The sequence below is a fragment of the Pseudomonas sp. SHLD1 genome (assembly GCF_028640935.1).
Classification (GTDB): domain Bacteria; phylum Pseudomonadota; class Gammaproteobacteria; order Pseudomonadales; family Pseudomonadaceae; genus Chryseomonas; species Chryseomonas aestiva.
Map to the genome: position 1 here is coordinate 221,958 of NZ_JAQZAD010000032.1, position 53,713 is coordinate 275,670.

Genomic DNA, 53,713 nt, shown 5'->3' on the forward strand with positions numbered 1-53,713 from the left:
TAGCCGCCGCGGGCCAGAAGGGTGAGTCCGGTACGGGTGTGCATCTGTTATGTCCTGTTACATCGTGCCTTGTACTGACCGGCGGCCCGCGCGCGGGTTCTGGTGGGCGGACAGGCGCACCGGGGTGCTGGCGGGACGCGGCGTTAGGCCTTAGGCTCGTTGCGAAAAATGCCTGCGCTCGGTGACGCTTCGTTGAAAAAGGCCTGGATCGCCAGCCCGGTCGGAATGATCATTTACCTCTCGTAAACTCGGTCGCGAGCCCGGTCCGCTTCCTCAGCTTTTTTCGTGGGGCCGCCTAGGCCTCGCCTGACCGTCGCTCGGCGACTTTTCGTACCGAGCTTCGGCTCGCACCCTTTGCCCCGGCGACCGTTTCATGGATAAAGCTCGACTGCTTCCCCTCATTCTTCAGGCCCTGGAAGCCGACCGTGACGTCATCAGCCAGCAGCTGGCGGCCAGCCACGAGGCGGCCACCCACAGCGAAAGCAAGGCCGAGAACAAGTACGACACCCGCGGTCTGGAAGCGGCCTACCTGGCCGATGGTCAACGCCGCCGTCTGCACGAGATCGAGCTGGCCCTGGCCGCCTACCGGGCGCTGACACCCGTGGCCATGAGCGACGGCATTCGCGTCGGCGCCCTGATCGAGCTGACCACCGCGACGGCCAGTCGCTGGCTGTTCCTCGGTCCGGATGCGGCGGGACTCAAGGTCAGGCTGGATGGCCACGATGTCCTGGTGATCTCGCCCCGCGCACCCCTGGGTCAGGCATTGCTCGGGCGGGAGGAGGGCGATGAGGTAGCGGTGACCGTGGAAGGCAAGATGCACCGGCAGGAGATCCTGGCGGTATTCTGAGCCTCAGCCCAATACCTTCCGCCCTGGTACGGGCCTGTTGGGCTTCGACAATGGAGCCGTCTCAACCCAACCTAAGATCCTCGCCTCTGGATGACCTGTCGTAGGTTGGGTTGAGCGTCAGCGAAGCCCAACAGGCCTCGCGTCGGTGCGGCCCCTGTTGGGCTTCGACGAGGGAGCTGTCTCAGCCCAACCTACGATCATCCGCTGGATGACCCGTCGTAGGTTGGGTTGAGCGTCAGCGAAGCCCAACAGCCTAGCGTCGGTGCGGCTCCTGTTGGGCTTCGACGAGGGAGCCGTCTCAACCCAACCTACGATCCTCGCCTCTGGATGACCTCTCGTAGGTTGGTTAAGCGTCAGCGAAGCCCAACAGGCCTCGCGTCGGTGCGGCCCCTGTTGGGCTTCGACGAGGGAGCCGTCTCAACCCAACCTGCGGGCATGGCTGAAGGCTCAGGCTTCGACGCCCTCCACCGGCCGGTTGGCCTTGGGCGGTGCTGCCTCTTCCGTCTCCTGCTTCGGCCGGTGCTGATCCAGCCAGGCGCGGCCCTGATTTTGGGCCTCGTCGACCTTCCTGTTCAGCTCGTCGAGGGTGCCGCCGAGGGTTTCCCGCGCCTGTTCACGGGCGGCTTCTTCCACCTTGGCGGCGAAGCTGTCCGCCGCCTTCTCGGCACTGTCGCAACCGCCGAGACCGAGTAGCAGGAGGATGCCGGCGAGTCCGAGGATGGCTCTGGTAGTTATGGTCGTCCGCTCCTTCACGAAGGCCTGTTCAGGGAGTCGCGCGGTTCATGACCCACAGCGGTGGGCTTGGCCTCGCTGCGGGTCTTGTACAGCGACACCAGCACGCCACCGGCCAGCAGGCCCAGGGTCACGCTCAGGGAGATCGCCGGGGGGATCTTGCCGATGATGCCCACCAGGAAGATCTTGCAGCCGATGAACACCAGTACCAGCGCCAGGGCGTACTTGAGATAGGCGAAGCGATGGATCATCGCCGCCAGGGCGAAGTACAGGGCGCGCAGGCCGAGGATGGCGAAGACGTTGGAGGTGTAGACGATGAAGGGATCCTGGGTGATGGCGAAGATCGCCGGCACGCTGTCCACCGCGAACACCAGGTCGGCGCACTCGATCACGATCAGCGCCAGGAACATCGGCGTCACCCAGAGCACCGTCTTGCCGCTGGCATCGGGCTGGCGCACGAAGAAATGCTGGCCGTGCAGCTCGTCGGTCACCCGCAGCTTCTTGCGCAGGAATTTGATGAAGAAGTTGTCGTCGAGCTTGGGCTCTTCGTCCACCTTGGCGAACAGCATCTTGACCCCGGTGATCACCAGGAAGGCGCCAAAGACATAGAGGATCCAGTCGAACTGGTGGATCAGGGCGGCGCCCAGGCCGATCATGATGGCGCGCAGCACGATCACCCCGAGAATGCCCCAGAACAGCACCCGGTGCTGGTATTCCCGCGGGATGGCGAAGAAGCCGAAGATCACCGCCATGAGGAAGACGTTATCCATGGACAGCGACTTCTCGATCAGGAAGCCGGTAACGTAGTCGAGACTGGCGTCGGCGCCCTTGAGCTGCCAGACGAAGAGGGCGAACAGCAGGCCCGCGGTGATGTAGCCGGCGGACAGCAGCAGGCTCTCCTTGACCTCGATGGGCTTGTTCTCCTTGTGGAGGACACCCAGATCGAAGGCCAGCAGGGCGATGACGACGGCGAAGAAGGTCAGCCACATCCAGGTGGCGGTGCCGAGGAAGTCGGCGAAGAAGAATGCATGCAGGGCGTTCATGAGCCCCTCCTTAGTCAAGTTTCAAGACTATGACTCGACATGGCGGCACATACCGTCAGAGGGGCCCGGGTCACCAGGACAGGATTTCGAACTCGCGCACATTCGGCAAGGATTGCAGTTTTACAAAATGCAACCGCTCTGGATCAGGCCTCTCGGGAGGAATGGTGGCCGGTGATCAGCCAGCGGCCGTCGATCTGCTCGAAGGTGAAGAGAAAGCGTGCGGGCACACTGATGACCTGCTCGCCATCGCGATAGTGGAAGACATAGAGGCCGCCGACCACCACGGTGCTGAGTTTGCTGCTGACCCTCTTCTTGAAGATCTCCACGTCGCACACCAGCCCCTCGTTGGCGAGGAAATTGCGGAAATATTCGCGCCGGCTGTCCTCGCTGTCCCGCACCTCGTTGGAAAGCGTCGGCACCAGGATGGCGTCGGGCGCATAGAGCGCAAGAATCGCTTCCACATCGCGGGTGGCGACGGTCGCCGCCCAGGTGTGCAGCGCAGCCTTGGCCCCGGCGAGGCAGGCGATCTCTTCGTTGGAGCGGGCAGGCGCATGGGCAGGACTGGCAACGGACATGGCGTTATCCTCAAGCGAGCGTAAAATTGTTATAATATAACAATAGGCCCTGGACGGGTACGTGGCATGGCCAGATCGCTAGGGAATGACGCCGGTCGGGGAGGTCTTTGTCATGACGGGGAGGCGTCGCCGTCGGCAGCCGGCGACGGCAGAGGAGTGCGGCTCAGCGATTCTCGATCTTCGAGCGCAGCGGGATCTCTTCGCGGGAGTCGGTCTGGCTCACCGGCTGGCCGACCATCTCTTCATAGACCGCTGGCTGGGCGATGAACAGGCGCACCTCCTTGACGTCGTCGAGGATACGCCGGGCTTCTTCCACTGAGGCCACGTGCAGGGTCGCGCCCTTGTCGTCGGCGACCGGTACCGAGGTGCCTTCCACCAGGGCATGGATGACGTAGGAGCCGCCTTCCATGGACAACAGATTGACTTCCTTGACCGCGCCGGCCTTGACCTGCTGATTCAGCTCTTTGACATTCATCGACACACCTCGGTTATCACGCTAACGAGCCCTGCGCGACGGCAGGGGTAGGTAAGGATTCGAGGCGGGAGCAGGGGTGGGAGTTCCGATGCGAGATGCGGTCAGGGCGCGTTTCGCAGCTTTTATCAGTACCCCGTCATTTCCAGATAGCCCACCCCCTTGGCGCTGCCCTCCACCCTGACCGGACCTTCCCAGTAGGGCGTGCCCAGGGCCATCCAGGCATCGGGGTTGACCGCCGCGATATGCAGATCGAGCTGCCGCCCCGGCAGGGCGATGGACCAGCGTACCGGCACCTCGCGTCCGGCGACGCTGTGGGTGGACTCCGGTGCCAGGCGGATATCGCCGGGTTGCAGGGGCTGGTTGTGGCCGTCGGCGCTGATCAGGTTGCCGAACAGATAGTGCTGGCCGTCGGCCTGGCGCAGGCGATAGAGCATCAGTTGGCGACCGTCGTCCAGATGCAGGGAAAACCAGTCCCAGCCGAGCTGGTCCGCGGCCAGGTGCTGGCTGCTCCATTCGCGGTCCAGCCAGGCCAGGCCCTTGACCGGCACGCGCCGGCCTTCGATCTGCAGCTCGCCTTCGGCCTGGAAGAAGGGCTGGCTGTAGTAGTAGGACGCCTGGCCGCTGGCGGATTTGCGACTCACCCCGCCTTCGCCCTGGAGCACCAGCGGACCGGTGGCGGCGAGTTCCAGCCGATAGGCGAAGCCCGGACCCTGGGCCTGAACCTCGGCACGTCCGCTCAGGTCTCCGCTCAGCCGCCAGTCGTCGATCCAGGCGGAAAAGGGTGCGGCGGTCACCCCGGCCTGGCCGATGCCGCCGCGGCCCTGGGTCTGGGCGGAGAACTGGCGAGTTTCGCTGGTAAGACCGGCATGGCCCAGCCAGAGGTTGCCGTTGCTCCAGCCGGGCTGGTCGGCGCCGGGGCGCAGGGCACTGCGGAACAGCGTCCATTGCACGCCGTATTGATGGCCCTGGGCATCGCTGAGATTGGCGGTGACGTACCACCATTCGATGCGGAAATCCGGGTGGGCGCCGTGATCGGCCGGAAAGCTGAAGACCTTGCCCGGCACCACCGCGGCGAAGTTCTCGCTGCCCTGGCCGAGGCCGGCGAAGCCCGCGGACGGCGGCTGCTCGTCGCAACCGGTGAGCAGCAGGAATGCGACCAGCAGGACCTTAGCGTTCATTACCGAGTTCTCGCAGCAGATCCAGTGGTTGACTGCGCTGCAGCCGAAGCAGGGGCCAGGCGGCCGCCAGCAGGGTCGCCAGCAGGGCAATGGCGGAGAGCGCCAGCAACTGGCGCGGAAAGACCTGCAGTGGCAATCGCCAGCCGAAAGCCTGGACATTCACCACCGCCACCAGGCACCAGGCGAGCAGGATGCCCAACGGGATGGCCAGCGCCAAGGTCAGCAGGGCGAGTCCCAGCAACTGGCCCAGACTGAGCAGGATCAGCCGAGGACGCTCGATGCCCAGCGCCCAGAGCGGCGCGAACTGGCCGAGACGGCGTTGCGCCTGGCCGAGCAGGGCGATGAACAGGGCGAGACCGGCCACCGCCAGGGTCAGGGCATTGAGCGCCGCAGTGGCGCTGAAGGTGCGCTCGAAGACCTGGTCGGCATAGCGCCGCAGCTGACCCTGGTCGATGGAGTGACTGGCGTCCAGCCCGAAGCGCTGCTGCAGCTGGCTGCGCAGGGCCTCCACCTGCGCCGGCGCCATGCGGACGACGATACGCACCAGGGCGGCATCCGGCCACAGCGCCCGCAGCCGGGCCTGGGGCAGCAGCAGGTGGCCGCGCGGATTGCCATAGTCGGCATAGGTGGCGAGCACCGGGGCGGACCAGCGACCCTGGCTACCCTGCAGCTCCACCCGTTGGCCCTTGACCACCCCCAGGCGGCGGGCCAGTTGCTCGCTGAGCATCAGGCCGTCACCGGCGAAGAACGGCGTCCAGGCCTCGTCGCCGGCATCGAGCAGCGGCCAGTGTCGCCGATAGAGATCGGCGTCGAGGATACCGCTCAGGGTGGACGGCTGGCCTTGAATCCCTGTCTCCTGTTCGTACACCGGCAGTACCGCGCGTACGCTGGGCTGTCGGGGCAGCCAGTCGAGCAGGGTCGCCGCCTGGGCGGCGTCCTGCGGGCGCAGATAGAGTTCGGCGGCCAGGCGCTGGTCGAGCCAGCCATCGAAGGTGCGGCGAAAACCCTCGGTCATGCTGCCGGCGCCGACATTGGCCGCCAGGGCCAGCAACAACGCCATCAGCGCCTGGGACAGTCCGGGCAACTGCTGCCGGGCGTCGGCCAGAAACCAGCGCGAAAGCGGCCGCCTTGCCCGCTTCAGCAAGAGATCCAGCAAGGCGCTCAGCACCGGCGGCAACGCCAGCGCGGCAGCCAGCAGCAGGCAACCAAGCAGGGCCAGGCCGCTGGCCAGGCTGTTGCCGCCCAGCCAGAGGACCAGCGCCGCCAGGCCCACCAGCAGGGCACCCAGCGCCTGGCGACGCAGCCAGCGGCCATGGGCGGCGCGCCAGGCCTCGCCCTGGGCCAGGGCCAGCAGCGGTAGCCGCGCCGCGCGCCATAGACCATCGGCACCGGCCAGCAGGGCACCCCCGAGGCTGAGGCCGACGCCGGCGAGCCACCAGGCTGGACTCAGGGTCAGGCTGCCGGCGATCTCGGCGCCGTAGAGGCCGCGCAGGCTGGCCGCCACATCGGGCAGCAACAGGGCGGCCAGAAGATAGCCACTGGCAACCCCCAGGGCGCCCGCCACCAGGGCGATCAGCGCCAGCTCCAGGGTCAGCGCCAGCACCAGGGTCGCGGCCGACAGGCCACAGGCGCGCAGGGTCCGCAGCAGGGCCCGGCGCTGTTCCAGCGCCAGCCCGGTCGCGGCATGGACGATGAACAGGCCGACGGCGAAGGCCAGCAGGCCGAGCGCCAGGAGGTTGAGGTGGAAGCTGTCGGTCAGGCGGTCCAGTTCGGCGCCCTGGTCGTTCTCCACCCGTTGCAGATTGACCCCGTCCAGGGTGGGCAGGGCACGCTGGAAGGTCTTTGGCAGGATCAGCCGGGAGAGCTGGTCTGGCGCATCCAGCAGACGCTGGGCCTGGCCGATGTCCAGGACCAGGGTGCCGGGCGCCAGGCCGGGACGCGGCTGCAACGGTGGCAGCGCCAGGCCATCGGCGCGATGCAGCACCTCGCCGGCCTGCAGCCGCCATCCACGCAGCGTTTCCGGCGCGATCCAGGTGGTCCCGGTCGGACTGAGGAAGTCGAACAGGGCCTCGGGCGGTGCGCTGGCCGCCACGCCCCGATCGCTCGGCAGACTGACCGGTTCGATGCCCAGCAGTGGCAGGGCGCCCTCGCGCTCGGCCAGGGTCAGGCGCCCCTGCAGGACGGGCGATACCGGCCAGCCCTGGCGGCGCAGTTCGACGAACAGCGACTGGGGAAAGCGCTTGCCGTCGCGGGCTTCAAGACCCGACTGGTCGGCGCCGAAGAGGGCGCGGGCCTGGGCATAGCTCTGGCGGGCCTGGGCATTGAGCGCCAGCACGCCGGTCAGCAGCGCGGTCGCCAGCCACAGGCCGGCGACCAGGCCGGCGAGTTGCAGCGGATGGCGCCGCCAGTGACTGACCAGGCTGTGCAGACTCCAGTAGAGCAGCCTCATGGCTGGCTCACGGCCGCGCCGCCGAGACGTCCGCGTTCCAGTTGCAGGGTACAATCGAGATGACTGGCGATACGCGCGCTGTGGGTCACCATCAGCAGGCTGCTGCCGGTCTCGGCCACCAGTTCCAGCAACAGGGCGAGGGCCTGGTCCCCGCTGGCTTCGTCGAGATTGCCAGTGGGTTCATCGGCGAGCAGCAGGGGTGGCCGGGAGGCGAGCGCCCGGCCGAGGGCCACGCGTTGCTGCTGGCCACCGGACAGCTGTTCCGGATAGCGTTCCAGCAGGGCGATCAGGCCCAGGCGTTCGGCCAGCTCGGCTTGCCAGCGCGGATCATGGCGCCCGGCCAGTCGCGCCTGGAAAGCGAGATTGTCGGCCACCGTCAGACTGGCGATCAGATTGAATTGCTGGAAGATCAGCCCGATGCCCTCGCGACGCCAGGCGGCCAGAGCGCGCTCGTTGAGACTGGCGAGTGCCCGGCCCGCGGCCTGGATATCGCCTCGGTCAGGCCGGTCGAGACCGGCGACCAGGTGCAGCAGGGTGCTCTTGCCACTGCCGGATTCGCCCATGAGCGCCAGACTCGCGCCCCGCGCCAGGCTGAGGTCCACGCCGCGCAGGACCGGCAGCGGCCCCTGGGGCGTCGGATAACTCTTGTGCAAATCGGTGATGGTCAGCATCGCGCCTCCAGCGCCGGTCGTGGTCTGCAATCGACCGGGCGCGGGCGGCGACGTTCAGCGCGGCTAGCGGCGCTTGGCCTTGCCCTGGCCGGCTTTTTCGTCTTCCTCGCGCTGCAGGCGTTCGCACTTGCGCACCATGTTCAGGTAGTACACGGCGCTGCCGGCGAACAGGATGATGGGCAGCGCCAGGGACATTTCCAGGAGGCTGCCGGGGAAGGCGCTGGGCACCCAGTGGTGATAGAGCAGGATGCCGATCGCCAGCAGCACCGAGTACAGCAGGCCATAGCCGGCGGCCTTGCGCGATTCGCGGGCGAGGTCGAGGGGCGGGCGATTCAGATCGTTGGGCTCGAACATGGAGGTCTCTGGCAGGCACTGAAGAAGGCGCTAGTCTAGCGCCTGGACTCGCGTCGGTCGCCACTGCTCGGGCACCCCGGACAAGACGTCGCAGGGGCGGCCCGCCGCTCGTTCACGCGATGTTCAGGCAGACCTAAGCTTGAAATCTTATCCTTTGCAGCCATTTAGAGGCCTGACGATGGCAAGCGAGCAGGTCTCCTTGTAAGCTCGATCAGTTATTTGAACGCGCACAATGCGCACGGATAAGGAATCAACATGAAACAGTATCGGTTGGCAGCAGCGGTGGCCCTGGTGGGTCTGGTTCTGAGCGGCTGCGACTCCAAGCCCAAGGTCGAGCTGGAAAGCCCGGCCCAGAAGGCGTCCTACGGCATCGGCCTGAACATGGGCAAAAGTCTGGCCCAGGAAGGCATCGATGACCTGGATCCCAAGGCTGTTGCCCTGGGTATCGAGGACGCCGTTGGCAAGAAGGACCAGAAGCTGACCGATCAGCAGCTGACCGAAGCCTTCGCCGCCCTGCAGAAGCGCGCCGAAGAGAAGATGACCAAGGTCAGCGAAGACAACGCCAAGGCGGGCAAGAAGTTTCTCGAAGAGAACGGCAAGAAGCCTGGCGTGATCACCACCGCTTCCGGCCTGCAGTACGAAGTGGTCAAGAAGGCCGACGGCCCGCAGCCCAAGCCCACCGACGTGGTCACCGTGCACTACGAGGGCAAGCTGGTCGACGGCACCGTGTTCGACAGCTCCATCAAGCGTGGCACCCCGATCGACCTGCCGGTCAACGGCGTGATTCCGGGTTGGGTCGAGGCGCTGCAACTGATGCACGTCGGCGAGAAGATCAAGCTGTACATCCCCTCCGAGCTGGCCTACGGCGCCCAGAGCCCGAGCCCGGCGATCCCGGCCAACTCTGTGCTGGTGTTCGATCTGGAACTGCTCGGCATCAAGGACGCCGCTGCCGCGGACGCCGAAGACGCCCCGGTCGCTCCGGCTGCCGATGCGCCGGCCGCTGCCGAAAAGGCCCCGGCCAAGAAGTAAGCCGCTCCCGCTGTACCAGACGCCCTGCCTTGCAGGGCGTTTTACGTTGCGCGGCGGGAAACCCTGACGCAGCGGTGCGATCAAAGCTGGGATGCAAAGCCCTGTGCCAAAGGGGGCGCTGCCCATCGTTCTCCATTGCTCGAGGTGTCCATGAAGCCGCCGAAGAATTTTGATCGCTATCTTGGTATCGCCCAGCGCCTGCTGATCCGCGGTCGCCTGCCGGCGCTGCTGCTCGGCGTCGCGCGCAAGACCAGCAAGCGTGGACTCAAGCTGGGCGAGGCCCGTGAGACCCTGGGGCTGTTCCATCAGTTGCTGCTGGCCTGGTGGCGTGGCGAGTACCGCGGGGTCAGCCGCAAGACGCTGCTGACCGTGGCCGGCGGCCTGGTCTATTTCCTCCTGCCCATCGACCTCATTCCCGACTGGGTACCCATGTTCGGTCTGCTCGACGACCTCGCGGTCCTGGCCTGGGTCGGCAAGGCCTGCAGCGACGAGCTGGACGGCTTCCGGGCCTGGCGCGCCAACCGTACCGCGAGTCAGCAGGCGGCCCTGGCCGCGCTGCCCGACCGGCACGAACGGCCGGCGGCGGGTGTCGCCCTCGATCAGCTGCGGGACTGAACGGCTTGAGCGTACGCATCAGTCGCCAGCACTGGCTGGCCTTGCTGGATGAACTGGAAAGTGCGCGGCGCAGCCGCAGCCTGCTGACCTATCGTTCGGTGATCGAACGGCTGGGACTGCCCCAGCCGGCGATGGTGACCCTGACCACGGCGTTGGAGTACCTGGCGGCCCTTGATCGTCGCGAGGGCCGGCCGCTGCGCAGTGCCCTGGTGGTGAGCCAGAGCGGTACGCGCATCCCTCGTGAAGGTTTCTTCGACTGCGCCCTGCGCCTGGGTGTCCTGGACGGCTCGCCGCCGGTGAGCGATGCAGTCAGCTGGCACGCGGCCGAGGTGACCCGGGTGTTCGACCACCGCTATCCCGACCATCGCCTCGAATAGGATTCAGGCCCGCATCAGATGCAGGCTGTAGCCGGGTACCCTCTTGGCATTGCGCTTGGCTTCCGAGGCGAGGCCGGCCAGGCCGCTGGCATCCACCCGCTTGCCGGCCTCCTTGTCCAGCTCCACGACCCCCAATGACAGCGACAGCAGCGGATACTCGCGGCGGCGGCCGTCTCTGTCGTAGGCGAGAAAGCAGCCGGCTTCCAGGTGCTCGCTGCGATAGAAGTGCCGGCAGCGCTCTTGGAAGCCTGCCATCAGGCCGTTGAGTCGCTGGCGCCAGTCCGCGGAACCCAGCACCACCAGAAAGTCGTCGCCACCGATATGGCCGACGAAGTCCTGTTGCGGATCCAGGCGTTCGGAGAGGGTCTGCGCCAGGGAGAGCAACACCTCGTCGCCCTTGGCGTAGCCATAGAGATCGTTGAAGGGCTTGAAGCCATCGATGTCGACGTAGCACACCACGGCTTCGCGCTGCTGATCCAGCAGGCGCGTGAGGCACTGCTGGATGGGCACGTTGCCGGGCAGCTGGGTGAGGGGGTTGGCGTGCTTGGCCTGCTGGATGCGCTGCTCGGTGATCAGCCGCAGGACATCCATCACCCGACCGACCCCGACATAGCGGCCGCCCTCGGTGATGATGAAATCCTCTTCGATGCGCTGGCGTGCCCGCGCGGTGAGCAGGCGGCTGACCTGCTGCAGCGACTGGTTGGTTTCGGTGGCCAGGAAATCCTGGCTCATCAGCCGGGCGATGGGCTTGCGCGCGAACACCTCGTGGGCGAAAGGCTTGAGCAGCGCCGAACTCAGCTCGTGATGATGAACGATGCCCACCGGGCGATCGTCCTCGTCCACCACCGCCAGGGTATTGAGGCTGGGTTGCAGGCGGAAGCGCTCCAGCACCTCGGGGATCAGCATGTCCTGGCCGACCGCGACCTGCTCGACCCTGAGGCTGGCGACGGTGGTCGCTTCCTCGGCGAAGTCGGAGCTGCGGGTGGTTATCACCGGCAGCAGGGTCTGGATCTCGCGCGGTGGGGCCGCCGTCGGGCGGCCCAGCAGATAGCCCTGTACCAGATCGACGCCCATGCTCGCCAGGGTCGACAGCTCTTCGTGGGTCTCGATGCCCTCGGCGATCACCTGGGCCCGGGAGGCTTCGGCCATCTTCAGGATGGAGCCGACGAATTCGCGTTTCACCGCATCGCGGTGGATGGATTCGATGAAGTGCCGATCGATCTTGACGAAATCCGGGCGCAACTCCGACCAGCGCCGGAGGCTGGAATAGCCTGCGCCCAGATCGTCGAGGGCGATGGAGAAGCCCATGGCACGGTAGTGGTGCAGGGCGGTGGCCAGCAGCGCGAAGTCATCGATGGGCGCCTGTTCGGTCAGTTCGATCACCACCTGGGCCGGCGAGAGCCCCAGACGCTGCAGCAGCTTGAGGGTCTGGCCCGACTGATGCGCCGGCTCCAGCAGTGTTTCCGGGCAGACATTGAGAAACAGCAGGCCATCCAGGGCCAGTTCGCGAAAGGGCTGGCAGGACTGCTGGCGGGCGGCGATTTCCAGTTCGGACAGCCGACCGGCCTGGCGCGCGGTGGCATAGAGGGGCAGCGGGGATTGCAGCGGAGTATTGGAGGCGCCACGAATGAGCGCCTCGTAGCCCAGGATGCGTCGCTCGCTCAGCGAAACGATGGGCTGAAAGAGCGAATGCAACTCGCGGTTGGCGAGAATGCGATCCAACACCCCAGCCTGGTCGTTAAGCGTCATGGTTAGCCTGCAGGAACCCAGAAACGAAAATGCCCGGGGGTCGCACTTGGCGACCCCCGGGCATTTCACGACAGAGATATGACGCTTTGATGTCAGCGCTTGGGTGGCGTCTGGCTCAGGTCGAGATAGTCCAGCAGCACATGACCCGACTCCATCAGGTAGGCGTCGTCCTGCGGCTTGGTCTTGTCGTCGTCGATCGCCGGGTTGTCCTCGTCGATCTTCTTCAGCTCCTTGAGCGGGGCTTCACCCTTGCCCTGGCGCCGCTGGTTTTCCATGGCCAGCTGGCGATTGTCCAGGGCGGTCTGCTCGGCCCGGCGCTTCTGCTCGTTGAGGCTGACGGTGGTGTCCGCCGCCAGCTCCTGGGCCAGCTTCAGCCGCTCGCGAGCGAAGATGAAGTCGGGATCCTTCTGCACCCGCACGTCATGGCGCTTGACCAGTTCCGGCAGGTAGTTGGCGAAGGGATTGCTCAGGCCGGTCACCGCCGGGGCGATGGTGTCCCAGGGCATGGAGTCGGGCAGGGCGCTCTCGCCGATCTGCTTGGTGTCCACCACCGCCGGGTAATCGATGTCCGGCAGTACGCCCTGATGCTGGGTGCTCTGGCCGGAGACGCGATAGAACTTGGCGATGGTCAGCTTCAGCTCGCCATGGTTCAGCGGCTGGATGGTCTGCACGGTGCCCTTGCCGAAGGTCTGGCCGCCGACGATCAGCGCGCGGTGATAGTCCTGCATGGCGCCGGCGAAGATCTCCGAGGCCGAAGCGGACAGGCGATTGACCAGCACGGTCAGGGGGCCCTTGTAGAAGGCGCCGCCTTCGTCGTCGGCCAGCACCTCGACCTTGCCGTCACCATTGCGCACCAGCACGGTGGGACCCTGATCGATGAACAGCCCGGTCAGCTCGGTGGCTTCCTGCAGCGAGCCACCACCGTTGTTGCGCAGGTCGAGGACGATGCCGTCGACCTTTTCCTTCTGCAGCTCGCCGATGAGCTTCTTCACGTCACGCGTGGTGCTCTTGTAGTTCGGATCGCCCGCGCGATAGGCCTTGAAGTCCAGGTAGAACGCCGGCACGTCGATCACGCCGAGCTTGTAGTGCTTGCCCTCGTGGGGCACGTCGATCACGTGCTTCTGCGCCGCCTGCTCTTCGAGCTTGACCGCTTCGCGGGTGATGGTGACGATCTTGGTCTTCTGGTCGTTCGGCGCATTGCTCGCCGGGATGATCTCCAGGCGCACCTTGGAGTTCTTGGGCCCGCGGATCAGCTTGACCACCTCGTCGAGGCGCCAGCCGATGACATCGACCATTTCGCCGTCACCCTGGGCGACGCCGACGATCTTGTCGGCCGGAGCGATCTGCTTGGACTTGTCGGCAGGGCCGGCCGGGACCAGGCGCAGGATCTGCACGTAGTCGTTGTCGTTCTGCAGCACCGCACCGATGCCTTCCAGCGACAGGCTCATGTTGATGTCGAAGTTCTCCGCGCTTTCCGGCGAGAGATACTGGGTGTGCGGGTCGTAGGACTCGGCGAAGGCGTTGATGTAGGTCTGGAAGACGTCTTCGCCACGGGTCTGGTTGAGGCGCGCCAGCTGATTCTTGTACCTCTTGGTCAGCTGCTGCTGGATCTGCTGGTCGGTCTTGCCGGACAGCCGCAGGCGCAGCACCTCGTCCTTGAGCTTGCGATGCCAGAGATCGTCCAGCGCGGCGGTGTCCGCCGGCCAGGCCGCCTTCTCGCGATTGGTGTTGAAGGACTCGTCGACACTGAAGTCGAGCTTGCCGATGCCGGCGTTGAGCAGGCCAATGCCGTAGTTCAGCCGCTCGGTCATGCGCTGGGCATAACGGCGGTAGATGGCGAAGCCCGGTTCGAGATTGCCCTGCTTGAGGTAGTCGTCGAAACGGGTGCGCGAGGCATCGAATTCGCGGATGTCGGCGGCATTGAAATACAGCCGGCCGGGATCAAGCATCTTCAGATAGCTGTCGTAGATCTTGATCGACTGGGCATCGTTGAGCGGCGGCTTGCTGTAGTGGTGCCGCTTGAGCAGTTCGACGATGTTGAGGCTGGCGATGACCTGGTCGCGGTCGGGTTGCAGTTTCTCGGCGCCTACCGGCGCGTTGGGCTTGGCGAAGAGGGGCGTTGCGCTGACGCCAAGCAGGACAACGAGGGCGGTACGGGACAAGAGCTGCTTCATGTGTATTCGACTAATGCACGGAAAGGAATAGGCTATAGGCCCTTCCCGGCCCGGGCGGTTCCGCGGCCAGGGGAAGTATGACGGGCGCTGACGAAAGTCGTCTGACGGCGGTCTGAAGGGTAGCGGCGATCGGAGGGGAAGGCTGTGACAGCCCCGCGTCTTCCGGTCCGCTCGACTCCCGCAGAACCCGCCGGCGCAGGCGCTTTTCGTCAAAGCCTGAGCCACTATGGAGGCACCGTGAACGCATTGCAAGGTATCGAAGGGCAACTGGAATGGCAGTCACTGAGCGCTCGCGCTCTGGCGCCCGGGGAAATTCGCATCAAGGTGGCGGCCGCCGGTCTCAATCGTGCCGACCTGCTGCAACTGGCCGGCAACTATCCGCCGCCACCCGGCGCGCCGGCGACCCTGGGCCTCGAATGCGCCGGGGTGGTCAGCGAGACCACCGCGGATTCGCGCTGGCAGGTGGGTGATCGCGTCTGCGCACTGCTGGCCGGCGGCGGGATGGCCAGCGAGGTGGTGGTGGATGGGCGCCAGGCCGCTTCCGTGCCGGAAGGGCTGTCGCTGATCGAGGCCGCGGCGCTGCCCGAGGTCTGGGCGACCGCCTGGAGCAACCTGTTCGATCTGGCGGCGCTGCAGCCGGGCGAAAAGGTGCTGCTGCATGCTGGTGCCAGCGGTGTCGGTTCGGCCGCCATCCAGCTGTGCAAGGCCTTCGGCAATCCCTGCTGGGTCAGTGTCGGTTCCCAGGATCGCCTGGCGCATTGCGAGCGCCTCGGCGCCGAGGGCGGGGTGCTGCGCAAGACCGATCTGGAAGGCCTGCGCGATTTCGCTCCCTTCCACGTCATCCTCGATCCGGTGGGGGCGAATTATGCGTCGCTCAACCTGGACCTGCTGGGCCAGGATGGACGCTGGGTGCTGATCGGCCTCATGGGCGGTCGTCAGGCCGAGATGGATCTGGGCAAGGTGCTGGGCAAGCGCATCCGCATCATCGGCTCGACCCTGCGCAACCGATCCGTGGAATTCAAGGCGAAGACCATGAGATCCCTGGAAGCCAGGGTCTGGCCGCTGTTTGCCGAAGGCAAGCTGAACGTCAATCTGGAACGCCGCTTCGCCGCCCAGAACGCCGAAGCCGCCTTTGCCGCCCTGGAAAGCAATGAGGTGAATGGCAAGGTGGTGCTGGTGCTGGACGAGGGGCTGGAGTGACCTTCTAGGCATCGATACCGCGGCTACTGCGGCCGCTCGTACGGTCCGCCGTAGGTTGGGTTGAGCGCAGCGAAGCCCAACAGGTGTTGCCTGGAGCCGACATTGTTGGGCTTCGACGATAAAGCCGTCTCAACCCAACCTACGAGGACGGCGGCAACCTGTGGGCGCGTTCGTAGGTTGGCTTGAGCGCAGCGAAGCCCAACAGGGCTCGCTCGGAGCCGGCATTGTTGGGCTTCGACGATGATAAAGCCGTCTCAACCCAACCTACGAAGACGCCGGCAACCCGGAGGAACGGCCGTAGGTTGGGCTGAGCGCAGCGAAGCCCAACAGCGCTCGCTCGGAGCCGGCGACGTTGGGCTTCGACGATGGAGCCGTCTCAACCCAACCTACGAAGACGCCGGCAACCCATAGGAACGGTCGTAGGTTGGGTTGAGCGCAGCGAAGCCCAACAGGTGTCGCCTCGAGCCGGCGACGTTGGGCTTCGACGATGGAGCCGTCTCAACCTAACCTACGAAGACGGCGGCAACCTGAGGAGTGGCCGCGATGCGAGTTAGCGCCAGCTCAGGATCGGCCAACCGGCCTGTGCCGCGCGTTCGCGCAGTACCGGATCCGGGTTGACCGCGTGCGGCTTGCCCACCGCTTCGAGCAGCGGCAGGTCGTTGCGCGAATCGGAGTAGAAGCTGGCGGTAGCCAGCAGGCTACGGTCGCCGCCGAGCAGTTCCAGCAGCCGGGTCAGCTTGCCTTCGCGAAAGGTCATGACACCTTCCACCTGGCCGCTGTAGACGCCGTGGCTGACCTGCAGGTCGATGGCCAGCACCTCTTCCACGCCCAGGCGTTCGGCGATGGGCTCCACCAGATGCACCCCGGAGGCCGAGACGATGATCACCCGGTCACCAGCGGCGCGGTGGGCGGCGATGCATTTCATGGCGTCGCTGAAGATCAGCGGTTCGATGACGTCCTCGACCCAGGGACCGACCTCGAAATCCACCTCTTCGGGCCTACGGCCCACCAGGGGTTCGAGGTGGAAGGCCATGTAGTCTTCCATGGCCAGTTCGCCCTGGGCGTAGGCCGCCATCAGCTCGCTGTCGCGCCGCACGAAGGACTCGCGGTCGACCCAGCCGAGCACGCCCATCTGCTGGCTCCAGAGGCTGGAACAGTCACCGTCGATAAGGGTTTCGTCGAGATCGAAAATCGCCAGGGTCATGCCACTTCTCTCAGGCTGTCGGAATCGACGGCCAGGGTGACGGCTGTGCCGTTCGCCTGCAAGGCCGAAGGGCCATGGTTGAGAACGTCGACATTGAGTTCGCAGGCTTCGGTGGCGATCCGGTAGCGGATCACGTTGCCCAGCAGGCTGTGGCCGACGATACGGCCACTGAAACCACCGGCGACGCCAAGCCTTATGGCCTCGGGTCGAATCGCCACCTGTCCCTGGAAGGTCTGGCCGAACAGCCGGCTGGCCTGGTCGGCGCTGAGCAGGTTGTAGTTGCCGATGAAGCCGGCGGCGAAGGCATCCACCGGCGCGGTGTAGAGGGTCTCGGCATCGCCGCTCTGGACGATGCGCCCCTCGCGCATCAGCACGATGCGATCGGACAGGGTGAGGGCTTCTTCCTGGTCGTGGGTGACGAATACCGTGGTCAGGCCCAGCTCCTGCTGGATGGCGCGAATCTGCTCGCGCAGGTGGCGACGGATGCGGGCATCCAGCGCCGAGAGGGGTTCGTCCAGCAGCAGCAGCCGCGGCCGCACGATCAGCGAGCGGGCCAGGGCCACCCGCTGGCACTGGCCACCGGAGAGCTGGTGTGGATAGCGCGTGGCGAAGCCCTGCAGTTCCACCAGGGTCAGGACCTCCTGCACGCGCTGCTGCACCTCGTCCCGTGCCAGGCGCTGCATGCGCAGGCCGAAGGTGACGTTCTGCTCCACCGTCATGTTGGGAAACAGCGCGTAGCTCTGGAACACCATGGCGATGCCGCGGCGCTGCGGTGGCAGCCGGGTGATGTCCTGGCCGGCCAGCACGATGCTGCCGCGGTCGACCTCGGTGAGTCCGGCCAGGCAGCGCAGCAGGGTGGACTTGCCGCAGCCCGAGGGGCCGAGCAGGGTCACCAGTTCGCCCTGTTCGGCATGGAAGTCGATGTCGGTGAACAGGGTGTTGGCGCCGTAGCGCTTGTGCAGTCCCTTGACCGCGAGATAGCTCATGTCCGCTCCCGATTCAGGCGATTGGCGATCCAGGTCAGCAGCAGGACCGCGAGGAAGTAGGAGATCACCAGGGCGCTGGTCAGGTGGCCGCTGCCGTTGCGCAGGTTGTAGAGATAGATCTGCAGCGTCTCGTAGCGCGTTCCCACCAGCAGGTTGGCGAAGACGAATTCGCCGATGAGAAAGGAGAAGGACAGGAACAGCGCCACCATCAGTCCGGTGCGCAGATTGGGCAGCACCACCAGCAGGGCGGCGCGCCAGGAGCTGGCGCCGAGCAGGTGGGCGGCGTCCATCAGGTCGCGCAGATTCAGCGCCTGGAGGTTATTGCTGATGGCGCGATACATGAAGGGCAGGGCGATGGTGAAGTAGCAGAACACCAGGATCCAGGGCGTGCCGGTCAGCGGCAGCGGACCGCTCGCGTAGAGCTGCAACAGACCGACCGCCGAGACCACCGGCGGTACGGCGAAGGGCAGCAGGATCAGCACGTTCATCAGCGCATCCAGTCGCGGAAAGTGATAGGCGACGGCGAACATGGCCGGCAGGATCAGCACGCAGGACAGCGCCAGGGCGCCAAAGCAGATCGCCAGGGAGCGACCGAAGGCGGCGAGAAAGCGCGGCTCGCTCCACAGCTGCAGGTACCACTTGAAGGTGAAGCCCGCCGGCAGCAGGGTCGCCGACCATTGGGTGGACAGGGAATAGACGAGGGTCGCGGCCAGGGGCGTGAGCAGGATCAGGAACAGGATCCAGACCACTGTCCGGTGATAGAGGCGCTCAGTTCTGGACATGCCGACTCCGCCGTAGCAGCCACTGATGGACGAGGGTGATCAGGGTCATGAAGGCCACCAGCAGCATGGCCAGCGCCGCGGCCAGGTTGGGCTCCAGATAGATGTCGCCGGACACCAGGGCGGCGATGCGCACCGGCACCACGTTGAAATTGCCGACGGTAAGGGCATACACGGTGGCGTAGGCGCCCAGGGCGTTGGCCAGCAGGATGATGAAGGTACCAACCAGCGCCGGGCTGAGCACCGGCAGGCCGATGTGCCGCCAGTACTGCCAGGTGCCGGCGCCGAGCAGCGCCGCCGCGTCGCGCCAGTCCTGCTTGAGGGCTTCGAAGGCGGGGAACAGCAGCAACACCCCCAGGGGAATCTGGAAGTAGGTGTAGATGAGGATCAGGCCGCCCTTGGTATAGAGGTTGAACCCTTCGATCAGTCCGAATTGCTTGAGCGCCAGGGTCAGGCAGCCGTTGATGCCCAGCAGGATGATGAAGGCGAAGGCCAGCGGTACCCCGGCGAAGTTGCTGGTCATGTTGGTGAAGGCCACCACGAAGCTGCGCAACCGCGAATCGACGCGGGTCAGCGAATAGGCGCCGAGCAGGGCGATGAGCAGCCCGCAGACGCTGGACCAGAGCGAGATCTCCAGGGAGAAGCGGATGGCCTGCAGGTAGAAGGGCGAGCCGAGGATCTCGGCGTAGTTGCCGAGGCCCCAGCCGCTCTCGCTGGAATTGAAGCTGTTGAAGGCGATCCAGGCCAGAGGCGCCAGCTGGAAGGCGCCGAACACCAGCAGGAAAGGCAGGATCAGCAGCAGGGCGAGCCAGGGCCGCTTCATGCCAGCAACTCCCGGCACAGGGGCTTGTCGTGGGCGAGGCCCAGCAGCGTGCAGACGGTGCCGCAGAGCTCCACCTGGCGCGGTGTGGCCTCGCCCAGGGAGAAGCCCGCGCCGAAGACGAACAGGGGCACCTCGCGTTCTTCCGGAAGCGTCCCGCCGTGGCTGCGGTCGTCGTTCATGCCGTGGTCGGCGGTCACCAGCACCTGGTAGCCGGCGTCCAGCCAGGCGGGCAGGTAGTGGGACAGCAGGCCGTCGGCGCGGCGCGCGGCATTGCGGTATTCGGGGCTGGAGAGGCCGTGCCGGTGACCGGCATCGTCGATGTTCATCGGATGCACCAGCAGGATGTCCGGCGCCTGGGTCAGGCGCAGGTGCTCGGCGTCGTCGAACAGATGGGAATCCGGGTAGTGGTCGGCGTAATAGAAGTGACCGTGCTGGATCGGCAGGGCGGGGTTGCTGACGTGCCGGTCCCGCGCCCGATCGAAGGGACTGCGGTTGTAGAGTTCGCTGACCCAGTGATAGGCCGCCGCGGCCGTGGTGAGGCCGGCGGCCTGGGCCAGATGGAAGAGGCTGATCTGGTTGGACAGCCGATCCACGCCATTGTGGACGATGCCGCTGCTCACCGGGGGCACCCCGGTGAGCAGGCATTCGTAGAGCGGACGGGAGAGCGAGGGCAACTCGCACTCCAACCGGTAGAGGCGACCCCGGCCAGCCAGGCAGAGCGCCTGGAGAAAGCCGAGTCCGTGTTCGGCGACCCTCAGCGCGAGTCCGTCCAGCACGACCAGGATGACCTTCATGGCGTCACTGCTGCATGTTGATCAGAACGTGTTCCTGCCAGAGTCGCGGCAGGCGCTTGGAGGTTTCCTCCCAGGCCTTGGCGTCGGCGATGGGCCGGGCCTTGGCGTATTGCGCCTGGGGCAGCAGCTTGGCCTGGACATCGGCCGGCAGGGTCAGGTGCTCGGCGCGGATCGGCCGGGCATAACCCTGGGCCAGGTTGATTTGGCCGGCGTCGGAGAAGATGTACTCGCGGGCCAGCTTGGCGGCGTTGGGGTGCTTGGCGTACTTGTTGATGATGGTGGTGTAGCCGGAGGTCACCGAGCCATCGGAGGGGATCAGCACCTCGAAGCGCGAGCGATCGATCTGGTCGCGATAGCTCAGGGCGTTGAAGTCCCACACCACCCCGACTTCCACTTCACCCTTCTCGAGGTTGGCCACCACCGGGTTGGTGAAGGCCAGGCGCCCCTGCTTGGCCAGCTTGGCGAAGAAGTCCAGCGCCGGCTTGATGTTCTTCTCGTCGCCGCCGTTGGCATAGGCCGCTGCCAGTACGCCGCTCACCGCCTGGGAGGCGGCGCTGACGTCGCCGATGGTGACCTTGTAGTTGCCCTTGAGCAGGTCGGCCCAGGAGTGGGGGACGTCCTTGACGGTCTGCTTGTTGACGATGAAGGCGATGGTGCCGGTATAGGCCAGCGCCCAGTGACCGTCGCTGTCCTTGGCCCAGCTCGGTACCTGGTCCCAGGTGCTCGGCTTGTAGGGCTGGGTAACGCCCTTCTGTACGGCGATGGGGCCGAAGGAAGCACCGACGTCACCGATGTCGGCGGAGGCGTTCTCGCCTTCGGCGGCGAACTTGGCGATCTCCTGGGCGGAGCTCATGTCGGTATCCTGGTGCTTGAGCCCGTATTTCTGCTCAAGGTCCTGCCAGGTGCCTTTCCAGTTCGCCCAGGTATCGGGCATGCCGACGCTGTTCACCTCGCCTTCCTTGCGGGCGGCGGCTTCGAGGGATTTGAGATCGGCGGTATCGGCGAAGGCGGTACCGGCCTGTAGCGCAACGGCAGTGGCCAACAAGGAAGCAAGCAGACGGGTCATACGGGTGCTCCAGGTGTTAGGGCTTGGTCTAGGTCAGCAAGACATAGGCCAATCTAGGACCGGGGTATGACGATTTGATGGCAATGCGCCCTGTTTCACCGCTGGCACGGGCGCTGCAATCGTCACCAAGCGGTCATCTGGCCGTCTTAGTCTCCCAACAAACCCTAGTCGAGGCGTTACGGGTGCACCAATCCGAAACTGGTCTAGTCCAAAGAAGTGCACCGGGTGCCGGTGCCATCCGCCAGGCGCTGCAGGAGCAGATCGCCCATGGCCTGCTGCCGGCGATGGAGCGGCTGCCTTCCGAGCGCCAGCTCAGCGAGTTGTTCGCCACCACCCGGATCACCCTGCGCGAAGCCCTGCTGCAGCTGGAGGCGCTGGGGCTGATCTATCGCGAAGAGCGACGTGGCTGGTTCGTCGCGCCGCCGCGGCTGGCCTACAACCCTCTGGCGCGGACCCATTTCCACGCCATGGTGGAAGCCCAGGGACGGGTGCCGGCGACCGAGGTGGTGGCGGCGCGGCAGATGCTGGCATCCGCGGAGATCTGTCGTCTGCTGGAGTTGCCGGCGCTGTCCAGCGTCTACCAGATCCGCCGGGTCCGCCGGGTGGACGGCCGGCTGGTGCTCTATGTCGAGCACTACCTCAATGCCGCCTATTTCCCGGGCTTGCTGGAGCACGACCTGCAGCGCTCCCTCACCGAGTTGTATCGCGACCGCTACGGCATTCGCTACGGCGAGGTGCGCTTCGAGATCCTGCCCACGGCGCTGCTGCCGGAGGCGGCCCAGGCGCTGCGGGTGGCCCAGGGCAGTCCGGCGCTGCACATCACCCGCATCAACCACGACCAGCAGGGGCGACTGATCGATTGCGACCTGGAGTTCTGGCGGCACGACGCCATCCAGGTCAGGGTCGAGGTGCCGGACTAGTCCGGCTTCAGAGCGGCAGTTCGCTGCTCGAATAGAAGGCCGTCAGCACCTTGATCAGATGGCCCAGGTCGTGGCTGCCGGCCAGTTCGCGGATGGAGTGCATGGCGAAGGTGGGCAGGCCGATGTCCACGGTGCGCACCCCCAGTTGCCCGGCGGTGATGGGGCCGATGGTGGAACCGCACCCCATGTCGCTGCGCACCACGAAGCTCTGTACCGGCACGCCTTCGCGCTGGCAGAGGTCGCGGAAGAAGGCCGCGGTTTCGCTGCTGGTGGCGTAGCGCTGGTTGGCGTTCACCTTGATCACCGGACCGCCGTTCAGTTTCGGGCCGTGGTTGCCGTCGTGCTTGTCGGCATAGTTGGGGTGCACGCCATGGGCGTTGTCGGCTGAGATCAGCAGCGAGCGCTGCAGGGTGCGGGTAAAGGCATCCCCGGCGGGCAGCAGGCGTTGCAGCACCTGTTCGAGGAAGGGACCGTCGGCGCCGCAGCAGGAGGTAGAGCCCACTTCCTCGTGATCGGTGCAGACCAGCACGGCGTTCTCGTCGCCCTCGTCGGCCAGCAGGGCTTCCAGGCCGGCATAGCAGGACAGCAGGTTGTCCAGGCGGGCGGCGGCGATGAAGTCGTCATCCAGCCCGATCAGGGCGGCGGGCTGGACATCATAGAAGCTCAGTTCGAAATCCAGCACCTCGGCGTCGCCGATGCCGTGTTCCCGTTTCAGGCGCGCGGCCAGCAGGGCGCGAAAGTCGCGCCGCTCGCCGGCCGGCACCTGGGCGAGAATCGGCGGCAGCTCGTTCTGGGCGTTGATGGCCCAGCCCTGGTTGGCTTCGCGATTGAGGTGGATGGCCAGGTTGGGAATGATCGCCAGCGGCTTGCGGAAGTCGATCAGCCGACTCTGCACCCGGCCCTCGGCGCGATAGGTCACCCGGCCCGCCAGCGACAGGTCGCGGTCGAACCAGGGCGCCATCAGCATGCCGCCATAGACCTCGACGCCCAGTTGCCAGAAGCCCTGCCGCTGCAGCTCCGGCTGCGGCTTGACCTTGAGGCAGGGGCTGTCGGTATGGGCACCGACCAGGCGCAGGCCGCGCTCCAGCGGTTGGGCACCCAGGCGCACGGCAATCAGCGAGGACTCGTTGCGGGTGACGTAGTAGCGTCCACCCGGCTGCACGGACCAGCTCTCGCGCTCGTCCAGGCGCTGGTAGCCGGCGGCTTCGAGACGGTGGGCGAGGGTCGCGGTGGCGTGGAAGGGCGTGGGCGAACTGGAGAGGAAATCGATGAGGCCTTGGATCTGATCGGTACGCATGGACGACTCCGGACGACAAGGCGTCCAGTCTAGGTTCTGGACCGAGGGGAGTCGAGCGTAGCGCCCAGGCCGGGCGGCACCTCAGGGCTCAGCGGCGCTGCAGCACCAGGTGATGGATGTGCCAGTGCTTGGGCCGCCCGACCGCGGTATGGCCGTCCTCCTGCTCTTCCCGATGCAGGAGGACGTCCCAGTCCCGGAGCAGCTGCTGCAGGGCCGCGGCGTCGACGACCGTCACGCCCTTGCTGGCCCAGCTGTCCCGCTCGCCGAACAGCTGGCCGCAGAACAGGCCACCCGGGCGCACCGCCGCGGTGATCGCGGTCCAGAGCAGCGGGAAGCGCTCAGGCGCGCAAAAGGGCAGGGCGAAGCTGGAATTGACCAGCTCGCAGGGGGGAATTTCGACCGTTTCAAAGCGCGCCTGGTGGGTTTCCAGGCGTGTCTGCAGCCGGGCCGGCGTGCGTTCGCGCAGGGTGCTCAGCGCCTCGGCCTCGGCATCCACCGCCAGCACCTGCCAGCCGCGTTCCAGCAGGACGAGGGTGTCGCGGCCGATGCCACAGCCCAGATCCAGCGCCAATCCCGGCGGATTCGCGCGGAGTGAGAGGGCCTGCAGCAAGGTCTCGCGCGGTCCGCCCGCGGCGGTGGCGGTGTAGTAGGACGTCCAGTGCGACAAGCGGGCACTCCTCTGGTCGAGGGCCTCAGTATGCCAGCGCCGAGGCTCAGAACGGTGCGGGACTGGTAAAGCTCATCCGCTCGCCCGTGACGGGATGGGTCAGCGTCAGCAGGCTGGCATGCAGGCAGAGGCGCGGCTGGGCCGCCAGCGCCTCGCCCTCGGCATAGAGCTGATCGCCCAGCAGCGGATGCCCGATGCTCAGCATATGGACGCGCAGCTGATGGGAGCGACCGGTGATGGGCGTGAGCTCCACCCGGCTGTAGTGACCGTGACGCTCCAGCACCTGCCAGAAGGTCAGCGCATGGCGTCCCAGTTCGTGATCCACCACATGGCGCGGCTTGGTCGGCGGGTCGTAGCGCAGCGGCAATTCGATGCGGCCGCTGTTGGCCTCCGGCTCGCCCCAGCAGAGGGCGGTGTAGGCCTTTTCCGTCTCGCGATCATGGAATTGCCGGGACAGCTCGCGATGGCTGTCGGCGTCCCGCGCCAGCACGATGACGCCGGAGGTCTCCCAGTCCAGGCGATGGACGATGCGCGCCTCGGGATAGCCGTTTTCCTGCAGGCGGGTCACCAGGCAGTCGCGGTTGTCTTCGGCGCGACCGGGGACCGACAGCAGCAGGGTGGGCTTGTCGACCACCAGCAGGGCGGCGTCCTGGTGAATGATGCGGATGTTGGAGAGGGGCATGGGCTTCCTGGGGGCCTGGTGGTGAATCGCGGCACCGCGCTGAGCAGGTGCCGAGGATTCGCCATGGCTTAAACGCCAACGGCGGCCCTGGGGCCGCCGCTGTCCTGCTGCGCTCGCCTTAGCGGTCGGGCAGGGTGATGTTGAGTTCGAGGATCGAGCAGCTGCCCTGATTTTCCAGTTCGACCTGGATCTGGTCCTGCTCGATGGGCACGTACTTGCGGATCACTTCCAGCAGGTCTTTCTGCAATTGCGGCAGATAGTCCGGCTGCTCGTGGCGACCGCGTTCGTGGGCCACGATGATCTGCAGCCGCTCCTTGGCTATCGAAGCGCTGTTCTGCTTCTTCCGATCGCGAAAGAAGTCGAAGATGTTCATTCGCTACCACCCCCGAACAGACGTTGCAGGAAGCCTTTCTTCTTCACGTCGAGGAAGCGATAGGCCACTTCCTTGCCGAGCAGTCGTTCCACGGTATCACTGTAGGCCTGACCGGCGTCGCTCTGTTCGTCGAGAATTACCGGGATACCCTGGTTCGACGCCTTGAGCACCGCCTGGGATTCGGGGATCACGCCGAGCAGGCGGATGGACAGGATCTCTTCCACGTCCTCGACGCCCAGCATTTCGCCCTTGGTGACGCGCTCGGGGTTGTAGCGGGTCAGCAGCAGGTGCTCCTTGATGGCTTCCTCGCCCTTTTCCGCGCGGCGCGACTTGCTGGCCAGCAGGCCGAGCATGCGGTCGGAGTCGCGTACCGAGGAGACTTCGGGGTTGGTCACCACGATGGCCTCGTCGGCGAAGTACATCGCCAGGTGGGCACCCTTCTCGATCCCGGCCGGGGAGTCGCAGACGATGAAGTCGAAGGTCTGCTTGAGTTCGTTGATCACGCGCTCGACGCCGTCCTGGGTCAGGGCGTCCTTGTCGCGGGTCTGGCTGGCGGCCAGCACGAACAGGTTCTCGAGACGCTTGTCCTTGATCAGGGCCTGGCTCAGGGTGGCTTCGTTGTTGATCACGTTGACGAAGTCGTACACCACGCGGCGCTCGCAGCCCATGATCAGGTCGAGGTTACGCAGGCCGACGTCGAAGTCGACGATGACGGTCTTGTGGCCGCGCAGGGCGAGACCGGTACCGATGGCGGCGCTGCTGGTGGTCTTGCCGACGCCGCCCTTGCCGGAGGTGACTACGAGTACTTTGGCCAAACTGATTCACCTTGATCGAAAGGAATAACTGAAGCGACTCGGTGCCCTCGGTGACGAGATTGCAGGCAGTGTCGCGCTTCGTGTTGCCGTTGGCGGCTTAGGCGCCAAGTGCGAAAAATTCGCGGAAGTATCCGTCAAAGACGGGTGATGTTCAACACATCTCCCACCAGACTGACCTGGACCGGATTGCCCCACTGTGGATGGCGTCGCAGGTCCTCGGCGACCTTGTACTGGCCAGCGATGGAGAGCAGTTCCGCGGTCAGCTGCTGGCAGAAAATCCGCGCTTTAGTATCACCCTTTACACCGGCCAGCGCTCGGCCGCGCATGGGTCCATAGACATGGATGTTGCCGTCGGCGAGCAATTCGGCGCCCGGACTGACCGGCGCCAGCACCACCAGGTCACCGGCCGGGGCATAGAGCTGCACACCGCCGCGCACCGGGGCGGTGATGATCTTGGTCGGATTGATCGTCGGTGCGGCCGGTTTGGGCGGTTCCGCCGGCTTGACCGGCTCGCGATCGCGCGGCTCGACCTGGCGCTCACGCCCGCCGGAACTGGCTGGCAGGATCGGCAGGTCGTAGTCGTTGGCGGCGGCCAGATCCCCGCTGCGACTGGCACGCAGGGCCAGGGTGCGCAGGCCGTGCCGGCGGCAGAGGTCGAGGAGGGCGCCCAGGTCGAGCGGGCCGGCATCCTCGGCGAGCTTGTCGAGGCCCAGTACCAGCGGCGTTTCCTGGAAGAAGTTGGGGGCCTGGGCGACCTTCTGGGCCAGTTGCCGGTCCAGGCGCCCCAGGTCGTTGCGGAGAAGCTCCAGCACGGTCACGGCGAGCATGTTGCCCTTGAGCTGGAAGACGGAGTCGCTTTCGGAAGGATCGGCTGCGGTCATGGTGGGTACTTGTGCTTGGATGGCGGGACTTATAGCGGGATGCCCCGCGTGTCGCAACCCTCACCAGGTCTGGGGGGCCATGACTGTGAAGGCTACGGGAAATCTGCGCGAGCCCTGTAGAATGGCGCGACTTTTTCATGCAGGAGTTCCGATGGAGCGGCCGTCTTTCCGCCTCGCCTTTCTCAATCCACGTCATTGGCCGCTCTGGCTGGGGCTGGGGCTGCTCTGGCTGCTGGTGCAACTGCCCTATGCCGTGCTGCTGCGACTCGCCCAGGGACTCGGCTGGGTCTTCTATCACGTCGCCGGTCAGCGCCGCGCCATCGCCCGCCGCAACCTGGAACTCTGCTTTCCCCAGCTCGACGAGCGGGCACGCGATCGCCTGCTGCGGCGCAACTTCGCCAGCAGCGCCATGGCCCTGCTGGAGATGGCCATGAGCTGGTGGTGGCCGCGGCAGCGCCTGGCCCGGTTGGCCCATATCGAAGGCCTCGAGCATCTGCAGGCCGCTCAGCGCGAAGGCCAGGGAGTGATCCTCATGGCGCTGCATTTCACCACCCTGGAAATCGGCGCGGCGCTGCTCGGGCAGCGGCATACCATCGACGGCATGTACCGCCAGCACAAGAATCCGGTGTTCGACTTCATCCAGCGCCGCGGTCGAGAGCGCCACAACCAGGACGCCACCGCCATCGAGCGCGAGGACGTCCGCGCCATGCTCAAGGTGCTGCGCGCCGGCCGGGCCATCTGGTACGCGCCCGACCAGGACTACGGCGCCAAGCAGAGTCTGTTCGTGCCGCTGTTCGGCATTCAGGCAGCCACGGTGACGGCCACCACCAAGTTCGCTCGGCTCGGACGGGCGCGGGTGTTGCCCTTCACCCAGGAGCGCCTGGCGGACGGTTCGGGCTATCGCCTGGTGGTGCATCCGCCGCTGGCCGACTTCCCGGGCGAGAACGAGGAGGCCGACTGCCGGCGCATCAATCTCTGGGTCGAGCGCTGCGTCAGCGAGTTGCCCGAGCAGTACCTCTGGGCCCATCGGCGATTCAAGACCCGTCCGCCCGGCGAGCCCAAGCTGTATCCGAAGAAGAAACGCTAGATGAGCCTGGGCGGCGAGCGGCGCACCGGGCTGATTCTGGCCGGCGGCGGTGCGCGGGCCGCCTATCAGGTCGGGGTGCTGCAGGTGGTGGCCGATACCCTGGCGGTGCGTTCCGAGAATCCCTTTCCGATCCTCGTCGGCACCTCGGCGGGCGCGCTCAACGCCGCCGTGCTGGGCTGCGGCGCCCTGGATTTCGGCCGTGCGGTGGATCGCCTGGCGGCGGTCTGGTCGAACCTGGAAACGGCGATGATCTATCGCAGCGACTGGGCCGGGGCGAGCCGCCAGGCCGCGCGCTTCGGCCTGCAGACGCTGTTCGGCGCCTGGCACCAGGAACCGCTGGCCCTACTCGACAACGCGCCCCTGCGGGCGCTGCTCAGTCGCGAGCTGGATTTCTCCGGGATCACCGCGGCCTTGCGCCAGCACGCCCTGCGGGCCGTGGCGGTCACGGCCTTCGGCTATGCCTCGGGCCAGGCGATGACCTTCTACCAGAGTCATGGCGCGCTCGATCCCTGGTTTCGTCATCGGCGCGTCGGGGTGCCGGCACGGCTGGCGGTCGACCACCTGCTGGCCAGCACGGCCATCCCGCTGTTCTTTCCGCCGGTGAAGGTCGGGCGCGAGTTCTTGGGCGACGGTTCGGTGCGGCAGACGGCGCCCATCAGTCCGGCGCTGCATCTGGGGGCTGAGCGCATCCTGGTAATCGGACTCGGCGCGCCAGGGGGACACGAGCACGGCCTGCAGGGTCGGCCGCCGACGGTGGCGCAGATCGGCGGTCACCTGCTCAACAGCACCTTCGTCGATGCCCTGGACAGCGATACCGAGACCCTGCGGCGCCTCAATCTGCTGAGTAGCGCCCTGCCGGCAGGGGATCCGGTCAGCGGACGCTTCTGCCGTCCGGTGGACATGCTGGTGATCTCGCCCAGCCAGCCGCTGGCAGATATCGCCACCCGGCACCGCAAGCGCCTGCCATCCGCGTTGCGGCAGTTGCTGCGGGGTGTCGGGGTGAATCGGCCTTCGGGCAGTGCGCTGCTCAGCTATCTGCTGTTCGAGGCGGCCTACTGCCAGGAACTCATGGCGCTGGGACGGGCCGACGCCCAGGCCCGCCTGCCGGAGCTGCGGGCCTTTCTCGCCAGCGCCTAAGCCTCATTCGGCGATCTGCAGTTCCCGCGCCTTGGTGTAGAAATAGCGGATCTTCTCGTACTCGAAGGGCGAGTTGAGCTGGCCGTATCTCATGTCGGTGACGTACCTGAGGTTGATGCCGCGCAGCACCATGATCTCTGGGTGACGACCGCTCTCGTCGCTGACGTTGAGGAAGTTGATCTGCGCCTCGGCGGCGAAGTCCACCGCCAGGCCGCCGGTGTCGCGCAGGTTGGACGGGCCGAGGATTGGCAGCATCAGGAAGGGACCGTCACCCACGCCATAGAAGCCCAGGGTCTGGCCGAAGTCTTCCGGTTGCTTGATCAGCCCGACACGGGTCGCCGGGTCCCACAGGCCGAACACCCCGATGGTGGTGTTGAGCAGCAGGCGGCCGGTGGTGTCCAGGGCGCGCCGGCCCTTGAACTGCAGCACGCTGTTGAGCAGGTTGTTGACGTCACCCAGGTTGCTGAAGAAGTTGCTCACGCCCGAACGCACGAAGCGCGGGGTGATCCAGCGATAGCCGTTGACCACCGGCAGCAGGACCCACTCGTCCAGCCGATAGTTGAAGTGGTAGACGTGGCGGTTCCAGGATTCGAGGGGGTCGTAGACGTCCAGGGCGACCAGGGACGCCCGTTCGAATTCACGCTGGTCCAGACCCGGGTTGTACTTGAGGGTCGACAGCGGATTGCTGAAGCCATCGGCGCCCACCGGCGCGGCCGGCATGGTGTCCGAGCCGATGGTCAGGGTGGAGGAGGGCGGCGGACTCGATTCGGCGGCGAAGACCGAGGCACTGGCCATCAGGAGGAGAGCGAGCAGGGACTTAACCACGGGCGAAGAACTCCAGCATGGCGTTCGCGTTGACGCGGTAGTTGAGATTGCCGCAATGGCCGCCGTGGGGATAGACGGTCAAGCGATCGCCAAAGGTCTTGCGCAGGAAACCGAGGTCGCCCGGGCCGAGGATGATGTCGTCGGCATTGTGCATGACGCCGATCTTCGGGCTGCTCTTCAGATAGTCTTCCAGCGCGATGAGGCTGGACTTGCGCGCCAGATCGTCGAGGTTCTGCCCCTTGAAGTTCTTCTGCCAGAACGGCATCACCTGCTCGGTCATGTAGCAGTCGAAGTCGCACTGCAGCGAACGGGCGAAGAAGCGCGTCAGACTGGTGCCCTCGGTGATGGGGTAGGTCGGCGGGGTGATCAGGCCGCGGCGGTTGATCAGGTCGGACGTGAAGGCGATGTCGGCCGCCGAGAAGCGGAAGGACGAGCCGATCAGCATGGCCAGTTCTTCGTTGCTCAGTCGCTCCGGCGAGCGCTGGAAGTCACGCACCACGGCGTCGTTGAAGTCGACGTAGCCCTTCTCCTGGAAGTAGCGGGTCAGCTTCGACAGGATCAGCTCGTAGAAGGTGCGGTTGTTGGTGACACCCTTCACCTCGGTCTGCACCAGGCGATCCAGGTTGCGTACCGAGGTCAGCAGATTGACCGGCGGATTGACCATCAGCACCTTCTTGAAGTTGAAGCTGCGCTGGCTCTCGTCCAGGTAGGAGACGAAGGCGGCGTCCAGGCCGCCCAGGCTGTAGCCGGTCAGGTAGTAGTCGGTGACCGGCAGCTTGGGATGCTGGGCGCGCACCGCCTGCATGGCGCGATAGAGATCCTCGGCATCGTGCGGGGTATAGCCCGGGGTGGCGGTGCGCGACACCGACACCATGAAGTCCCAGCTGGTGGGCGAGGACAGCTGCACCACGTGGTAGCCGGCGGCGTAATACAGGCGCTTGAGGTATTCCTGGGTACTCGAGGAATAGTTGGCGCCGGTGCCGGCGATCAGGAAGATCAGCGGTGCCGGATGATCCTGGCGCGCGAGGCGGTAGTGGAATTTCTTCACCGGCCAGAAGTTGCCGGGCAGCTGGTATTCCCGCTCCGGACGCAGGTTGAGGCTGTAGTCATCCTGGTCGATGGTGCTTTCGGGCGGCAGCTCGGGACGGAATTTTTCCGGCGTGGTGACGATGGTGGCTTCGAAAGGATTGACCAGTGGATAGCCATAGGTGGCGGCATCCACTTCGGCGGCCGCGTGCGCGGTGCCCCAGAGGCCGGAAAACAGCGCGCCCAGCAGGGCGGCGACGCGCAACGAAAGACGCATGGACAGAGTCCTTTCAGAGGGCTTGAGAGCGTAGGTAAGACAACGGCCCGCCAATAGGTTGCATCGGCAGGTGCGGGTTTCTGCGAGGCGTCGATTACAGAGCGGTCGACGGGCTGCGTCAAGCGACATCGCATGTCGTTAAAAGTGCAGCCTTTGTCGCTAACCGGTCGTTATGCGTCGCCCAGGCGGTAGTGGCCATCTTGCATTGCCCGAATGATGGGAGTGGGGCAACCGCCCGACTTCCATAGCGAGAGGACTGCTGCATGAGCATGGTGAAGAAACTGTTGGGAATAGGACTCGGTGTCGCCTTGACCTCGGCCATGAGCCTGGCCCAGGCGGCCAAGCCGGAAATCACCATCGGCTACGTCGATGGCTGGGCCGACAGCGTGGCCACGACCCATACCGCAGCTGAAGTGATCCGCCAGAATCTGGGCTACGAGGTCAAGCTCATGCCGGTTGCCGCCGGCATCATGTGGCAGGGCGTCGCGCGCGGCAAACTCGACGCCATGCTGTCCGCCTGGTTGCCGGTCACCCATGGCGCCTACTACGAGAAGATGAAGGACCAGGTGGTCGATCTGAACGTCAATACCCCCGACGCCAAGATCGGTCTGATCGTGCCGGAGTACGTCAAGGCCAATAGCATCGCCGATCTGCAGGCGCAGAAGGCCGACTTCGGTGGCCGTATCGTCGGCATCGATGCCGGTGCCGGGGTCATGCTCAAGGCCGACCAGGCGATCAAGGACTATGGCCTGGACTACAAGCTGGTGGCCAGTTCCGGTAGCGGCATGATTGCCGAGCTGACCCGGGCCGAGAAGGACCAGAAGCCGGTCGTGGTGACGGGCTGGGTGCCGCACTGGATGTTCGCCAAGTGGAAGCTGAAGTTCCTCGAGGATCCCAAGGGCGTGTTCGGTGGCTCCGAGCACGTGGACACCGTGGCCAACCCCGCGCTGGAAGCCAAGGCCAAGCCGGTCTGGGATCTCCTGAAGAAGTTCGCCTGGCAGCCGGGTGAGGTGAACGAGGTGATGCTGGCCGTGGAAGAGGGCAAGAAGCCGGAAGAGGCCGCCAAGGCCTGGATCGCTGCCCATCCGGATCGCGTGAAGTCCTGGCTGCCCTGAGGGTCGGCTGAATGAAGAACGGGCCCCGCGGGGCCCGTTTTGCTAGCTGTGCAGCTGCTCGGCCGCGTACAGCGTGTTTTCCAGCAGGCAGGCCCGCGTCATCGGGCCGACGCCGCCGGGAACCGGGGTGATCCAGCTGGCCCGCTCACAGGCGCTGTCGAACTCCACGTCGCCTACCAGGCGGCCATCGGCCTGGCGATTGATGCCCACGTCGATGACGATGGCGCCGGGCTTGATCCATTCACCCTTGACCAGTCCCGGCTTGCCCACGGCCACCACCACCAGATCGGCCTGGCTGACGTGGTGTTCGAGGGAGCGGGTGAATCTGTGGGTCACGGTGGCGGTGCAACCGGCCAGCAACAGTTCCAGCGCCATGGGCCGACCGACGATGTTGGAGGCGCCGACCACCACCGCATCCAGCCCATAGAGGTCGACGCCGGTGCTGTGCAGCAGCGTCATGATGCCCTTGGGGGTGCAGGGGCGCAGCTGGGGATTGCGCTGTGCCAGGCGACCCAGGTTGTAGGGATGGAAGCCGTCGACGTCCTTGTCGGTGCGGATGCGTTCCAGCAGCTGGGTGGCATCCAGGTGCGCGGGCAGCGGCAACTGCAGCAGGATGCCGTCGACGCTGGTGTCGTCGTTGAGCCGGTCGATCAGGGCTTCCAGTTCTGCCTGGGTCGTGCTGGCCGGCAGGTCATGGGCATAGGAGTCGAAACCGACTTCTTGGCAATCCTTGCGCTTGTGCGCCACATAGACGCTCGAGGCGGGATCGGTGCCGACCAGGATGACGGCGAGGCCAGGGGCGCGCAGTCCGGCGCTACGACGTTGAGAAACTCGCTGGGCAATATCCTGGCGCAGGCGGGCGGCAATGGACTTGCCGTCGATCAGTTGGGCGGTCATGGGCGATTTCTGGTGGTGACGGAAAAGGGTCGGCTATTTTCGCATGGACGGGCCCGCTGGCAACAGAGAAGCCTCTGCGGCGGCTAACTCATTCTTCTGCTTAAAAATTTTTTAAAAATTAGTTGACGGGTCGGCGGGAGCTTTATAACATTCGCCCCGCTTGCCGAGCACAGCCCAAGTCACTGACAAGGGCCAGGCAAGAGGCTTCTCACCAAGGAGGTCTCTGCTAGGGCAGCTGCCGTAACAGGCGCCCGTAGCTCAGCTGGATAGAGCATCCGCCTTCTAAGCGGATGGTCGCAGGTTCGAGTCCTGCCGGGCGCGCCATTGGCGGTTCGGCGACGGCAAGCACGTAAGATATGGTGGGCGTAGCTCAGTTGGTAGAGCACAGGATTGTGGCTCCTGGTGTCGTGGGTTCGATTCCCATCGTCCACCCCATATTCAGCGAACGCCAGACCTCGTGTCTGGCGTTCGTCTTTCAAGCGTCTCGCGGACGTGGTGGAATTGGTAGACACACCAGATTTAGGTTCTGGCGCCGCAAGGTGTGAGAGTTCGAGTCTCTCCGTCCGCACCAATCAAGATGCACAGCAGAAGACCGGCCCAGCGCCGGTTTTTTTGTGCCTGCGATTCAGGCGGCGGCCAGCGGGTCGCAAGCGTTTGAGCGGGTACCCGGCCTCAGTGCAGATGCCGCAGCAGCGGTGCGCAGAGCGCGAAGGCGAGCGGGGTACCGAATACCAGGGCCCTGGTCCACTTCTGCAGGTTGCGCTTGCGATTGCCCGGCGCGGAGGAGACCTCTGCGGTTGCAGGCTGATGATCAGGGCTGTCGAACAGGGTGATCGAGCGGGTCAGTTGGGTTCGCATGATCCGACCTCTTGCCGTCTGCACTAATTGTTATTGGCACTTTCAAGACTAATGCGGCGGGCGGGTAATGCAAGATGCGGGCGGATTCGGGGCGAGTGACGGCTGCGCGGTCGAACACCCACCCGGTCAAGGACGGCCTCGCGACTGCTGCAAGAGCGGCGGGCCTGGCGACGGACGGTCAGTTGAAGGTCTCGGCCAGCAGGAACAGGGCGCCGCCGATGGCTCCGCCACTGAGCAGCACCAGGCTGATCAAGGCGCCCCCCACGAAGTGGGCGATGTCGTCACTGATTTCGTAATCCGCTTTCATGCTCGGCTCCAGAGGATGGATGCCGCTACAGATAGCAGCCGCGCATTACAGCGCGACGACGGCGGGCGTGCCAGGTTAGCTGGTCGCCCAGTTCAGCCAGAGCGTCTGCTCTTCGCTGAGCTGACCGACCTCGCGTAGCGCCCGTTCGAGGTCTTCCCGGACGCGGCGCTTCAGGTCGGCATTGAGATCGACCTGGGCACTCTCCGCCAGGCGATCGGCGAGCGAAAGGTCCGCGCTGAGCTGGCGCAACCGGGGGCCGATGAAATCCTTGTGCTGCATGAGCCGCTCCTGTCTCCTGATACCGCCGAGTGTGGCATGCGCCGCCTTTGACTGAACACAGACTGGAAAAATATTGTCTGACTTGATTGGTTAAAAGTCGGACTTTCGGCAGCCCACGTCGTTTTCAGGTTCGAGATGTCAGCTTTTTCATAGGGAAGAAGAAATCATGAGCGGGACTTCAACTCGCAAGTTGCTGGTGTTGACCGCAGGTTTCGGCCTGCTGGTAGTGGCTGCAGTGGCCACCACCCACCGCAGTGATTCGACCAGCAGCGAGCCCGCCGTGGTGGCGACCACGACGCCGCCGGTAGCGGCCCATGCCCCCACCACGGGTACCCATTCGGTCGCGGACGAACACAAGCAGGATCTCGAGAGCTTCCTGGCGCAGGCGAGCCTGGCGCCCTGCGGCACCGTCATGCCGGCGACCGTTAACGATCCCGCCTGCCGTGCCGCCATCGAGGCGCATGCCCGGCGCGCCGGCTATGGCGACGAAGAGGTCGCGGCCTATCTGAATGCCCACCAGAGCCGCTGACCGGGAATCTAGTGTTATCGGTTATAAGCAAAGACCCTTTCAATATAGGTCGGTATAACCTGAGTGGTTATCCTGTGCGGCCGCAAGATGAGCCGACAACGGCAATTGGGGCTGTAATGGAAGTAGGGGCGTTGGGCTTCGTGATCGCGGGGCTGGTGGTTGGCTTCATCGTTGGCATGACGGGCGTGGGTGGTGGCTCGCTGATGACCCCCATCCTGCTCTGGTTCGGGATCAACCCCGCGGCAGCGGTAGGCACCGATCTGCTCTATGCCGCCATCACCAAGGCGGGCGGCGTCTTCGTTCACCAGCGCAACCGCAACATCGACTGGACGGTGACCGGCTGGCTGGCCGCCGGCAGCGTACCCACCGCCGCCCTGACGCTACTCGCCCTGGCGCTGCTGCCCGGTGATCAGCACGCCACCAATGCCCTCATCAAGCATGCCCTGGGCATCGTGCTGCTTTTGACGGCCCTGGCCATTCTCTTCAAAAAGCAGATCTTCGCCTTTGCCAGCCGCCATGCCAGCGACAGATTTCACCTGAGTGCCAGGCGGCTCAATGCCCTGACGGTGCTTACCGGCGCAGGGCTGGGCTTCATGGTGACCCTGACTTCCATCGGCGCTGGGGCCCTGGGCACGGTGGCGCTGTTCCTGCTCTATCCGCTGATGGCGACCCGGCGCCTGGTCGGTACCGAGATCGCCCATGCGGTACCCCTGACGCTGGTGGCGGGACTCGGTCACGCCGGGTTGGGCAATCTGGACTGGCATGTCCTGGGCTTTCTGCTGCTGGGGTCCTTGCCGGGGATCTTCCTGGGCAGCCATCTCTCCGGACGCGTACCGGATGGCGTGCTGCGACCCTGTCTGGCGATCATGCTGCTGGTCATAGGCACCAAGCTGGTGGCCTGAACGACGGCGGGAAAACTTAAGGTCGTTCATCGGACGACTACTGGCGATCCGCCAGGAGAAAACATCTCTAGGATAGGCGGTACTCAATTTGTTATCGCGATTTCCGATAACCTGTTTGCCGAGTCCTCTCCTGGAGCTGCCCATGTTTTCCGCCTCTGCCGAATCCGCCGCTGTCGACGATGCCTCCGCCTACCACGCCCTGCGCCAGGCGCTGGACCGCTCCCTGGCGGTGATCGAGTTCGATCTGCAGGGCACGATCCTACACGCCAACCAAAACTTCCTGCAGACCTTCGGCTATCACCTCGACGAGATCAGCGGGCGGCAGCACCGCCTGTTCTGCCCGCCCGGGGTGGCGGAGAGCGAGGACTATCAGGACTTTTGGGCGGCGTTGGCGCGCGGCGAGTTCCACAGCGGTGTCTATCACCGCAAGCACAAGGACGGCAGCCTGAGGTGGATCCGCGCCACCTACAATCCGTTGCTGGATGCACAGGGGCGTCCGCAGCGCATCATCAAGTTCGCCACCGACATCACCGAGACGCGGCTGCAGGCGGTCGAGTACGAAGGCAAGATCGAAGCCATCCATCGCTCTCAGGCGGTGATCGAATTCGATCTGCAGGGCAACGTGCTCTGGGCCAATGACAACTTCCTAGGCATGACCGGCTATGCGCTGGACGAGTTGCGCGGGCGTCATCACAGCCTGATGTGCCCGGCCGACTACGCGCGTTCGGCGGAGTACGCCCTGCTGTGGAATCGCCTGGGGCAGGGTGTCTTCGACACCGGGGTCTACAAGCGCATCCGCCGCGATGGGCGGCCGATCTGGATCCAGGCCACCTACAACCCCATCCTCGACAGCGAAGGTCAACCTTACAAGGTGGTGAAGTTCGCCATCGATGTGACCGATGCGCAACTGCAGGCCGCCGAATTCGTAGGCAAGATGGCCGCCATCGACCGGGCCCAGGCGGTGATCGAATTCGATCTGCACGGCAACATCCTGACGGCCAACGAGAACTTCCTGTCGGCTCTGGGTTACAGCCTGGACGAGGTGCGCGGCAAGCATCACCGGATCTTCTGCGAACCCGAGCTTGCCCGCTCGCCGGGCTATCGGCTGTTCTGGGAAAAGCTCGGTCGCGGCGACTTCGATGCCGGACTGTACAAGAGACGCGCCAGCGACGGCCGCCAGGTGTGGATCCAGGCCACCTACAACCCCATCCTCGATGCGGAGGGCAAGCCGTACAAGGTGGTCAAGTTCGCCAGCGACGTCACCGAGAGTCAGCTGCGCAACAGCGACTACGAAGGCAAGGTGGCGGCCATTGACCGCTCCCAGGCCATCGCCGAGTTTTCCCTCGACGGCACGGTGCTCACCGCCAACCGCAACTTCCTGCTGGCCCTCGGTTACCAGGCCGATGAAGTGGCGGGCAAGCATCACCGCATCTTCTGTCCCGACGACTATGCCCGTTCCGCGGAGTACCGGCTGTTCTGGGATAAGCTGGCGCGGGGCGAATTCGACGCCGGAGTGTACAAGAGACGCAACAGCCGGGGCGACGAGATCTGGATCCAGGCCACCTACAACCCGATCTTCGACGCCGACGGCAAGCCGTGCAAGGTGGTGAAGTTCGCCGTGGACATCACCGAGAGCCAGATTCGCAACAGCGACTACGCCGGCAAGGTGGCGGCCGTCGACCGGGGCCAGGCGGTGATCGAATTCGACCTGACCGGCACGATCCTCGAAGCCAACCGCAACTTCCTGGCGACCCTGGGTTATCGCCTGGAAGAGATCCGCGGCCAGCATCACCGCATCTTCTGCGAGGCGGAGCACGTCGCCTCCGGCGAGTACCGCGAGTTCTGGGCGCGGCTGGCCCAGGGCGAGGTGTTTGGCGGGCGCTTCATGCGGCTGAGCAAGTTCGGCCAGCGGATCTGGATCCAGGCCACCTACAACCCCATCTTCGACGCCGACGGCCAGGTGCACAAGGTGGTGAAGTTCGCCACCGATATCACTCGCCAGGTGGAGCTGGAGCAGCACCTGCGGCAGAAGATCGAGCAGATGAATCTGTCGCTGCACGCCCTGACCCGCTCCATCAACCAGATCGCCGAGACCACCGACGACGCCAACCGCATGGCCCGACGCACCCTGGAGGAAGCCGAGCGCGGTTCCCTGACCCTGAGCCGCTCGCTGGACGCCATGGAGGCCATAGGCACCACCGCCGGGGGCATCCAGGACATCGTCCAGGTGATCAGCGACATCGCCAACCAGACCAACATGCTGGCCTTCAACGCCGCCATCGAGGCGGCCCGCGCCGGCGAGCACGGCCTGGGCTTCTCGGTGGTGGCCGATGAGGTCCGCAAGCTGGCCGAGAAGTCGTCCCAGGCGACCAAGGAGATCAACAAGCTGATCCTGGAGTCGGTGAAGAGCATCGCTCAGGGCAGCGAGATCTCGCGCAGCGTGGGCGAGGCCTTCGGCCTGATCGCCGAAGGGGTGGGCAAGACCCAGCAGTCCATCGAGGCCATCAACGGCTCCACCGCGGCCCAGCTCGAGGATGCGGCGCGGGTCAATCAACTGATCCAGGAGCTGGACGCGGCCACCACACTCACGCCGGTGACCGGGGGAGCGCGATCGTGACCGCGACCCAGGGTGTCGTGCGGATCGGCGAACTGGAAGTCGCCCTGTCCGCCCAGGCCCTGGAACGCGTGGTGCCCTGGCCGGAGCGCCTGGCCGCTCATCCGAGTCCGGTGCCCTGGCTGCTAGGCCTTTTCGAGCTGGGCGGCCAGCCGCTGCCGCTGGTGGACGGTCATCGCCTGCTGGGATTGCCGGCGGTCGAGCACGAGCGCCGGATCGCCGTGATCCGTCATGGGGGTGGACGCTTCGGCCTGGCCATCGATGGAGTGGTGGACATCCTCAAGCTGGCGGATGAGGCCATCGTGCAATTGCAGGGGGCGCCCGGGCGCCTGCTGGGACAGGTGCATCTGCAGGCGGAGACCGGCCGGTTGGTGCATCTGCTGGATCTGCCGGCCCTGGCCGCCTTGCCGGGCTTCGAGGTCAGTGCCGACAGGTCGCCGGCGGTACAGCGGCAGGCCGCCATCGGCACGGAAGAGGAGCGGCTCTATCTGCTGTTCGAGTGCGATGGGCGGCGCCTGTGCCTGGATGCGGCGGTGGTGCAGGAGCTGGTGGATCGACCGCAGCTGACGCCCAGCGAATTCGCCAGCGACAGCTGTCGCTACCAGGTGCAGCTGAGAGGCCAGGCCTTGCCGGTGCTGGAACTGTCCGAGCTGCTGGGCCTGGCCACGCCCGCCAAAGGTCACCATGAGCAGCTGCTGGTGCTGGCGGCGGGCGATCAGGGTCAGTATCGGGTGGCCTTCGGCTTCCAGCGGCTGCTCGGCATGTGGCGCCGGGATCCGGCGCAGTGCGCGCCGCTGCTTGGCTTCGGGCTGGAACGGCCCGGGCTGTTGCGCGGGGTGTTCAGCGCCGCGGAGGGCGAGGCGGCCATCGTGATCGATCACCTGGCCCTGGGGTGCCAGGAGGCGGCGGTCGCCTATGCGCGGATCTATCGCACCGATCGCGACCTGTTGCGCGAAGAGCGCCGTCAGGTCCGCCGCCAGCCGTGCCTGACCTTTCTCGCCGAATTGCTGTTCGCCGTCCCGCTGGAGCAGGTGGCCGAGGTCCTGCCGCTGCCGGCGCACTTCCTGCGGCTCGGCCAGCGGGATCCGCGGCTGCTGGGATTGATGGAGGTCCGCGGCCAGCAGATCACCCTGGTCTGCCTGCGCACCCTGGCCGGCGCGGTGGCGGTCGAGCCCGGCCCCGGCGATCAGGTGATCGTGGTGGAAGGGCAACGCCAGCGTCTGGGTTTCGTGGTGCAGCGGGTCGAGGCCATCGAGGCCTTTACCGAGTTGCGCGCCGATGCCCTGGCGCGCAGCTGGCAGTTGCCAGGGGAGGGCGGGGCGGTACCGGCGCAGCGGGCGCAGAGCTGGGTGGGCGTAGGATCCGCGGGCAGCAGTCGCCAGGCGACCCTGATCGACCTCGGCGCGCTGGTGAAACGTCTGGAAGGTCAGGCCCCGCAGACCCTTCCGCAGCGCGTGGCTGCGGCAGTTTGACGATACCGCTCGTCGCTTCGTCGAACGGTCGGGTAACGGATTGCCCATGGCTTTGTCAGCCGCCGAAGGCGTCCTTCATCGAAGCGGTACCGGCAGGCTAGAGCGAGTGGTGTTTGCCGGAGGCCGCCAGGCGGGGCGCGCCGCCCGTGCTTCCCCTGCCGGAGCCGGGTGCAGGCGTTCATCAGCGCGTTGTCAAGAAATCCCGCGGCGCGTCGAACCAGAGGAAGACACAACTTTCCTGGGTGATCCCATGTTCAACTCCGCACTCAAACGCCGCATCGCCGATCTCGAAGCCGAACTGTCCGAACACCGCCAGGTCAGCGCGGCCTTCCATCAGGATTCGCTGCATCTGCTGCTGGACGCCCAGGGCCGGATCGAGGATTTCAACGAGAACTTCGCGCTCTGCCTGGGCTACGCGCCTGGCAGCCTAACCGGGCGGAATCTGGACGAGATCATTCCGGACTACGTGAAGAAGCTGGTGTGCTACGGCGATCTGAAGCGCAGCTTCAGCGAAGGTCACCAGGCCAGCGGCATCTATCGGTTGCTGCGCGGCACGGGCGGCGTTGCCTGGCTCTATGCGATCTGGACGCCCGTGCGCGACACCCAGGGCCAGGTCAAGCAGATCCGCTGCTATGCCTACGACCGGACCGAGCAGGTGGAAATCTCCACCGAGCATTCTGGCATCATCAATGCCCTGCTGCGTTCCACCGCGGTGATCGAATTCAACCTGTCCGGCGAGGTGCTCACCGCCAACGAGCGCTTCCTGCAGGGCATGGGCTATTCGCTGGCGCAGATCGTCGGCAAGCACCATCGGATGTTCTGCAGCCGCGAAGAGGCCGAATCGGCCGACTATCGCGCCTTCTGGGAACGGCTCAACCGGGGTGACTACGTGGCCAGTCGCTTCAAGCGCATCGACAGCCATGGCCGCACGGTCTGGCTGGAAGCCTCCTACAACCCGGTGCTCAACACCCGCGGCGAGCTGTACAAGGTCATCAAGTTCGCCACCGTCATCACCGAACAGGTGGAGCAGGAGCTGGCGGTGGCCGAAGCCGCGCGGGTCGCCTTCGACATTTCCCAGACCACCGACGAAAGCGCCCGCCAGGGTGCGGCGGTGGTGCAGGACACGGTGGCGGTGATGACGCGCATCGCCGACGAGATCCAGGTCGCTGCCAATGGCATCGAGGACCTCGGCAAGCAGTCGCTGGTGATCAGCGCCATCGTCAAGACCATCAGCGGTATCGCCGAGCAGACCAATCTGCTGGCGCTCAACGCCGCCATCGAAGCCGCCCGGGCGGGCGAGCAGGGCCGGGGTTTCGCCGTGGTGGCCGACGAGGTCCGGCAACTGGCCGGGCGCACCAGCAAGGCCACCGAAGAAATCGTCGGGGTGGTGCAGCAGAATCAGCAACTGGCACAGACCGCGGTCAGCAACATGGCCGCCAGTCGCCAGCAGGCGGAGCAGGGGCTGCACCTGGCGAGCAACGCCGGGGTGCGCATCACAGAGATCCAGGAGGGCGCCCGCCAGGTGGTGGGCGCGGTCAGCCAGTTCGCCCGGCGGCTGAGTTAGGACTGTTCGTCCCAGCCAGGAGCGCTGTACCACGCATAACCGGCCGCATCGAGTTCCAGCCAGCGACCCTGGTGGATGACCATCCGGGTCGCCACCTCCGGGCTGGCCAGACCGGTCGCCACCAGCAGGCTGCGGATCAGGGCGCCATGCGCCACCAGTAGCGTGGGGCCCTGGAGTTCTTCCAGCAGCGGGCGCACCCGCTCGGCGGCATCGGCATAGCTTTCGCCACCATGTACCCGAAAGGTATAGGGCTCGGCGACGCGTCGGGCGTGCTGCTCCGGATAGCGCTGGGCGATGGTCGGCATGTCCAGTCCCTCCCAGTCACCAAAGGCCTTTTCCGCCAGGCGCGCATCGCGGCCCAGGCTTCTAGGCGTGCCCGGCAGCTGCGCCAGGATCAGATCGAGCGTTGCGCTGGCGCGTCGCAGCGGACTGCTCAGGCAGGCGAAGCGAGAGACGTCGAGACGGTCGCGCAGGGCCAGGCCCACGGCTTCGGCCTGGGCACGGCCGCGCGCGTTGAGCGGTATGTCCTGGCGACCCTGGAGGCGACCGCTGGCGTTCCAGTCGGTTTCGCCGTGACGGATCACCAGCAAGGGAGAGGGGAAGGGCAAGGGCATCAATCCAGGGCAGTGGGCAGGGTAAGAAGGAATCTCAGGTGGCCGGCTTCCAGGCGCGCGACCAGGCTGCCGCCATGGCCGCGGGCGATTTCCTGGGCGAGATAGAGACCCAGGTCCAGGCGGGCGGGCTGCGCAAGGTCGGCCTTGCTCAGCGCCGGCTGGAACAGCTGGCCCAGAGTGCCAGGATCCACCACGGCGGTGCTGCTTTCCACTACAAGGCTATAGCAGCGTTCTTTGATCGCGCCGCGCAGCAACAGGCTGCCCCCAGGGGGATTGCGGGAGGCGACCTGCTGCAGCACGGCGTCCAGCGCCTGCAGCACGCGCGGCAGATCCAGGCGCAGGGCGGCCGGCAAGGCCGGTAATTCGCTGCTCAATGTCTGCCCAGGAAAGCGAGTCTGCAGCGTGGCGAACAAGCCCAGGAGCCGTTCATTGACGTTGTCCACCAGCGCCGGTTTCAGGGGCACGCCATGGCCCAGGCGCGCGCGCACGAAGTCGGCGGCCTCGGCGCTGCGTTCGGCGAGGCGACGCGCCTCGCTGTGCCAGTGCCAGATCTGCTGCGTATCCGCGGACGGATCCTGCGCAGCCAGCGCCCGTAGAGGACGCTGCAGATCCTCTTCCAACAGCACCAACAGCTGTTCGCGCAAGGGTTCCAGATCGTGGTCGCCGCGCGGGCCGGGGCTTTCCTCGCGACGTTGCTCTTCGCGGGCGAGCAGTTCGCCCAGCAGGCGGGCGAAGCCGTCCAGGGTAGCGATCACCGGGCGCTGCTCCAGCAGCGGTGCGGGCTGGGGATCAAAGGCGCACAGCGTGCCGAAAAAGGTGCCGTTGGGCCGAAACACCGGGACCGACAGGTAGCTTTTCCAGCCATAGAGGCCGGGCGCCGGGTGGTCACAGTAGGTGGGGTTCTGGGTCACGTCGCTGATGATCACGGCGTCGTGGGAGGAGCGTACGTGGTTGCAAAGGGTGGATTCGAGGTCCAGTTCGGCGCCGGGTTGCAGGCCGAAGGCGATGCGATCCTCCACCGCGCAGGCGATCCAGCGCTGCTCGGTGACCTCGGCGACGGTGGCGACCCCAAGGCCGCTGACATCACAGACGACGCGCAGGAGCGCCGCGACGGAATCCAGGGACGCCAGCAGCTCGATGCTTTCGACGGTGCTGGAGAGTTGGCTGGGCATGACGCTGTAGTTCTCTGACGGACACGGCCTGAACGCTAGGCCAAGAGACACCGGACGGCAACCACCAGCTACGCCTCGTTGAGATTGTTCCAGGCCGGGACTAGCCGATCAGGTCGGTCGCGTAGGCCAGCACCGTGAGGCAAAGCAGTAGCAGCAGCAGATTGGCCGGGGTGATGCTTTTCATCTGAGGGATCCTCTCACGCAAGGGGTTTTCCTTGTCCAGGTACACCTGGAAACGCCACGTTGGCGCGGGGGATCGCTAGGGGTGGAGCGGGTACGTTCATCTCTGCGTCTCGATACTGCTGGCAAAGGACAGGTGTCGGAACGCCACTGTCGCCGTTCGTTCAGCGCCTGCCAGGGGAGGTGCGACATCTGGTCGAAGCGGCAGTGCGAGCGGTTCGCAGTTGCCAACCGCAGGGCGAGCCGGTGGCGTGACGCCCCATGCGAACCTTCCTTTGCCCCATCAGCGCCTATTACTACTACCTGATCAATATCGGGTGGTAGGTACTGCGCTGCATGACCGAACCGCCTAGGGCGGCTCGGTCAAGGCAACTTCTTCCGGTCTCCCTGGCACCGTCCAGCCACAGGAGACCCCATGGACAGCACCCAGCAAGACCTGCTCGCCACCCTCGAAGCCCGCGGCTTCGTGCACCAGACCACCGATCGTGACGGCCTCGCCCGCGCCTTTGCCAGGGGACCGGTGACCGGCTATCTCGGCTTCGACGCCACCGCCGACAGCCTCCACGTCGGCCACCTGCAGGGCCTGATGCTGATGCGCTGGCTGCAGCGCGCCGGCCATCCCATCCTTCTGCTGATCGGTGGCGCCACCACTCGCATCGGTGATCCCAGCTTTCGCGACAGCAGCCGTCCGGTGCTCACCGACGGCCAGATCGCCCTGAACATGGCCGGCATCGCCAAGGCTTTTCACCGCTATCTCGAAGTGGGCGATGGCCACGGCCGCGCCCAGGTGGTGGACAACGCCGAGTGGCTCGACGGCCTGGGCTACCTAGATTTCCTTGGCGCGGTCGGCCGGCACTTTTCCATCAGCCGGCTGCTGACCTTCGATGCCATCAGGAGTCGTCTCGACCGCGAGCACTCGCTGTCCTTCGAGGAGTTCGGCTACACCCTGCTGCAGGCCTACGATTTCGTCGAGTTGTCGCGGCGCTATGGCTGCACCCTGCAGCTGGGCGGCGCCGACCAGTGGGCCAACATCATCAACGGCGTGGAGCTGTCGCGCCGGCAGGGCGGTCCCCAGCTCCATGGCCTGACCATGCCGCTGCTGGCCACCCGTGACGGCCGCAAGATGGGCAAGTCGGCCCAGGGCGCGGTCTGGCTCAACGAGGAGCGGCTGTCGGCCTTCGATTTCTGGCAGTTCTGGCGCAACTGCGACGATGCCGACGTCGAGCGTTTCCTGGCGTTGTTTACCGAATTGCCGCTGGACGAGGTGCGGCGGCTTGGCGCGCTCGGCGGTGCGGAAATCAACCTGGCGAAGAGCGTGCTGGCCAACGAGGCGACCCGGCTGGCCCATGGCGAGCGGGCGCAACGCGAGGCCGAGGCAGCCGCCGCCGAGGTGTTCGCCGATCGCGACGGCGCCGGGCAGTTGCCGGAGGTCGCCTTGAGCCGCAGGCAACTGGACGCGGGCGTCACCCTGGTCGAGTTGCTGGTCGAAGCGGGAGTGCAACCGTCGCGCAGTGCGGTGCGTCGCCTGGCGGAAGGCGGCGGCCTGCGCCTGGACGAGCAGCCGGTGGCCGATCCGGACCGCCGTCTGGTGCTGAGCGACGTGGGTCGGCGGGTGAGTCTGGGCAAGAAACGGCATCTGCGCATCACGTTGATGGACTGAGGAGAAGGCTATGAATGTCTGGGTGATAGGTGCCTCGCGGGGCATAGGTTTGGGGCTGGTGGAGCGCTATCTGACGCAGGGTGCTCGGGTGTTGGCGGTGGTGCGAACGCCGAACGCCACCTTGGATGCCATGGCCGCGACCGCCAAGGGACGCCTGCAGGTAGTGACCGGTGATCTATGCGATCCCGACCTCGGCACCCGACTGTTGGAAGAGTCGCGTTCTGGCTCGCTGGAGCGGCTGATCGTCAATGCCGGCATCATGGGGCCGGTGGAGGAGGACGGGCAGCGGGCAAGCGTCGCGGAGCTGGGCGAGTTGTTCCTGACCAATGCCGTGGCGCCCCTGCGGTTGCTGGAGGCCCTGGCACCGCGGCTGGCCGCGGCCGGGGTGGCAGCCTGCTTGAGCTCGCAGATGGGCAGCGTCAGCCTGGCGCGGGCCGCCGAGATGCCGCTCTATGGTGCCAGCAAGGCAGCGCTCAACAGCCTGCTGCAGAGCTGGGTCGCCGGGCAGCAGCCGGCGTTCGCCGTACTGGCGCTGCATCCGGGCTGGGTGCGCACCGAACTGGGCGGGTCCAGCGCGCCGGTCGAGGTGGCCGATAGCGTCGCCGGTCTGGTGGCGACGATCGAGGCGCGGGCCGGCCAGCGCGGCTGCGCCTTTCTCGACTACCAGGGGCAAGCCCTGCCCTGGTGAGCGAGGGGCCGGATCGCTCGGTACGGCTGAGCGCTCCGGCCCTTGTCCGACCCCGGCCGAGGATCGAAGATGAATCCATCATCCTGGGGAGTGCCACCATGCGCATCGACGAGCAAACCTTTCTGGTAACCGGCGCCGGGTCCGGCCTGGGCGCCGCCACTGCCAAGGGACTGATCGCGGCAGGCGCCCGGGTGGCACTGCTGGATCTCCAGGCCGAGGCCGTGCAGGCCCAGGCCGAACGGCTCGGCGACCAGGCTCTGGCGCTGGCCGTGGACGTGACCGATGCCGAGGCTCTGAGCGCCGCCATGGATACCCTGATGGCCCGCTGGGGCAGTCTGCAGGGGGCGATCAACTGCGCCGGCATCGTGGGCGGTGCACGCATCCTCGGGCGCAATGGTCCCCACGATCTCGCCGCCTTCGCGCGCATCATCAACGTCAACCTGGTGGGCAGCTTCAATGTCCTGCGCCTGGCCGCCGCGGCCATGGCCCAGGGCGAGGCCAATGCCGACGGTGAGCGCGGCGTGATCGTCAACACCGCCTCCATCGCTGCCTTCGATGGCCAGATCGGCCAGGCCGCCTATGCCGCTTCCAAGGGCGGCGTCGCCGCGCTCACCCTGCCGGCGGCGCGCGAACTGGCCGGACAGGGCATCCGGGTCATGACCATAGCGCCCGGCGTCTTCGAGACGCCCATGATGGCCGGCATGACCCCCGAGGTGCGCGACGCCCTGGCCGCCAACGTGCCCTTTCCCCCGCGCCTCGGCCGCGGCGAGGAATTCGCCGCCCTGGTCTGCCACATCATCGAGAACCCCATGCTCAACGGCGAGGTGATCCGCCTCGACGGCGCCCTGCGCATGGCCCCGCGCTAGGAGAATTGCCATGAACGATCCCATTGTCATCGTCGCCGCCGCCCGTACGCCCATGGGTGCCCTGGGTGGCGAACTGGCGGCGCTGTCGGCGCCGCAACTGGGCAGTGCCGTGGTCCGCGCCGTACTGGCGCGGGCAGGCTGGGCGCCGGAACGGGTCGACGAGGTGCTGCTGGGTTGCGTGCTGCCCGCCGGCCTTGGCCAGGCACCGGCACGCCAGGCAGCGCTGGGCGCCGGTCTGGCCCAGAGCACGTGCTGCACCACCCTGAACAAGATGTGCGGTTCGGGCATGCAGGCGGCCATCCTCGGCCATGACCTGCTGCGCGCCGGCAGTGCCGAGGCGGTGGTGGCGGGCGGCATGGAAAGCATGAGCCGTGCGCCCTATCTTTTGGAAAAGGCCCGCAGCGGCTACCGCCTCGGCCATGGCGCCCTGATCGACAGCATGTTTCTCGACGGCCTGGAGGACGCCTATGAGCCCGGGCGCCTGATGGGCACCTTCGCCGAGGATTGCGCCGCGCGCCTGGGCATCGGCCGCGAACGCCAGGATGCCTATGCCCAGCAGTCTCTCGCCCGAGCGCGTCAGGCCCAGGCCAGCGGCGCCTTCGCCAGCGAGATCGTCGCGGTGGAGGTGGCGGGGCGCAAGGAAATCCTGAGCATCGACACCGATGAGCAACCTCGCCGCGCCGATCCGGCACGCATTCCGACCCTCAAGCCGGCCTTTCGCGAAGGCGGTACCGTCACCGCGGCCAACGCCAGTTCCATCTCGGATGGCGCCGCGGCGCTGCTGCTGATGCGGGCCAGCACGGCCGCGCGCGAAGGGCTGAGGCCGCTGGCGACGATCCGTGGCCATGCCGCCCATGCCGGCGCGCCGGGCGACTTTCCCACCGCGCCCATCGGCGCCATCCGCACCTTGCTCGAGCGCATCGACTGGCAGCTGAGCGACGTCGACCTGTTCGAGATCAACGAAGCCTTCGCCGTGGTGGCCCTGGCCGCCCAGGATATCCTGGGGCTGGACCCGGAACGCCTGAACGTGCACGGTGGCGCCTGTGCCCTGGGCCATCCCATCGGCGCTTCCGGTGCGCGCATCCTGGTCACGCTGATCCAGGCGCTGCGCCAGCGCGGACTGCGCCGGGGCGTGGCCGCCATCTGCATCGGCGGCGGCGAGGCCACGGCCATGGCGCTGGAACTCAACGACTAGACAAGGACAAGACCATGAGCGAACCCTCTGCCGAATCGACCCTGCTGCTGGAGATCGAGGCGCGCGTCGCCCTCATCACCCTCAATCGCCCCAAGGCGCTCAACGCCCTCAATGCCCAGATGCTGCATGAGCTGGATGCCCTGCTGGCGCGCCTGGACGCCGATCCCGAGGTCGGTTGCGTGGTGCTCACCGGCTCGGCCAAGGCCTTCGCCGCGGGCGCCGACATCAAGGAAATGGCCGGTCAGGGCTATCCGCAGATCTACCTGGACGACTACTTCCGCGTCGCCGACCGCATCGCCGAGCGCCGCAAGCCGCTGATCGCCGCCGTCGCCGGCTATGCCCTGGGCGGTGGTTGCGAACTGGCGCTGCTGTGCGACTTCATCTATGCCGCCGACACCGCGCGCTTCGGCCTGCCGGAGATCACCCTGGGCGTCATTCCCGGCATCGGCGGTACCCAGCGCCTGACCCGCGCCCTGGGCAAGGCCAAGGCCATGGAACTGTGCCTGACCGGGCGGCAGCTGCCCGCCGCCGAAGCCGAACGTGCCGGGCTGGTCGCCCAGGTGTTTCCTGCCGACGAACTGCTGGAGCGTACCCTGGAGGCCGCGCGCGGCATCGCCAGTCGTTCGCTGCCGGCGACCCTGCTGCTCAAGGAAAGCGTCAACCGCGCCTTCGAGACCAGCCTGGCCGAGGGCATCCGCTTCGAGCGTCGGGTCTTCCATTCGCTGTTCGCCAGCGCCGACCAGAAGGAAGGCATGGCGGCCTTCGTCGAGAAGCGGCCGGCGAAGTTCGAGCATCGCTAGCCTTAGGTTCCAGGCTAGCCACGTCCACTCTCAGGGAGCAGCGGATCTTGTCAGTTGAAGAACTACGCGAGCGCTACCAGGCCTATCTCGACTGCCTCAATCGCCAGGCATGGGCGGAGCTGGGCCGTTATGTCGACGAGGCCGTCGAGCATAACGGCCGGCCGCTGGGCTTGGCGGGCTACCAGGCCATGCTGGAAGGCGATCATGCCGCCATTCCCGATCTGCACTTCGCCGCGCGGCTGCTGGTGGTCGAAGCGCCCTGGCCGGCCGCGCAGCTGGATTTCGACTGCACGCCGCGCGGCGAGCTGTTCGGGCTGGCGGTGAACGGACGCCGGGTACGCTTCAGCGAGCACGTCTTCTATCGTTTCGAAAACGGACGCATCCGCGAGGTGCGCTCGGTGATCGATACCGCCGCCATCGCCGCCCAGCTCGCCGACGGCTAACCTGCCCGGGTCTGGCGTTGGCGATAGCCGAGGGGACTGAGGCCCGTCCACTTGCGAAAGGCGCGCTGGAAGGAACGGGGGTCGGCGAAACCCAGGCGCAGGGCCAGTTCGTCCAGGGGCAAGGCGCCCTGGTCCAGCTGGCGACAGGCCAGGCGGCACCGGCGTTCGTCCTTGAGGCCCTGGTAGGTCTGGCCGCTCGCGGCCAACTGGCGCCTCAGGGTGGCGGGCGCAAGGCCCAGGGCCTCGGCCAGGCTGACGGCGTCCGGCCAGTCCTCTGGGGCGCAAGTACGCAACAGGGTGCGGATGCGGGCGATCAGGCTGGCGTCGTCGCGATAATGCACCAGCAGATTGCCCGGTGCGGCGGCGATGAAGCGGCGCGCGTCCGCGGCAGTACGGCGGATAGGCAGGCCCAGCACGGCAGCGTTTAGCACCAGGCAGTCTTCGCCGCGGGCGAAGCTCAGTCTCGAGCCGAAGCGCTGCCGATAGTCGGCCAGCAGTTCCGCTGGCGGCTCCTCGGCAATCTGGCGGATTTCCTCCAGCGGCAAGCGACGGCCCACCAGCCAGCACGCCAGGCCGTGCAGGATCAGCCAGAGGGTGAAGACGGCGAAGCTGCCCGGCAGACTGCCCGGGGCCAGCCGCAGGGTCACCTGCTCGCCATTGCGCTGCAGGCGCAGGTCGACGCCCAGGGTCAGCCGCAGGAAGTCGACGCTCTGCCGCAGGGCATCACCGAGGGTCGGTTGCAGGCGGGTGCTCTGACAGAGAAAGGCGAAGCTGCCCGCCGGCAGCGGGCGCGGACCGAGGGCGAAGAATTCATCATCGAAACGCTGCGCCAGGCGGTACCACAGCTGGCCGAACGACGGCGCCGAGAGGCGCTCGCGGCCAAGTAGCAGGTTGGATAGCTGGACGCCGTCGGCGGCGAGCAGGGTGTCCGGCGCCAGACCACTGCGCCGGCACAGCCCGGCCAGGGCCTCGTCGAGGATGCCCCGCGCCAGGCTGTCGCGCGGCAGGCCGGTCACAGATGCAGGGCCCGACCCAGGGCCCGCAGCGCTGCTTCCTGCACCACTTCGCCCAGGGTGGGATGGGGATGCAGGGTGGCGGCGACGTCTTCCAGCTGCATGCCCATTTCCAGACTGTGGGAAAAGGCCGTGGCCAGTTCCGCCACCTGCTGCCCGGTGGCCTGCCAGCCGAGGATGCGATGGTCGTCCGCGCGGGCCACCACCCGGACGAAGCCTTCCGGCGCCTCCAGGGTAAGGGCACGGCCATTGGCGGCGAAGGGGAAACTGGCGACCTTGGTCTCCAGCCCCTGGGCCCTGGCCTGCTCGGGGGTGAGGCCGACCACCACGATCTCCGGATCGGTGTAGCACACTGCTGGAATGGCCACCGGAGCGAAACGCCGGCGCTTGCCGGCGATCAGCTCGGCCACCACCTCGCCCTGGGCCATGGCACGGTGGGCCAGCAGGGGTTCGCCGGTGAGATCACCGATGGCCCAGACGTCGGTCATGCTGGTACGACAGCCGTCGTCGACGCGGATGTAGCGACCGTCGTAGTCCAGCGGCAGGCGTTCCAGGCCTTCGGTGCGGGGGCGGCGGCCGGCGGCGACCAGGATGCGCTGGGCCGGCAGCGTCTGCTCCTGGCCCTCGGCGTCGGTCATCCGCAGGCCGGCACCATCGGCGGCCAGCCCGGCGACGCGGCTATCAAGGTGCAGCTCGATGCCCAGCCGTTCCAGGCGCTGGCGCAGGGGAGCGGTCAGCTCGGCATCGTAGCCGGGCAGCAGGCGCGACTGGGCTTCCACCACCGCAACCCGGGCGCCCAGCTTGCGATAGGCGATGCCCAGTTCCAGGCCGATGTAGCCGGCACCCACCACCACCAGGTGCTCGGGAATGTCGCTGGGCGACAGCGCCTCGGTCGCCGATATTACTGGTCCCCCGAAGGGTAGGTTGGGCAGCTCGACCGAGGCTGAGCCCATGGCCAGCACCAGGTGCTCGGTGCGGATGCGCAGCCGCTCGCCGCCCGCGCGCTGCACCTCGACGGTCTTGCCGTCGAGGATCTCGGCCCAGCCCTCGATCACCGTCACACCCTGCTTCTTGAGCAGGGCGGCGACACCGGTAGTGAGGCGATCGACGATGCCGTTCTTCCAGGCCACGGCCTGGCCGAGGTCCAGCTCCGGGCGGCCATGGCGGATGCCCAGGCTGCCATGCTCGGCGCGACCGCAGGCGCGATGGTATTCCTCGGCGACATGGATCATCGCCTTGGAGGGAATGCAGCCGACGTTGAGGCAGGTACCGCCGAGGGCGGCGCCCTCCACCAGGGTGGTGGCGATGCCCAGCTGGGCGGCACGCAGGGCGGCGACATAACCGCCGGGGCCGCCGCCGATGATGAGGAGTCGGGTGTCCATGGCTACTCCAGGAAAAGGGTGGCGGGTTGTTCGAGCAGCTGGCGCACGGCCTGGATGAAGCTGGCGGCGTCCTGGCCATCGATCAGCCGGTGGTCGAAGGAGGCGGAGAGATTCATCAGCTTGCGCGGCACCACCAGGCCATTGCGGAAGGCCGGACGCTCGACGATGCGATTGACGCCGATGATGGCCACCTCGGGATGGTTGATGATGGGCGTGGAGGCGATGCCTCCCAGCGGACCGAGGCTGCTGATGGTCAGGGTCGAACCGGACAGCTCGTCGCGACCGGCCTTGCCGCCGCGTACCGCGGTGGCCAGCCGGGCTACCTCCTGGGCGCAGCCCCAGAGATCCAGGGTTTCGGCGTGGCGCACCACCGGCACCGCGAGACCCTGTTCGCCCTGGGTGGCGATGCCCAGGTGCACGGCGCCGTAGCGGGTCACGGTGCTGCTGTCTTCGTCGAAGCGCGCATTCATCTGCGGAAAGTCCCGCACCGCTACTACCAGGGCGCGAGCCAGGAAGGGCAGCAGGGTGAGATGGGCACGACGACCCTGCCAGCGCTGGTTGAGGGTGGCGCGCAAGGCTTCCAGCTCGGTGACATCCACCTCTTCCACATAGGTGAAGTGGGGGATATGCCGCTTGGCGGCCTGCATCTTCTCGGCGATCTTGCGTCTCAGGCCGATCAGCGGGATGCGCTCCTCGCCACCGCGTTTCGCCAGGCCACCGCCTGCGGTGGCCGGCGGCAGTCCGGCGTCGCGTTGCTGCACATAGGCTTCCAGATCGCCATGCAGGATGCGCCCGCCCTGACCGCTGCCAGTGACGAACCTCAACTCGATGCCCAGGTCCCAGGCGTGCTGGCGCACCGCCGGCGACGCCAGCGGCGCACTGCCGGGCGCCGGACGAGAGGCCGGTCGCTCGTCGTCGTGCGGGCGCTCCGGTTGCGTACGTCGCGGGGCTGGGGTCGTCTCGGGCTCGGGCGCTTCCACCTCGGGCGCTGGTGCTGGTGCTGGTGCTGGTGCCGGCGCCGGCGCGGCTTCCAACGGCGCGGGGCGACTGGCCTCGCGCAGGTTGCCGTCGCCGGCCACCTCCAGACGGACCAGCTCGGCGCCCACGGCCAGCACCTGGCCGGGCGCGCCGCCCAGGGCGACCACCCGGCCCACCACCGGGGAAGGGATCTCCACCATGGCCTTGTCGGTCATGACGTCGGCCAGGGTCTGGTCTTCCTCGACTTCATCCCCTACCGCCACGTACCACTTGACCAGTTCCACCTCGGCGATGCCTTCGCCGATGTCGGGCATCTTGATGACATGGGTACCCATCTCAGACCTCCATGACGCGCTTGAGCGCGGCGCCGACCCGGGACGGACCCGGGAAGTAGTCCCATTCCTGGGCGTGGGGATAGGGGGTATCCCAGCCGGTGACGCGCTCGATGGGCGCCTCCAGGCGATGGAAGCAGTGCTCCTGCATCAGGGACACCAGCTCGGCGCCATAGCCGCAGGTGCGGGTGGCCTCGTGGACCACCACGCAGCGGCCGGTCTTGTTCACCGAATCGGTGAGGGTCTGCAGATCCAGCGGCCAGAGGCTGCGGATGTCGATCACCTCGGCGTCGATGCCGGTCTCGGCGGCGGCCGCCAGGGCGACCCAGACGGTGGTGCCATAAGTCAGCACCGTGACCTGCTTGCCGGGACGGACCACGGCGGCCCGTTCCAGCTCCACGCGGTAATAGCCGTCCGGCACGGCGCTGGCCGGGTGGCCCGACCAGGGCGTTACCGGGCGGTCGTGGTGACCATCGAAGGGGCCATTGTAGAGGCGCTTGGGTTCGAGAAAGATCACCGGGTCGTCGCTCTCGATGGAGGCGATCAGCAGGCCCTTGGCGTCGTAGGGATTCGAAGGCATCACGGTGCGCAGGCCGCACACCTGGGTGAACATGGCCTCGGGACTCTGGCTGTGGGTCTGGCCGCCGTAGATGCCACCACCGCAGGGCATGCGGAACACCAGCGGCGAGGTGAACTGACCCACCGAGCGATAGCGCAGGCGCGCCGCCTCGGAGACGATCTGGTCG

The 53,713-nt window shown here is 66.4% G+C and carries 54 protein-coding genes, 3 tRNA genes and 2 pseudogenes (2 of these 59 only partly in view); 24 read left to right on the forward strand and 35 right to left on the reverse strand.

Annotated features, from left to right (window positions below):
• Positions 1-44, reverse strand: the 5' end (the start) of a protein-coding gene (locus PVZ77_RS21880) for a DUF1206 domain-containing protein (protein WP_273809547.1). Its footprint begins 790 nt before the window's first position; the window shows 44 of its 834 coding nt (coding positions 1-44); its start codon is at positions 42-44; its stop codon lies beyond the left edge, outside the window.
• A 329-nt stretch (positions 45-373) separates the two neighbouring features.
• On the opposite strand from PVZ77_RS21880, the gene PVZ77_RS21885 reads away from it, so the two are divergent.
• Positions 374-847, forward strand: coding sequence for a GreA/GreB family elongation factor (locus tag PVZ77_RS21885; RefSeq protein ID WP_273809548.1), 474 nt, complete (start codon positions 374-376; stop codon positions 845-847).
• A gap of 447 nt (positions 848-1,294) precedes the next feature.
• Here the strand turns inward: PVZ77_RS21885 and PVZ77_RS21890 are convergent, their stop codons facing one another.
• From PVZ77_RS21890 to PVZ77_RS21925, 8 genes are all read right to left on the reverse strand, one after another.
• Positions 1,295-1,600 carry a hypothetical protein gene (locus tag PVZ77_RS21890; protein ID WP_273809549.1) on the reverse strand — a complete coding sequence of 102 codons (306 nt, stop codon included), beginning with the start codon at positions 1,598-1,600 and terminating at the stop codon, positions 1,295-1,297.
• The gene (locus PVZ77_RS21895; RefSeq protein WP_273809551.1) at positions 1,597-2,622 is read right to left on the reverse strand and encodes a TerC family protein; all 1,026 of its coding nucleotides are present in this window, start codon (positions 2,620-2,622) and stop codon (positions 1,597-1,599) included. Before PVZ77_RS21895 ends, PVZ77_RS21890 begins: the two co-directional genes overlap by 4 nt.
• 143 nt (positions 2,623-2,765) lie before the next feature.
• A complete protein-coding gene (locus tag PVZ77_RS21900; protein ID WP_133859362.1) occupies positions 2,766-3,197 on the reverse strand; it encodes an SgcJ/EcaC family oxidoreductase in 432 nt (143 codons plus the stop codon).
• 163 nt (positions 3,198-3,360) lie between these two features.
• Positions 3,361-3,672 (reverse strand): DUF6482 family protein, encoded by a 312-nt coding sequence (locus tag PVZ77_RS21905; RefSeq protein ID WP_273809553.1) that lies wholly within the window; start codon positions 3,670-3,672, stop codon positions 3,361-3,363.
• A 125-nt stretch (positions 3,673-3,797) separates the two neighbouring features.
• Complete coding sequence (locus PVZ77_RS21910) at positions 3,798-4,850, reverse strand: lipocalin-like domain-containing protein (protein WP_273809554.1); 1,053 nt, start codon at positions 4,848-4,850, stop codon at positions 3,798-3,800.
• Complete coding sequence (locus PVZ77_RS21915; RefSeq protein WP_273809556.1) at positions 4,840-7,299, reverse strand: FtsX-like permease family protein; 2,460 nt, start codon at positions 7,297-7,299, stop codon at positions 4,840-4,842. The genes PVZ77_RS21910 and PVZ77_RS21915 overlap by 11 nt, the downstream gene beginning before the upstream one ends.
• Positions 7,296-7,970 (reverse strand): ABC transporter ATP-binding protein, encoded by a 675-nt coding sequence (locus tag PVZ77_RS21920; RefSeq protein ID WP_273809558.1) that lies wholly within the window; start codon positions 7,968-7,970, stop codon positions 7,296-7,298. The genes PVZ77_RS21915 and PVZ77_RS21920 overlap by 4 nt, the downstream gene beginning before the upstream one ends.
• Before the next feature lie 63 nt (positions 7,971-8,033).
• Positions 8,034-8,324: a hypothetical protein gene (locus tag PVZ77_RS21925; RefSeq protein ID WP_273809559.1), complete on the reverse strand. Its 291-nt coding sequence runs from the start codon at positions 8,322-8,324 to the stop codon at positions 8,034-8,036.
• 255 nt (positions 8,325-8,579) lie between these two features.
• Between PVZ77_RS21925 and PVZ77_RS21930 the strand changes: the two genes are divergently transcribed.
• The 3 genes from PVZ77_RS21930 to PVZ77_RS21940 all read left to right on the forward strand — a co-directional run bounded on the left by PVZ77_RS21930 (position 8,580) and on the right by PVZ77_RS21940 (position 10,345).
• Positions 8,580-9,353 (forward strand): FKBP-type peptidyl-prolyl cis-trans isomerase, encoded by a 774-nt coding sequence (locus PVZ77_RS21930; protein ID WP_133859356.1) that lies wholly within the window; start codon positions 8,580-8,582, stop codon positions 9,351-9,353.
• A 150-nt stretch (positions 9,354-9,503) separates the two neighbouring features.
• On the forward strand, positions 9,504-9,968 hold the full coding sequence (locus PVZ77_RS21935; RefSeq protein ID WP_133859355.1) for a YkvA family protein: 465 nt from the start codon (positions 9,504-9,506) through the stop codon (positions 9,966-9,968).
• Positions 9,969-9,973: 5 nt separating this feature from the next.
• Positions 9,974-10,345, forward strand: coding sequence for a hypothetical protein (locus PVZ77_RS21940; protein WP_273809561.1), 372 nt, complete (start codon positions 9,974-9,976; stop codon positions 10,343-10,345).
• 3 nt (positions 10,346-10,348) lie between these two features.
• On the opposite strand, the gene PVZ77_RS21945 is transcribed toward PVZ77_RS21940, so the two are convergent.
• Both PVZ77_RS21945 and PVZ77_RS21950 read right to left on the reverse strand, forming a co-directional pair.
• Positions 10,349-12,094, reverse strand: coding sequence for a bifunctional diguanylate cyclase/phosphodiesterase (locus tag PVZ77_RS21945; RefSeq protein ID WP_273809562.1), 1,746 nt, complete (start codon positions 12,092-12,094; stop codon positions 10,349-10,351).
• A gap of 92 nt (positions 12,095-12,186) precedes the next feature.
• Complete coding sequence (locus tag PVZ77_RS21950; RefSeq protein WP_273809563.1) at positions 12,187-14,268, reverse strand: carboxy terminal-processing peptidase; 2,082 nt, start codon at positions 14,266-14,268, stop codon at positions 12,187-12,189.
• A 237-nt stretch (positions 14,269-14,505) separates the two neighbouring features.
• Here PVZ77_RS21950 and PVZ77_RS21955 point away from each other — a divergent pair, with 237 nt between their 5' ends.
• On the forward strand, positions 14,506-15,468 hold the full coding sequence (locus PVZ77_RS21955; protein WP_273809564.1) for an NAD(P)H-quinone oxidoreductase: 963 nt from the start codon (positions 14,506-14,508) through the stop codon (positions 15,466-15,468).
• Positions 15,469-16,018: 550 nt separating this feature from the next.
• Here the strand turns inward: PVZ77_RS21955 and PVZ77_RS21960 are convergent.
• From PVZ77_RS21960 to PVZ77_RS21985, 6 genes are read right to left on the reverse strand one after another with little or no spacing between them, the layout of a single operon-like run.
• A complete protein-coding gene (locus PVZ77_RS21960) occupies positions 16,019-16,672 on the reverse strand; it encodes an HAD family hydrolase (protein ID WP_273809565.1) in 654 nt (217 codons plus the stop codon).
• Positions 16,669-17,658 carry an ABC transporter ATP-binding protein gene (locus PVZ77_RS21965; RefSeq protein ID WP_273809567.1) on the reverse strand — a complete coding sequence of 330 codons (990 nt, stop codon included), beginning with the start codon at positions 17,656-17,658 and terminating at the stop codon, positions 16,669-16,671. The genes PVZ77_RS21960 and PVZ77_RS21965 overlap by 4 nt, the downstream gene beginning before the upstream one ends.
• Positions 17,655-18,440, reverse strand: a complete 786-nt coding sequence (locus tag PVZ77_RS21970) for an ABC transporter permease (protein WP_273809568.1) — start codon at positions 18,438-18,440, stop codon at positions 17,655-17,657. The genes PVZ77_RS21965 and PVZ77_RS21970 overlap by 4 nt, the downstream gene beginning before the upstream one ends.
• The gene (locus PVZ77_RS21975; RefSeq protein ID WP_183630406.1) at positions 18,427-19,260 is read right to left on the reverse strand and encodes an ABC transporter permease; all 834 of its coding nucleotides are present in this window, start codon (positions 19,258-19,260) and stop codon (positions 18,427-18,429) included. Before PVZ77_RS21975 ends, PVZ77_RS21970 begins: the two co-directional genes overlap by 14 nt.
• A complete protein-coding gene (locus PVZ77_RS21980) occupies positions 19,257-20,054 on the reverse strand; it encodes an alkaline phosphatase family protein (protein ID WP_273809571.1) in 798 nt (265 codons plus the stop codon). Before PVZ77_RS21980 ends, PVZ77_RS21975 begins: the two co-directional genes overlap by 4 nt.
• A gap of 4 nt (positions 20,055-20,058) precedes the next feature.
• On the reverse strand, positions 20,059-21,120 hold the full coding sequence (locus PVZ77_RS21985) for an ABC transporter substrate-binding protein (RefSeq protein ID WP_183630404.1): 1,062 nt from the start codon (positions 21,118-21,120) through the stop codon (positions 20,059-20,061).
• Positions 21,121-21,302: 182 nt separating this feature from the next.
• Here PVZ77_RS21985 and PVZ77_RS21990 point away from each other — a divergent pair, with 182 nt between their 5' ends.
• Positions 21,303-22,040, forward strand: a complete 738-nt coding sequence (locus tag PVZ77_RS21990; protein WP_183630403.1) for a UTRA domain-containing protein — start codon at positions 21,303-21,305, stop codon at positions 22,038-22,040.
• A gap of 7 nt (positions 22,041-22,047) precedes the next feature.
• Here PVZ77_RS21990 and PVZ77_RS21995 read toward each other — a convergent pair whose 3' ends face one another.
• The 6 genes from PVZ77_RS21995 to minC all read right to left on the reverse strand — a co-directional run bounded on the left by PVZ77_RS21995 (position 22,048) and on the right by minC (position 26,755).
• Complete coding sequence (locus PVZ77_RS21995; protein WP_273809574.1) at positions 22,048-23,337, reverse strand: M18 family aminopeptidase; 1,290 nt, start codon at positions 23,335-23,337, stop codon at positions 22,048-22,050.
• A gap of 88 nt (positions 23,338-23,425) precedes the next feature.
• The gene (locus PVZ77_RS22000; protein ID WP_273809576.1) at positions 23,426-24,004 is read right to left on the reverse strand and encodes a class I SAM-dependent methyltransferase; all 579 of its coding nucleotides are present in this window, start codon (positions 24,002-24,004) and stop codon (positions 23,426-23,428) included.
• Between the two features lie 46 nt (positions 24,005-24,050).
• A complete protein-coding gene (locus tag PVZ77_RS22005; RefSeq protein WP_183630400.1) occupies positions 24,051-24,686 on the reverse strand; it encodes an RluA family pseudouridine synthase in 636 nt (211 codons plus the stop codon).
• A gap of 118 nt (positions 24,687-24,804) precedes the next feature.
• Complete coding sequence (gene minE, locus PVZ77_RS22010; RefSeq protein WP_017642793.1) at positions 24,805-25,059, reverse strand: cell division topological specificity factor MinE; 255 nt, start codon at positions 25,057-25,059, stop codon at positions 24,805-24,807.
• Positions 25,056-25,874, reverse strand: a complete 819-nt coding sequence (minD, locus tag PVZ77_RS22015) for a septum site-determining protein MinD (protein WP_133859342.1) — start codon at positions 25,872-25,874, stop codon at positions 25,056-25,058. Before minD ends, minE begins: the two co-directional genes overlap by 4 nt.
• Positions 25,875-26,008: 134 nt before the next feature.
• Entirely contained in the window at positions 26,009-26,755 is a 747-nt protein-coding gene (gene minC, locus PVZ77_RS22020; RefSeq protein WP_273809581.1) for a septum site-determining protein MinC, read from the reverse strand.
• Between the two features lie 151 nt (positions 26,756-26,906).
• Here minC and PVZ77_RS22025 point away from each other — a divergent pair, with 151 nt between their 5' ends.
• The gene (locus tag PVZ77_RS22025) at positions 26,907-27,842 is read left to right on the forward strand and encodes a lipid A biosynthesis lauroyl acyltransferase (RefSeq protein WP_273809582.1); all 936 of its coding nucleotides are present in this window, start codon (positions 26,907-26,909) and stop codon (positions 27,840-27,842) included.
• Positions 27,843-28,979: a patatin-like phospholipase family protein gene (locus PVZ77_RS22030; RefSeq protein WP_273809584.1), complete on the forward strand. Its 1,137-nt coding sequence runs from the start codon at positions 27,843-27,845 to the stop codon at positions 28,977-28,979.
• 3 nt (positions 28,980-28,982) lie between these two features.
• On the opposite strand, the gene PVZ77_RS22035 is transcribed toward PVZ77_RS22030, so the two are convergent.
• On the reverse strand, positions 28,983-29,699 hold the full coding sequence (locus PVZ77_RS22035; protein WP_405046279.1) for an MlaA family lipoprotein: 717 nt from the start codon (positions 29,697-29,699) through the stop codon (positions 28,983-28,985).
• A gap of 97 nt (positions 29,700-29,796) precedes the next feature.
• Complete coding sequence (locus PVZ77_RS22040) at positions 29,797-31,107, reverse strand: alpha/beta fold hydrolase (RefSeq protein WP_273809585.1); 1,311 nt, start codon at positions 31,105-31,107, stop codon at positions 29,797-29,799.
• 269 nt (positions 31,108-31,376) lie between these two features.
• Here PVZ77_RS22040 and PVZ77_RS22045 point away from each other — a divergent pair, with 269 nt between their 5' ends.
• A complete protein-coding gene (locus tag PVZ77_RS22045; RefSeq protein WP_405046280.1) occupies positions 31,377-32,222 on the forward strand; it encodes a glycine betaine ABC transporter substrate-binding protein in 846 nt (281 codons plus the stop codon).
• A 42-nt stretch (positions 32,223-32,264) separates the two neighbouring features.
• Here PVZ77_RS22045 and folD read toward each other — a convergent pair whose 3' ends face one another.
• Complete coding sequence (gene folD, locus PVZ77_RS22050; protein WP_273809590.1) at positions 32,265-33,119, reverse strand: bifunctional methylenetetrahydrofolate dehydrogenase/methenyltetrahydrofolate cyclohydrolase FolD; 855 nt, start codon at positions 33,117-33,119, stop codon at positions 32,265-32,267.
• A 247-nt stretch (positions 33,120-33,366) separates the two neighbouring features.
• Between folD and PVZ77_RS22055 the strand changes: the two genes are divergently transcribed.
• The 3 genes from PVZ77_RS22055 (at position 33,367) to PVZ77_RS22065 (ending at position 33,690) form a co-directional block, all read left to right on the forward strand.
• A tRNA-Arg gene (locus tag PVZ77_RS22055) sits at positions 33,367-33,443 on the forward strand.
• Between the two features lie 35 nt (positions 33,444-33,478).
• Positions 33,479-33,554 (forward strand) — tRNA-His (locus PVZ77_RS22060).
• A 51-nt stretch (positions 33,555-33,605) separates the two neighbouring features.
• A tRNA-Leu gene (locus PVZ77_RS22065) sits at positions 33,606-33,690 on the forward strand.
• A 101-nt stretch (positions 33,691-33,791) separates the two neighbouring features.
• Here PVZ77_RS22065 and PVZ77_RS22070 read toward each other — a convergent pair.
• The 3 genes from PVZ77_RS22070 to PVZ77_RS22080 form a co-directional block, all read right to left on the reverse strand.
• The gene (locus PVZ77_RS22070; protein ID WP_273809592.1) at positions 33,792-33,977 is read right to left on the reverse strand and encodes a hypothetical protein; all 186 of its coding nucleotides are present in this window, start codon (positions 33,975-33,977) and stop codon (positions 33,792-33,794) included.
• Between the two features lie 178 nt (positions 33,978-34,155).
• Positions 34,156-34,284 (reverse strand): hypothetical protein, encoded by a 129-nt coding sequence (locus tag PVZ77_RS22075; RefSeq protein WP_273809594.1) that lies wholly within the window; start codon positions 34,282-34,284, stop codon positions 34,156-34,158.
• A gap of 75 nt (positions 34,285-34,359) precedes the next feature.
• The gene (locus PVZ77_RS22080; protein WP_133859334.1) at positions 34,360-34,563 is read right to left on the reverse strand and encodes a hypothetical protein; all 204 of its coding nucleotides are present in this window, start codon (positions 34,561-34,563) and stop codon (positions 34,360-34,362) included.
• Positions 34,564-34,729: 166 nt separating this feature from the next.
• Here PVZ77_RS22080 and PVZ77_RS22085 point away from each other — a divergent pair, with 166 nt between their 5' ends.
• The 6 genes and pseudogenes from PVZ77_RS22085 to PVZ77_RS26225 all read left to right on the forward strand — a co-directional run.
• Positions 34,730-35,092: a hypothetical protein gene (locus PVZ77_RS22085; RefSeq protein WP_133859333.1), complete on the forward strand. Its 363-nt coding sequence runs from the start codon at positions 34,730-34,732 to the stop codon at positions 35,090-35,092.
• A 116-nt stretch (positions 35,093-35,208) separates the two neighbouring features.
• Entirely contained in the window at positions 35,209-35,994 is a 786-nt protein-coding gene (locus PVZ77_RS22090; RefSeq protein WP_273809597.1) for a sulfite exporter TauE/SafE family protein, read from the forward strand.
• A gap of 142 nt (positions 35,995-36,136) precedes the next feature.
• Complete coding sequence (locus PVZ77_RS22095) at positions 36,137-38,611, forward strand: methyl-accepting chemotaxis protein (RefSeq protein WP_273809599.1); 2,475 nt, start codon at positions 36,137-36,139, stop codon at positions 38,609-38,611.
• A complete protein-coding gene (locus tag PVZ77_RS22100; protein ID WP_273809601.1) occupies positions 38,608-40,080 on the forward strand; it encodes a chemotaxis protein CheW in 1,473 nt (490 codons plus the stop codon). The genes PVZ77_RS22095 and PVZ77_RS22100 overlap by 4 nt, the downstream gene beginning before the upstream one ends.
• Positions 40,081-40,330: 250 nt before the next feature.
• A pseudogene (locus PVZ77_RS26220) lies at positions 40,331-41,101 on the forward strand (PAS domain-containing protein); the annotation flags it as partial.
• A 105-nt stretch (positions 41,102-41,206) separates the two neighbouring features.
• Positions 41,207-41,644, forward strand: a pseudogene (locus PVZ77_RS26225) (methyl-accepting chemotaxis protein); the annotation flags it as partial.
• Here the strand turns inward: PVZ77_RS26225 and PVZ77_RS22110 are convergent.
• Positions 41,641-42,252: a histidine phosphatase family protein gene (locus PVZ77_RS22110; protein ID WP_273809604.1), complete on the reverse strand. Its 612-nt coding sequence runs from the start codon at positions 42,250-42,252 to the stop codon at positions 41,641-41,643. The pseudogene PVZ77_RS26225 and the gene PVZ77_RS22110 sit on opposite strands and share 4 nt — an antisense overlap.
• A 5-nt stretch (positions 42,253-42,257) precedes the next feature.
• Positions 42,258-43,430: a sensor histidine kinase gene (locus tag PVZ77_RS22115; RefSeq protein ID WP_273809605.1), complete on the reverse strand. Its 1,173-nt coding sequence runs from the start codon at positions 43,428-43,430 to the stop codon at positions 42,258-42,260.
• A 595-nt stretch (positions 43,431-44,025) separates the two neighbouring features.
• Between PVZ77_RS22115 and tyrS the strand changes: the two genes are divergently transcribed.
• The 6 genes from tyrS (at position 44,026) to PVZ77_RS22145 (ending at position 49,262) form a co-directional block, all read left to right on the forward strand.
• On the forward strand, positions 44,026-45,270 hold the full coding sequence (gene tyrS / locus PVZ77_RS22120; protein ID WP_273809607.1) for a tyrosine--tRNA ligase: 1,245 nt from the start codon (positions 44,026-44,028) through the stop codon (positions 45,268-45,270).
• Between the two features lie 10 nt (positions 45,271-45,280).
• Positions 45,281-45,958 (forward strand): SDR family oxidoreductase, encoded by a 678-nt coding sequence (locus PVZ77_RS22125; RefSeq protein ID WP_273809609.1) that lies wholly within the window; start codon positions 45,281-45,283, stop codon positions 45,956-45,958.
• Between the two features lie 98 nt (positions 45,959-46,056).
• Entirely contained in the window at positions 46,057-46,824 is a 768-nt protein-coding gene (locus PVZ77_RS22130; protein WP_273809610.1) for an SDR family NAD(P)-dependent oxidoreductase, read from the forward strand.
• A gap of 10 nt (positions 46,825-46,834) precedes the next feature.
• Entirely contained in the window at positions 46,835-48,019 is a 1,185-nt protein-coding gene (locus PVZ77_RS22135) for an acetyl-CoA C-acyltransferase (RefSeq protein WP_273809612.1), read from the forward strand.
• A gap of 14 nt (positions 48,020-48,033) precedes the next feature.
• On the forward strand, positions 48,034-48,819 hold the full coding sequence (locus PVZ77_RS22140) for an enoyl-CoA hydratase (protein WP_273809614.1): 786 nt from the start codon (positions 48,034-48,036) through the stop codon (positions 48,817-48,819).
• 47 nt (positions 48,820-48,866) lie between these two features.
• On the forward strand, positions 48,867-49,262 hold the full coding sequence (locus tag PVZ77_RS22145; protein ID WP_273809615.1) for an ester cyclase: 396 nt from the start codon (positions 48,867-48,869) through the stop codon (positions 49,260-49,262).
• Here PVZ77_RS22145 and PVZ77_RS22150 read toward each other — a convergent pair.
• The 4 genes in view from PVZ77_RS22150 to PVZ77_RS22165 are tightly spaced (at most 2 nt apart) and all read right to left on the reverse strand, a layout consistent with a single transcriptional unit that may run on beyond the window.
• On the reverse strand, positions 49,259-50,278 hold the full coding sequence (locus PVZ77_RS22150) for an AraC family transcriptional regulator (RefSeq protein ID WP_273809616.1): 1,020 nt from the start codon (positions 50,276-50,278) through the stop codon (positions 49,259-49,261). The genes PVZ77_RS22145 and PVZ77_RS22150 overlap by 4 nt on opposite strands.
• A complete protein-coding gene (lpdA, locus tag PVZ77_RS22155; RefSeq protein ID WP_273809619.1) occupies positions 50,275-51,657 on the reverse strand; it encodes a dihydrolipoyl dehydrogenase in 1,383 nt (460 codons plus the stop codon). Before lpdA ends, PVZ77_RS22150 begins: the two co-directional genes overlap by 4 nt.
• A 2-nt stretch (positions 51,658-51,659) precedes the next feature.
• Entirely contained in the window at positions 51,660-52,970 is a 1,311-nt protein-coding gene (locus PVZ77_RS22160) for a dihydrolipoamide acetyltransferase family protein (RefSeq protein WP_273809621.1), read from the reverse strand.
• A 1-nt stretch (position 52,971) separates the two neighbouring features.
• Positions 52,972-53,713: the 3' portion of an alpha-ketoacid dehydrogenase subunit beta gene (locus PVZ77_RS22165; protein WP_187979061.1), read on the reverse strand. 317 nt of this gene lie beyond the right edge of the window; 742 of the gene's 1,059 nt are visible here — the last part of the coding sequence; the start codon falls outside the window, past its right edge — the gene reads right to left on this strand; it ends in the stop codon at positions 52,972-52,974.

Excerpts from the sequence above, each read along its gene's own strand:
- PVZ77_RS21885 (WP_273809548.1), top strand. The coding sequence starts at position 374 with ATGGATAAAGCTCGACTGCTTCCCCTCATTCTTCAGGCCCTGGAAGCC.
- PVZ77_RS21895 (WP_273809551.1), bottom strand. The coding sequence starts at position 2,622 with ATGAACGCCCTGCATGCATTCTTCTTCGCCGACTTCCTCGGCACCGCC.
- PVZ77_RS21900 (WP_133859362.1), bottom strand. The coding sequence starts at position 3,197 with ATGTCCGTTGCCAGTCCTGCCCATGCGCCTGCCCGCTCCAACGAAGAG.
- PVZ77_RS21905 (WP_273809553.1), bottom strand. The coding sequence starts at position 3,672 with ATGAATGTCAAAGAGCTGAATCAGCAGGTCAAGGCCGGCGCGGTCAAG.
- PVZ77_RS21910 (WP_273809554.1), bottom strand. The coding sequence starts at position 4,850 with ATGAACGCTAAGGTCCTGCTGGTCGCATTCCTGCTGCTCACCGGTTGC.
- PVZ77_RS21915 (WP_273809556.1), bottom strand. The coding sequence starts at position 7,299 with ATGAGGCTGCTCTACTGGAGTCTGCACAGCCTGGTCAGTCACTGGCGG.
- PVZ77_RS21920 (WP_273809558.1), bottom strand. The coding sequence starts at position 7,970 with ATGCTGACCATCACCGATTTGCACAAGAGTTATCCGACGCCCCAGGGG.
- PVZ77_RS21925 (WP_273809559.1), bottom strand. The coding sequence starts at position 8,324 with ATGTTCGAGCCCAACGATCTGAATCGCCCGCCCCTCGACCTCGCCCGC.
- PVZ77_RS21930 (WP_133859356.1), top strand. The coding sequence starts at position 8,580 with ATGAAACAGTATCGGTTGGCAGCAGCGGTGGCCCTGGTGGGTCTGGTT.
- PVZ77_RS21935 (WP_133859355.1), top strand. The coding sequence starts at position 9,504 with ATGAAGCCGCCGAAGAATTTTGATCGCTATCTTGGTATCGCCCAGCGC.
- PVZ77_RS21945 (WP_273809562.1), bottom strand. The coding sequence starts at position 12,094 with ATGACGCTTAACGACCAGGCTGGGGTGTTGGATCGCATTCTCGCCAAC.
- PVZ77_RS21950 (WP_273809563.1), bottom strand. The coding sequence starts at position 14,268 with ATGAAGCAGCTCTTGTCCCGTACCGCCCTCGTTGTCCTGCTTGGCGTC.
- PVZ77_RS21960 (WP_273809565.1), bottom strand. The coding sequence starts at position 16,672 with ATGACCCTGGCGATTTTCGATCTCGACGAAACCCTTATCGACGGTGAC.
- PVZ77_RS21965 (WP_273809567.1), bottom strand. The coding sequence starts at position 17,658 with ATGAGCTATCTCGCGGTCAAGGGACTGCACAAGCGCTACGGCGCCAAC.
- PVZ77_RS21970 (WP_273809568.1), bottom strand. The coding sequence starts at position 18,440 with ATGTCCAGAACTGAGCGCCTCTATCACCGGACAGTGGTCTGGATCCTG.
- PVZ77_RS21975 (WP_183630406.1), bottom strand. The coding sequence starts at position 19,260 with ATGAAGCGGCCCTGGCTCGCCCTGCTGCTGATCCTGCCTTTCCTGCTG.
- PVZ77_RS21980 (WP_273809571.1), bottom strand. The coding sequence starts at position 20,054 with ATGAAGGTCATCCTGGTCGTGCTGGACGGACTCGCGCTGAGGGTCGCC.
- PVZ77_RS21985 (WP_183630404.1), bottom strand. The coding sequence starts at position 21,120 with ATGACCCGTCTGCTTGCTTCCTTGTTGGCCACTGCCGTTGCGCTACAG.
- PVZ77_RS21995 (WP_273809574.1), bottom strand. The coding sequence starts at position 23,337 with ATGCGTACCGATCAGATCCAAGGCCTCATCGATTTCCTCTCCAGTTCG.
- PVZ77_RS22005 (WP_183630400.1), bottom strand. The coding sequence starts at position 24,686 with ATGCCCCTCTCCAACATCCGCATCATTCACCAGGACGCCGCCCTGCTG.
- minE (WP_017642793.1), bottom strand. The coding sequence starts at position 25,059 with ATGAACATCTTCGACTTCTTTCGCGATCGGAAGAAGCAGAACAGCGCT.
- minC (WP_273809581.1), bottom strand. The coding sequence starts at position 26,755 with ATGACCGCAGCCGATCCTTCCGAAAGCGACTCCGTCTTCCAGCTCAAG.
- PVZ77_RS22025 (WP_273809582.1), top strand. The coding sequence starts at position 26,907 with ATGGAGCGGCCGTCTTTCCGCCTCGCCTTTCTCAATCCACGTCATTGG.
- PVZ77_RS22030 (WP_273809584.1), top strand. The coding sequence starts at position 27,843 with ATGAGCCTGGGCGGCGAGCGGCGCACCGGGCTGATTCTGGCCGGCGGC.
- PVZ77_RS22035 (WP_405046279.1), bottom strand. The coding sequence starts at position 29,699 with ATGCCGGCCGCGCCGGTGGGCGCCGATGGCTTCAGCAATCCGCTGTCG.
- PVZ77_RS22040 (WP_273809585.1), bottom strand. The coding sequence starts at position 31,107 with ATGCGTCTTTCGTTGCGCGTCGCCGCCCTGCTGGGCGCGCTGTTTTCC.
- PVZ77_RS22045 (WP_405046280.1), top strand. The coding sequence starts at position 31,377 with ATGGTGAAGAAACTGTTGGGAATAGGACTCGGTGTCGCCTTGACCTCG.
- folD (WP_273809590.1), bottom strand. The coding sequence starts at position 33,119 with ATGACCGCCCAACTGATCGACGGCAAGTCCATTGCCGCCCGCCTGCGC.
- PVZ77_RS22070 (WP_273809592.1), bottom strand. The coding sequence starts at position 33,977 with ATGCGAACCCAACTGACCCGCTCGATCACCCTGTTCGACAGCCCTGAT.
- PVZ77_RS22075 (WP_273809594.1), bottom strand. The coding sequence starts at position 34,284 with ATGAAAGCGGATTACGAAATCAGTGACGACATCGCCCACTTCGTGGGG.
- PVZ77_RS22080 (WP_133859334.1), bottom strand. The coding sequence starts at position 34,563 with ATGCAGCACAAGGATTTCATCGGCCCCCGGTTGCGCCAGCTCAGCGCG.
- PVZ77_RS22085 (WP_133859333.1), top strand. The coding sequence starts at position 34,730 with ATGAGCGGGACTTCAACTCGCAAGTTGCTGGTGTTGACCGCAGGTTTC.
- PVZ77_RS22090 (WP_273809597.1), top strand. The coding sequence starts at position 35,209 with ATGGAAGTAGGGGCGTTGGGCTTCGTGATCGCGGGGCTGGTGGTTGGC.
- PVZ77_RS22095 (WP_273809599.1), top strand. The coding sequence starts at position 36,137 with ATGTTTTCCGCCTCTGCCGAATCCGCCGCTGTCGACGATGCCTCCGCC.
- PVZ77_RS22115 (WP_273809605.1), bottom strand. The coding sequence starts at position 43,430 with ATGCCCAGCCAACTCTCCAGCACCGTCGAAAGCATCGAGCTGCTGGCG.
- tyrS (WP_273809607.1), top strand. The coding sequence starts at position 44,026 with ATGGACAGCACCCAGCAAGACCTGCTCGCCACCCTCGAAGCCCGCGGC.
- PVZ77_RS22125 (WP_273809609.1), top strand. The coding sequence starts at position 45,281 with ATGAATGTCTGGGTGATAGGTGCCTCGCGGGGCATAGGTTTGGGGCTG.
- PVZ77_RS22130 (WP_273809610.1), top strand. The coding sequence starts at position 46,057 with ATGCGCATCGACGAGCAAACCTTTCTGGTAACCGGCGCCGGGTCCGGC.
- PVZ77_RS22135 (WP_273809612.1), top strand. The coding sequence starts at position 46,835 with ATGAACGATCCCATTGTCATCGTCGCCGCCGCCCGTACGCCCATGGGT.
- PVZ77_RS22140 (WP_273809614.1), top strand. The coding sequence starts at position 48,034 with ATGAGCGAACCCTCTGCCGAATCGACCCTGCTGCTGGAGATCGAGGCG.
- lpdA (WP_273809619.1), bottom strand. The coding sequence starts at position 51,657 with ATGGACACCCGACTCCTCATCATCGGCGGCGGCCCCGGCGGTTATGTC.
- PVZ77_RS22160 (WP_273809621.1), bottom strand. The coding sequence starts at position 52,970 with ATGGGTACCCATGTCATCAAGATGCCCGACATCGGCGAAGGCATCGCC.